The sequence below is a fragment of the Aquamicrobium terrae genome (assembly GCF_040545735.1).
Classification (GTDB): domain Bacteria; phylum Pseudomonadota; class Alphaproteobacteria; order Rhizobiales; family Rhizobiaceae; genus Mesorhizobium; species Mesorhizobium terrae_A.
Map to the genome: position 1 here is coordinate 57,128 of NZ_JBEPML010000003.1, position 55,236 is coordinate 112,363.

The following is a 55,236-nucleotide window of genomic DNA, read 5'->3' on the forward strand; positions in this document are numbered from 1 at the left end:
CCCTGCCGGTGATCCCGCACCTGAAGATCACCGATAAGGGGCTCGTCGACGTCGACCGTTTCGAACTGATCGGCACGTAGGCCATATGCGTCGGCCGGATTGGGCCTGAATCATTCCCACTCGATGGTGCCGGGGGGCTTCGAGGTCACGTCGTAGACGACGCGGTTGATGCCGCGGACCTCGTTGATGATGCGGGTGGCGGCGTTGCCGAGGAAGCTCATGTCGTAGTGGTAGAAGTCGGCGGTCATGCCGTCGACCGAGGTGACGGCGCGCAGCGCGCAGACATATTCGTAGGTGCGCCCGTCGCCCATCACGCCCACCGTCTGGACCGGAAGCAGCACGGCGAAGGCCTGCCAGATGGCGTCATAGAGGCCGGCCTTGCGGATCTCGTCCAGATAGACGGCGTCGGCCTCGCGCAAAATCTCCAGCTTCTCGCGGGTCACGCCGCCGGGGCAGCGGATGGCGAGGCCGGGGCCGGGGAAGGGGTGGCGGCCGATGAAGCTTTCCGGCAGGCCGAGCTCCTTGCCGAGCACGCGCACCTCGTCCTTGAACAGTTCGCGCAGCGGTTCGACGAGCTGCATGTTCATGCGCTCCGGCAGGCCACCGACATTGTGGTGCGACTTGATGGTGACCGAAGGCCCGCCGGTGAAGGACACGCTTTCGATGACGTCCGGATAGAGCGTGCCCTGGGCGAGGAAATCGGCGCCGCCGAGCTTCTTCGCCTCCTCCTCGAACACCTCGATGAACAGGCGGCCGATGGTCTTGCGCTTGGTCTCCGGGTCGGTCTCGCCCTCCAGCGCCGAGATGAAGCGGTCGGAGGCGTCGACCAGAATGAGCGGCAGGTTGTAATGCTGGCGGAACATGGCCACCACGTCGGCGGCCTCGTTCTTGCGCATCAGGCCATGGTCGACGAGGATGCAGGTGAGTTGCTCACCGACCGCCTCATGGACCAGCAGCGCCGCCACCGAAGAATCGACGCCGCCCGAAAGCGCGCAGATCACCTTCTTGTCGCCGACCTGCTTGCGGATCGCCTCCACCGCCTGCTGGCGATAGGCGGACATGGTCCATTCGCCCTTTACGCCCACGATATTTCGCACGAAATTGGCGAGCAGGCGGGCGCCGTCCGGCGTGTGCACCACTTCGGGATGGAACTGCACGGCATAGAAGCGGCGCTTCTCGTCGGCGATGGCGGCGAACGGCGCGCCGCGCGAGGTGCCGACGACCTTGAAGCCTTCGGGCAGGGCGGTGACGCGGTCGCCATGGCTCATCCACACCTGATGGCGGGTGCCCCTGGCCCAGACATCGTCGAAGAGGGCGCAATCGGCCTCGATCTCGAGGAAGGCGCGGCCGAACTCGCGCTCATGGCCGGCCTCGACCTGGCCGCCGAGCTGGGCGCACATGGTCTGCTCGCCATAGCAGATGCCGAGCACCGGAATGCCGGCCTCGAACACTTCCTGCGGCGCGCGCGGGCTGCCGATGTCGATGGCCGAATGCGGGCTGCCGGAGAGGATGACGCCCCTGGGCTTGATGCGCGCGAAGGCTTCCGCCGCGGACTGGAAGGGCACGATCTCGCAATAGGCGCCGGCCTCGCGCACACGCCTGGCGATGAGCTGCGTGACCTGGCTGCCGAAATCGATGATGAGGATGGTGTCGGAGTGGTGGTTCGTCGTCATGTCGGGCCTTTAAAGAAGAACGTACGTCGGCGCAATGGGTTTGTATTCCGCGGTCTGGCGGCCACCGGGGGCGGAGCCTAGCCGAAAGGCAGCGCCCCGTCGCGCAGCGCGCTTTCCAGCAGTTCGACCGCCTGGCCAAGCCTTTCGTCGACGATATGGAGATAGGCGGTCCAGTCATCAACATGCTTCAGCTCGGCCGCGCCGTCGGAAATGCCGCGCAGCGCTGCCAGCGGCACGCCGAACATCTGGCAGGCGCGCAGGCAGGCATAGGTTTCCATGTCGACCATGTCCTCGGCGATGCCGTCATAGGCCGCGCCCGAAACGATCGCCGCCCCGGTCGACAGGGTCGCCTCCTTCACGCCCGGTATGCGCAAGGGCAGGGGCAGCGTGGCGGGAAGACCGAGGAAGGGCGTGACGCCCCGGACGAAGCCGAGCGGCGAAGCGTCCATGTCGCGATAGGACACCGAGACCGCCTGATAGACTTCAGCCTGCTCCAGCTTGCGCGAACCAGCCGATCCCAGCGAGATGACGAGGTCGGGAAGGGCGCTCGAAGCGTCCAGCCTCGCCAGTTCCGCCCCCAACCGCACACCTGCCTCGACCGGGCCGACGCCGGTCATGAACGGCCTGAACAGCTTCTTGAGCGCCGGCCCGTATTCGGCCTCGGCCGCCATGACGAACAGCACCCGCCGGCCAGCGAATGCGGTCGTGTGATCTGTCGGTCGGGTGCTCATGGTCTCACCCTTTGCGAACCGGCTTCTCACCCCTCGATCCCGTCCCGGCCGGCCACCGTCATCATGGTGCCGGTCATGGTGGCGATCAGCCGCGCCTCCCCGTCGATGCCATAGGCATAGGCCTGGCCGTCGGCCACGGTGATGGTACGGCCGGGCTTGGTGACGGAACCCCGGAACAGGAAGCGCTCGCCCTTGCCGGGAGCCAGAAGGTTGACCTTGAACTCGATGGTCAGCACGCCGGTGCTTTCCGGCATCAGCGAATAGGCGGCATAGCCGCAGGCCGAATCCAGCGCCGTGGAAATCACCCCGGCATGAAGGAAGCCGTGCTGCTGGGCAAGCCGCGCATCATAGGGCATTTCGATCTCGACGATGCCGGGCGTCACCAGCGTCAGCTCGGCGCCGATGGTGGCCATGGCCCGCTGCCGCGCGAAGGAGGCCCTGACGCGCTCTTCATAGTCGGGGGGCGGCACAATCTTGGCTGCCATCGCCTTATTCTCCGTTCGGCTGGCCGCTTATCGCAAAGCCCCGCGCGGCAGGCAATCGGGCAGAATCGCCTGGCCGGTGCTTTTGCGCCAGCTAAAGCCCAAGCTCGTAGCGCAGCTCCTCGGCCGAGTTGACGATGACGGCGCCGGACGGGCCTTCCATCGGGCGCTCCGGCCAGAAGATGGTGCGCATGCCGGCGGCGAGCCCGGCGGTGACGCCGGTCCAGCTGTCGTCGACGGCCACCGCATCGGCCGGGTCGACGCCGGCCAGATAGGCGGCGCGCAGGAAGGGTTCGGCGGCGGGCTTGGGCTCGATGACATCGTTGCGGCTGATGCTGCGCATGCCGGGATGCGACAGGCCGACGGCACGCAGATTGGCGTCGACCACCAGCCGGTCGGAGTTCGACACCACCGCTTGACGGATGCCCATGGCGCGCAGTTCGCCATAGATTTCCAGCGCGCCGGGGCGCGGCACCAGATCGGCGACCAGCGGCATGTAGTGGCCGTATTTGTGCAGGATCCATTCCTCGAAGGGCAGGGAGAGGCCCTGCTCGGCGCGCAGCATCTCGTAGAGCGGCCCGGCGGCGATGCCGATGGCGCGCTCCTGCAGGTCGGCCGGCGGCTCGATGCCGAGCTCGCGCAACGCCGCCTCCAGCGCGGCATGATGCAGGGGCTCGCTGTCGACCAGCGTGCCGTCCATGTCCCAGAAAACCGCCTTGTGCCGCATGCGCGTGATCCTTTTCCGGTTGATCGCCGGGACAATTGGCCAGATGCGCCTCGATGGCAAGTCCGGCAGGGCAAGTCTGCCGGGACAAGCCCCGCACAATCTGGATCAATCGACACGCATGGGGAGCCTCTTGCCTTGCCTGGCGCGGGAAGGCAGAAAACAACATGATTCCGGAACATCCTTTCCGGCATCCTCGTGCGGCTTCCGGACATTTTCTCCGACGCGCCGCGATCGGAACGAACGACATGTCTGCCCTCGAAGCCGATGCACGCGCATCCGGATATCTCTGGCGCGAGGAAATCAGGGCCACGCTCTCGCTGGCCTGGCCGCTGGTGCTGACCAATCTGGCCCAGACGGCGATGACCGCCACCGACGTCATGATCCTCGGCCGGGTGGGGCCGGCGACGCTGGCCGCCGGCGCGCTCGGCACCAACCTCTATTTCGCGCCGCTGATCTTCGGGCTCGGCCTGATGTTGGCGACAGTGCCGATGATGGCGCGCGAGGTGGGCCGGCGGCGCAATTCGGTGCGCGACCTGCGCCGCACCGTGCGCCAAGGCCTGTGGGTGGCCGTGCTGGCGGCGCTGCCGATCTGGGCGCTGCTGTGGAACGGCGAACGGGTGCTCTTGGCCATGGGCCAGGAGCCGGCGCTGGCCGCCGATGCCGGACACTATCTGCGCGCCCTGCAATGGGGCCTGCTGCCGTTCTTCTTCTACGTGGTGCTGCGCTCCTTCATCGCCTCGCTGGAGCGGCCGGGCTGGGCCACGGTGGTCGCCTTCATCGGCGTCATCATCAACCTTGTCGGCAACCTGTTGCTGGTGTTCGGCCATCTCGGCTTCCCGCGCCTGGGCATCTTCGGCTCCGGCCTTGCCACCTCGATCGCCAATTTCTCCATGTTCCTCGGCATGGTGCTGGTGGTGACGCTCGACCGCCGTTTCCGCCGCTACCATCTGTTCGGCCGGTTCTGGCGGCCCGACTGGCAGCGGCTGCGCCAGCTTCTGTGGCTCGGCCTGCCGATCGCGGCGATGATGGCGTTCGAGACGACGCTGTTCAACGCCGCCGCCTTCATGATGGGCCTGATCGGCGCCTCCTCGCTCGCCGCCTATGCGGTGGTAATCCAGCTCTGCTCGGTCTCCTTCATGATCCCGCTCGGCATCAACCAGGCGGCCACCGTGCGGGTCGGCCTCGCCTATGGCGCGCATGACCCGGAAGCGATCGCCCGCGCCGGCTGGACGTCCTACGCCATGGGCGTCGGCTTCATGGCGCTCTCGGCGCTGGCCATGACCACCTTGCCGCGCCCGCTGCTCGGCGCCTTCATCGATGTCGACAGCCCGGCCAATGCCGAGGTGGTGGTGCTGGCCACCGGCTTCCTTGCCGTCGCCGCGCTGTTCCAGATCGTCGACGGCGCCCAGGCGGTGGCCGCCGGCATGCTGCGCGGCTTGCAGGACACCACCTTGCCGATGCTCTATGCCGCCATCGGCTACTGGGGCATCGGCATGCCGCTCAGCATAGCGCTCGGCTTCCATGTCGGCTTCGCCGGCGTCGGCATATGGATCGGCCTTTCGGCGGGGCTGGCGGTCGTCGCCGTGCTGCTTCTGGCGCGCTGGCTGCGACGGCGCCGGCTGCCCGCCTATGCGGCCATGCGATAGCATCGTTTTTCGCGCCGCCCGATCAAAGCGGGCAGCGCACGCGCCAAAACGATGCTAAGAGACCGGCGCGGAATTTTCCATCGGGCAGCGAAGGCAAACCTGATCCATGGCCACCAAGACTGACATTGCGCGGCGCGTCTACAACCACACCTGGAAGCTGGACCCGATCATCCGCAGCCTGCTCGACACCGATTTCTACAAGCTTCTGATGCTGCAGATGATCTGGGGCATGTATCCCAAGGTCGACGCCACCTTCACGCTGATCAACCGCACCACCTCGGTGCGGCTGGCCGACGAGATCGACGAGGGCGCGCTGCGCGAACAGCTCGACCATGCCCGCTCGCTCCGCTTTTCCAAGAAGGAGATGATCTGGCTGGGCGGCAACACCTTCTATGGCCGCAAGCAGATCTTCGAGCCGGAATTCCTGGCCTGGCTGGAGGATTTCCAGCTTCCCGACTACCATCTGGAAAAGCGCGACGGCCAGTACGAGCTGAGCTTCGCCGGCCCGTGGATGTACACGACGCTGTGGGAAATCCCGGTGCTTGCCATCATCAACGAGCTGCGTTCGCGGGCCGCGCTGCGGGACTACGGGCCATTCGCGCTCGATGTGCTCTACGCCCGCGCCAAGGCCAAGATGTGGGCCAAGACCGAGCTGCTGAAGCAGCTTCCCGATATCAACATCTCCGATTTCGGCACCCGCCGCCGCCATTCCTTCCTGTGGCAGCGCTGGTGCGTGGAGGCGCTGAAGGAAGGCATCGGCGATGCCTTCACCGGCACCTCCAACGTCAAGCTCGCCATGGACACCGATCTGGAGGCGGTGGGCACCAATGCGCACGAGCTGCCCATGGTGCTGGCGGCGCTGGCCGACAGCGAGGCCGAACTGAAGCAGGCCCCGTATCGGGTGCTGCAGGACTGGCAGCGCTACTATGGCGGCAACCTGCTGATCGTGCTGCCCGACGCCTTCGGCACCGCCGCCTTCCTGCGCGACGCGCCCGACTGGGTGGCCGACTGGACCGGCTTCCGCCCTGACAGCGCCCCGCCCATCGAGGGCGGCGAGCGCATCATTTCGTGGTGGCGCGAAAAGGGCAAGGACCCGCGCCAGAAGATGCTGATCTTCTCCGACGGGCTGGAGGCCGAGACCATCGTCGAGACCTATAAGCATTTTCACGGAAAGGTGCGCATGGCCTTCGGCTGGGGCACCAACCTGACCAACGACTTCGAGGGCTGCGCGCCGGTTCCCACCACCCGGCTGAACCCGATCTCGCTGGTCTGCAAGGTGACCGAGGCCAACGGAAGGCCCGCCGTGAAGCTCTCCGACAATCCCGCCAAGGCCACCGGCGACGCGAACGAAATCCGCCGCTATCTGCGCATCTTCGGCGACGAGGAGCGGGTCGAGCAGATCGTCAAGGTCTGACGCCGAGCGATGCGCACGAGGACGGGAATCGCATTCGCGCTGCCGGCCCTGCTGGCGGCGGCGATGCCCTCGCAGGCGCTCGCCCATGCCTCGGATCGCGGCCATGTGCTCCTGTTGCCGACCGGCTATTATTCCGCCGGCGGCGCCCTCGCGGTCGCGGTGTCCTTCCTCGTGCTGGCGCTGGTGCCGCCACGGTTTCTGGGACGCCTCTGGGCGCAGCGGCTGACGCTGTTTCCGCCCGGCGAGGGGGCGCGGACCGCAACGAGCCTGCTGTCCTTCGCCGGCTTTGCCATGTTGCTTGCCGCCGGCTTCCAGGGCAGCCGTGACCCGCTCTCCAACCCGCTGCCGCTGACCATATGGACGCTCTTGTGGGTCGGCATGACGCTGGTGCAGGGGCTGCTCGGCGATGTCTGGGCATGGCTCAACCCGTGGCATGGCCCTTGCAGGGCCATGGAGCGGCTGGGCGTTGCCCGCAAGAAGATCATCTTGCCGCAGCGCCTCGGCATGTGGCCGGCGGTCGTCCTGCTGTTTGCCTTCGCATGGTTCGAGCTGGTCTATCCGGCGCCGGACGATCCCGAAAAGCTGGCGCGCGCCGCCGGCCTCTACTGGCTGGCCAGCTTCATCGCCATGCTTCTGTTCGGCCACGCGGAATGGAGCCGGCGCGGCGAGTTCCTCACCGTCTTCTTCCGGCTCCTGTCGCGCTTCGCCGTTCTGGGCCGGGACGATGCGGGCCGCCTGACGCTCAACTGGCCCGGCGCGCGGCTTCTCGCCATTGCGCCGCTGCCGCGAAGCGGCGTCGCCTTCGTGCTTCTGGCGCTGTCGTCCGTCTCCTTCGACGGCCTGTCGAAGACCTTCTTCTGGCTCGGCCTGATCGGGGTCAACCCGCTCGATTTTCCCGGCCGCACGGCGGTGATGGCGTCGAGCACCGCCGGCCTGCTGCTGAGCTTTGCCATCCTCGGCGCGGTGTTCCTGCTGGCGGTGCGGCTGGGCGACCGGATTGCCGGTTCGCCACATCCCAAGAACAGCGCCGGCCTGCTGGTGTGGTCGATCGTGCCGATCGCGCTCGCCTACCATCTGGCGCATTATCTCGCCTCGCTGCTGGTCGACGGCCAGTATGCGCTGGTCGCCCTGTCCGACCCCTTCGCGCGCGGCTGGAACCTGTTCGGCACCGCCGGCATGCAGGTCGAGGCCGCCGTCACGGCGGGAGCGGGATCGGCATGGGTGCTGTGGAACATACAGGCGGGTGGCATCGTCGCCGGTCATGTGCTGGCGGTGCTGGTGGCGCACGGCCTCGCCTTCCGCCTCTACGGCGATGCCGGCCGGGCGACGCGGAGCCAGCTTCCGCTCACACTGCTGATGATCGGCTACACCGTCTTTGGCCTGTGGCTGCTTTCGACGCCATCGGCGGGCTGAAGCCGCCTTTTCCCTTGGGTAAACCTTGTCTTGCAACAAGCAGCCTTTGATGATTTAGCTTGCGCGCCTAAAATCCGTCCGACGCCGCGAGATGCCCCACATTCCTCGCTCCTTCGCCACCACGCCAGAACAGGAAGTTCGCCCATGACCGATCGGAAAACGGTTTCCGCAGCCGGAACGGCCCCGCTCAGCCGCCGCACGGCCCTCAAGGGCATGGCCGCCGCGGGCGGCCTGATGGCGGCGCCGGGCTTCGTGCGCTATGCGCAGGCGCAGAGCGCCGCCCCGATCCGCATCGGCTTCCAGTGCCACCGCACCGGCATCGGCGCCGCCTATGGCCGCTGGTACGAGCGCACCACCGCGGCCGCCGTCAAGCTCATCAACGAGGCCGGCGGCATCAACGGCCGGCCGGTCGAGATCGTCATCGAGGACGACGGCACCGATGCCGGGCGCGGCGCCGAGGTGGTGGCCAAGTTCGCCAACCAGCACAAGACCGACATCGTCTACGGCACGCTGTTCTCGCATGTGGTGATCGGCTCGGCACCCGCCGCCGGCGAACTGAAGATCCCCTATTATGTGGTCAGCGAGGGCTATCACGTGGCCTCCGGCCAGCTCAACCGCTGGTGCCTGCAGCCCGGCATCACCGACGTGCGCGCCCAGGTGACCGCCATGGCGCCGTGGATCGCCGCCAATGCCGGCAAGAAGGTCACCATGATCTATCCGGACTACGCCTTCGGCTACGACCATCGCGACTACCTGCCGCCGGCGCTGGAGAAGGCGGGCGCGGAAGTGGTGGCCAAGATCGCCATCCCGCCGACGGAAAGCTCTTTCACCAAATATTTCCCGCAGATCCCGTCCTCCACCGACGTGCTCTACCACGTCATGGTCGGTCCGGCCGTGCTCACCTTCGTCAAGGAACTCGGCGAATTCTACGGTTCCAGCGGGCCGAAGCTGTTTGGCTTCATCGATTCGCTCGAAGCCGTCGACATCAACAGCCCCGGCCTCGAATATCTGGACGGCAGCCATTTCTGGGAAGGTTCGCCCCGCTATGCGCAAGCCGACGACACCGACGCCATGAAGGCCTATCGCGCCGCCGTCGGCATCGACGACAACGGCGCCTCGGTCAACGATCCGCGCGATATTTCCACCGCCGGCCACATGTTCGGCTGCTGGGAGACGCTCTATGTCATCAAGCGGGCGATGGAGGCAGCCGGCTATCGCGGGCCGGAAGACCGCGCCAAGCTGGTCGAGGCGACCGAGGCGATGAGCGCCTTCGCCGAGGGCCCCGAGCACCCGCAGGGCGACAAGGTTTTCGACGGCAAGATCCATCAGGTCTTCGGCCACCAGTACATTTCCCGGCTGGAAGGCGGCCGCCTCAACGTGGTGCACAAGACCGCCATCGAGGACAGCCGCTACGAGCCGGAAGCCGACTACACCACGCAGCCGTTCTGATGCATCCGAAACGGCGCTGACGGATAGTCCGGCATGGGTTTCGGACCTCACCTGCTGCTGGCGGTTCTGGAAGGGCTGGTCACCTCGGCGGTGCTGGCGCTGACGGCGCTCGGCCTGTCGCTGGTGTTCGGGGTCATGCGCGTCGTCAACGTCGCCCATGGCGAGCTGTTCATGCTGGGGGCGGTGCTGGCCTGGGCCGTGGCGACAGCGGTCGGCGGCAGTCCGGTCCTCGGCTTTGCCGCCGCCCTCGTCATCGCGCCGCTGATCGTCGGCGCGGTGGCTGTGCTGGCCGAGCGGCTGGTGCTGCGCCGGGTGGAGTACGACCCGGAGGCGACCATCGTCGCCACCATCGGCCTGCTCTACATCATCCAGCAGCTCGCGCTCACCTTCTACGGCGCCGACGCGCGTCCGGTGCCGCCGCCCTTCAACATGCGCCTCGCGCTGCCATGGTTCGGCTATTCGGCCTACAAGCTGTCGATCGTCGGCGCCTCCGCCCTGCTTCTCCTGATCTCGTGGCTGGTGCTGACGCGCACCCGCGCCGGGCTGGTCATGCGCGCCACCCAGTACGACCGCGAGACGGCGCAGGCCTTCGGCATCCCGGTCGAGCGGGTCTATGCCGCGGTCTTCGCCATCGGCGCGATGCTGGCCGCGATCGCGGCGGTGCTGATCGTGCCGATCAGCCAGGCACATTACCTGATGGGGCAGGACCCGCTGCTCTTGTCCTTCGCCGTGGTCATCATCGGCGGGCTGGGCTCGTTGCGCGGCACGGTGGTCGCGGCCCTGCTGATCGGCGTCTCCGACGGGGTGATCTCCATGTTCTTCTCCCCGACGCTGGCCAAGCTGATCGCCACGCTGGCGGTGGCCATGGTGCTGGTGTTCCGCCCGCAGGGCCTGTTCGGCAAGGCCGCGCGATGAACGGGACGCTAAGGCTCTACGCATTGCACGGCGCGGTGGTCGCGCTGCTTGTGGCGCTGAACTTCCTGCTGCCGGCCTATCATCACGGGCTGATGGCGCGCATCCTGGTGCTGGCCACCTTCGCCATGGGCTACAACCTCACCTTCGGCTATGGTGGGCTCTTGTCGCTCGGCCATGCCATGTTCTTTGCCGCCGGCCTCTATGGCGCGGGGCTCGGTATCCATCATCTCGGCCTCGGCGTGCCGGCGGCCTTCCTTGCAGCGCTTGCCTGCGGGGCCGTGCTCGCGCTGCTCGTCGGCCTTTTGGCGCTGCGCACCACCGGCGTCGCCTTCATGATCGTGACGCTGATGTTCTCGCAGGCGTTCCACCTCGCCATCCTCTATTTCTCCGCCTTCACCGGCGGCGATCAGGGACTGGTGCTGAAGCCCCAGCAACGCCGCATCGAAACATGGCTCGGCACGCTCGACCTCACCGATCCGGCGACACGCTACCTGACGGCGCTCACCCTGTTCGCGGTGGTGCTGTTCGTCCTGCTCGCCATGGTCCGCTCCGGCTTCGGCCGGGTGCTCGTCGCCATCCGCGAGAACGAGGAGCGCACCCGCATGCTGGGCTACGACACCTTCGCCAACCGGCTGGCGGCGCTGGTGGTGTCGGGCACGGTCTGCGCCGCCGCCGGCGCCGCTTACGGGCTGCTGTTCGGCTATGTCGGCGCGAACTTCGCCTCGGTGCAATACTCCATCCTGCCGCTGCTGTGGGTGCTGCTGGGGGGTGCTGCGACGACGCTCGGGCCGCTGTTCGGCACCGTCTTCATGTACTACGTGGTCGACATCACCAGCGGCTACACCTCCGCCTATATGCTGGTGGTGGGCGTAATCCTCATCCTGCTGGTGCTGTTCTTCCGCAAGGGGCTGCTCGGCACGCTGCGCGAACGCTGGCTGGGGTGGCTGCCGTGACCGTATTGCTCGAAACACGCGGCCTGTCGCGCAACTTCGGCGGATTGCGCGCCGTCGACTGCGTCGACTTCTCCCTGATGCAGGGCGAAATCCGCGCGCTCATCGGCCCCAATGGCGCCGGCAAGACCACTTTCGTCGGCCTCGTCTGCGGCCGCCTCGCGCCCTCCGCCGGCACCATCGTCTTCGACGGCGCCGACATCACGTCCCTTCCCGCCCACCGGCGCGTGCGCCTCGGCATCGCTTATACGTTCCAGATCACCAGCGTCTTTTCCAACCTCAGCGTCTTCGACAATGTCGCGCTCGCCGTGCAGCGCACGCTGGCCGACGGCCGCGCACAAGGCCGGCTGCGCGCCGGCGTGACGGAGGCGCTGGAGCGGGTCGGGCTGGCGGACCGCGCTTCGCTGCCGGCCGGCCAGCTCGCCTATGGCCACCAGCGCCTGCTGGAAGTGGCGATGGGCCTTGCGCTGAAGCCGCGGCTGATGGTGCTGGACGAGCCGACGCAGGGGCTCGGCGACGGCGAGATCGAGGCTTTCATCGCGCTGGTGCGCGAGATCGCCGCCAGCGCCACCGTGCTTTTGATCGAGCACAATATGGACGTGGTCATGCAGCTCGCCGATCGCATCACCGTTCTGGAAGCGGGCAGGGTGCTCGCCGAAGGCACGCCCGACGCCATCCGCGCCGACGAGGCGGTGCAGCGCGCCTATCTGGGGGGCAGCGCATGAGCGAGCTGCTCTCCGTCTCCGGGCTCGACTGCTTCTATGGCGAGGTGCAGGTGCTGCACGGGCTGGAGCTTGCGCTGCGCAAGGGCGAGATCCTGTGCCTGATGGGGCGCAACGGCGCCGGCAAGACGACGACGCTGAAAGCCATCATGGGGCTTGTGCGGCCACGCGCCGGCTCCATCCGCATGGGCGGCGTGGAGCTGACGGGCCGGCCGGCGCATGAGGTGCCGAAGCAGGGGATCGGCTATGTGCCGCAGGGCCGCCGCCTGTTCGCCGAGATGACGGTGCGGGAGAATCTGGAGATCGGCCTCAATGCAAGGGCCAAGGGCGCCGGCACGCTGGAAAGCGTGCTCGACCTCTTCCCGCTGCTGCGCGAGCGGCTGAAGCAGCAATCCGGCACGCTGTCCGGCGGCGAGCAGCAGATGCTGGCCATGGCGCGCGCGCTGTGCCTCGAACCGGAAATCCTGCTGCTCGACGAGCCGACCGAAGGGCTGATGCCGTCGATGATCCGGAAAATCCGCGAAACGGTGCTGGCGCTGCGCCAGCGCGGCGTCTCCACCATCCTGGTCGAGCAGCGCACGGAAGCGGTCCTGGCCATGGCCGACCGCGTCACCTTCATCGAGAACGGCCGCAGCCGCGAGACCGTGGCCGTGACGGAATTGAAGGCGGACCCCTCTGCCTTCAGGCGCTATGTCGGGATCGGCTGAAGACCTCTTCCGAATTGGAGCCTACGGCCACAGGACGGGAATGACGAGCGACACGCCCGACAGGAACAGCAGCGCAAAGGCTAGGCGCCGTTGCGCGAAGGGCGACAGCGGCGGCGGCCAGCGCCGCGCAAGGTAGGTCGCGCCCGCCACCCCCGGCAGGCCGGCAAGCGCCCACACCATGACATGGTTGTCCCACTCGCCGCTCACCGCCACCAGCGACAGGCGAAACAGGGCGTTGAAGGCGAAGACGGCGACGAGCGTTTCGCGGATGGTCACCAGCGGCAGCGGCTGGCGGTAGAAATGATAGACCAGCGGCGGCCCCGCGGTCGAGAACAGGCCGCCCATCAGCCCGCCGATGCCGCCGAAGGCGGCGAAGCTCCAATGCGGGGAAAGCTCCCGGCGCGGCGCGGGCCGCCGCATCAGTTGCAGGCTGGACAGGATGATGACCAGACCCAGGGTCAGCCTGAGCGCCGACAGCGACAGCGAGGCCACCACCAGCAGCGCCGCGTAGCCGAGCGCGACCAGGGGAATGCCGCCGGCCAGCGACAGCAGGAAGGGCCGGCGGGCGATGTCGCGCCAGCCGCGCGCCAGCACCATGAGGGCATTGACCAGCGTCAGCAGCGAGATCACCACCGCCGCTTCCGGCAGCGGCACCAGGCCGGTGAGCGCGATGACCCCCATCAGCACCAGCCCGAAGGCGAAGCCGGTCACCGTCTGCACATAGGCGGCGACGAAGCAGAGCAGCGGGAAGAAGGTGATACCGAGGGTCAGGGGCATGATCAGGCTGTTGTTGCGAGACGGACAATCCGGGTCCCTCACCGCCAGGACCGGGACGCTTGAGATCGAGGCCGGCTCCTCAATGGAAGCCGGCCTCGACTGCAATGAAGCGGGCGGCTAGCCGAAGAAGATGAAGCTCGACAGCACGAAGATCGGCAGCAGCACCACGCCGGACCACAGCATGTAGCCGAAGAAGCTCGGCATGCGGATGCCCTGGCTGCGGGCGATGGCGTAGACCATGAAGTTCGGCGCGTTGCCGATATAGGTGTTGGCGCCCATGAACACCGCGCCGGCCGAGATCGCCGCCAGCGTCGTGGCGAAGGTGGTCATCAGCTCCTGCGGATTGCCGCCGGCCAGCTCGAAGAACACCAGATATGTCGGCGCGTTGTCGAGGAACGACGACAGGACGCCGGTCATCCAGAAATAGGCCATGTCGTTGGGCTCGCCGGACGCGGTGGTCACCAGCGACACCAACGGGGCCAGCGCGCCCTCCATGCCGGCGCGCAGGATCGCCACCACCGGCACGATGCAGACGAAGATCGCCGCGAACAGCTTGGCCACTTCAAGGATGGGGGCCCAGTTGAAGCCGTTGGCGGAACGGTATTTCTTCGGCGACACCACCAGCGAGACGAAAGCCAGGCCTAGGATGATGGCGTCGCGCACCAGGTTCTGCAATTCGACATGCACGCCCTGGATGGTGAACTCCACACCCGGCTTCCAGGCTGCCGACATCAGGATGGCGCCGATGACGCCGGCCAGCAGCGGGAGGTTGACGAGGCCGAGGATGCGCACCCTCGAATCCGGCGTCGGGTCCTTGATCCGGGGCTGGCCGCCTTCGCGCCGGTAGAGGATGGTGTCGAGCACGAAGAACGCCGCCAGCACCAGCCCGCCGACCAGAAGCGTATCGGGCAGCAGATGCACCGTGGTCCAGAAGAAGTCGACGCCGCGCAGGAAGCCGACGAACAGCGGCGGGTCGCCGAGCGGCGTCAGCGAGCCGCCGATATTGGAGACGAGGAAGATGAAGAACACCACGACATGGGCGTTGAAGGGGCGGTTGTCGTTGGCGCGGATCATCGGCCGGATCAGGATCATCGAGGCGCCGGTGGTGCCGATCACCGAGGCGAGGATGGCGCCGACCAGCAGCAGCCCCGAATTGAACAGGGGCGTGCCGTGGATGTTGCCGGACACCAGAATGCCGCCCGAAATGGTGAACAGCGCAAACAGCAGGATGATGAACGACATGTATTCCAGAAGCATGGCGTGCAGAACCGCCTCGCTGGCGGCCGGAATGCCGTAGAAGAAGGCCAGCGGCACCACGACCAGAACCGCCCAGAGGGCGGCGATCTTGCCGTAGTGATGCTCCCAGAAATGATGGAACAGCAGCGGCCCGGTGGCGATGCACAGCAAGAGGCCGGCGAAGGGCAGGCCCCACCACAGCGACATGTCCGCGCCCGGAAGCGCCTCGGCGGCAAAGGCCGGAGTGGCCATGAGGCCGGCAAGGACCAGGGCGGGGGCAAAGGCAGCCCATCGCAATGCAGCAGCGTTCACCGGTTTCTCCCTTGTAGCTCAATGAGTGTGATTGTGGATGGTACGGCGTCAGCCCAGCGCGACGCCCGCCTCGCGCATCCTGGCGGTCATCGCATCGAGCGACCCGCCAAGGTCGATGCCGCGGCAGGCGTCGAGCCGCACCGTGACCGAGAAGCCGAGCCGCACCGCATCGAGCGCCGAATAGGCGACGCAGAAATCGGTGGCGAGGCCGGCCAGGGTGATCGCTCCGATGCCGCGCTCGTGTAGATAGCCGGCAAGGCCGGTCGGCGTGGTGCGGTCGTTCTCGTAGAAGGCCGAATAGCTGTCGATGGCCGGGCGGAAACCCTTGCGGATGACCAGCTCGGCCTTGGTCCAGGCGAGGCCGTGATGGAAATCGGCGCCGCGGCTGCCCTGGATGCAATGATCGGGCCACAGCGTCTGCTCGCCATAGGGCATGGTCACGGTCTGGAAGGGCTGGTGCCCCGGATGGCTGGAGGCAAAGCTGGAATGGCCGGCCGGGTGCCAGTCCTGGGTGAGGATGACGTGCTCGCTTTGCCGGATCATCTCGTTGACCAGCGGCACGATCTCATCGCCACCGGCGACCGCCAGCGTCCCGCCCGGGCAGAAGTCGTTCTGCAGATCGATGACGACAAGCGCTTCGTCGGCCATGTTCTCTCCTTGCCAGCGCATTTCGCGAGAGCCGTAACATGACCAGATGGGCTCCCCCGTCAACCCAAATCGGTCCGGATGCGGTCACTTCCCGTAGAGCAGGCCGGTGGTGTCGATCTCGGGCGGGCGTCCGGCGACGAGGTCGGCAAGCAGTCGGCCGGACCCCGCGGCCATGGTCCAGCCGAGATGGCCATGGCCGGTGTCGAGGTAAAGGTTGCGATAGCGGGCGCGGCCGAGCACCGGCACCGAACTGGGCATCATCGGGCGCAGGCCCGCCCACAGTTCCGCCCTGGCTTCATCGAAGGCGCCGGGGAAAATCTCGCGTGCCGTGCGGAACATGGCGGCGAAATTCGCAGGCTGGAACGAGCGGTCGAAACCGGTGAACTCGGCCGTGCAGGAGAGCCGCAGCCGGTTGCCGAGGCGCGAATAGGCGACATAGCGGTCCTCGTCGGCGCCGCCCATGGTCGGGCCCCGGGCCTCGTCCTCCAGGGGTATCGTCGCCGCGTAGCCCTTCACCGGATAGACCGGCAGGTCGAGCCCGTGGCGGCGGCCGAGCAGGCCGCTTTCCGGCCCCATGGCGATGACGACGATGTCGGCCGCCAGCGGCCCGGCATCGGTGCGCACGGCCCGCACCCCGTCTCCCTCGATGTCGAGCCCCTCGACCGTGGTGCCGAAGCGGAACTCCACGCCGAACTTTTCGGCGGTATGGTCCGCCAGCCTGGTGACGAACAGGCGCGAATCCCCTGTCTGGTCGGTCGGCGAATAGACGGCGCCGGCGAACTGCCCGCGACCGGCGGAAAGGCCCGGATCGATCTCGGCCGCCCGCTCCGCGTCGACGATCTCGATCGGCAGGCCGTGATCGGCCAGATAGCGATAGTTCGGCAGGGCCGCATCGAGGCTTTCGCGGCTGCGGTAGAGATAGAGGATGCCCTTGCGCCGGTCGTCATAGGCGATGCCGGTCTCCTCGGTAAGCGCGTTGATGCTGTCGCGCGAATAGAGCGCCAGCCTCAGCTTCGACAAGGTGTTGGCGCGCTTGGCGGCCGGCGTGCACTGGCGCAGGAAGCGCAGGCTCCACGCCAGCAGATAGGCGTCGCGACCGAGCCGGACCTTGATGCCGAGGTCGTGATTGAACATGCCGCGCACGAACGTCCTCAGGGCCTCGGGCGAGGCCCATGCGGTGGCGTCGCCCGGCGAGACCAGGCCGGCATTGGCGTAGCTGGTGCCGGAGGCCGGCGCCGCATGGCGCTCGACGACGGTGACCTCATGCCCGTCGCGGGCCAGATAATAGGCGGCCGCCGTGCCGACCGCACCGGCGCCCAGAACCAGTATCTTCATCCAAGCCTCTCCAGGATTCCGCCCCCCCCGCAGGCGTGGCATTTTGACCGAACGGCCTGCGTGGACGCCGGCGGCGGCCGGCATTATGATCGTATCAACCTGAGCAGTCCCGCTTTCCTTGAAACTGCGTAGCTGCCCTGCATCTTTGTCATGCGCAATTCCGTACGGAAAGCCATTCCCCTTGTTTTCCCGGAATTGCTCGAACGGGACTCGAAAATGAACTATCAAAGGTTCTTCGAAGACGCCATCGACCAGCTTCATGCCGAGCGCCGCTATCGCGTGTTCGCCGATCTTGAGCGCATGGTCGGCAAGTTTCCGCGCGCGCTGTGGCGCACCGGCGCCGACACGCGCGAGATCACCGTCTGGTGCTCGAACGACTATCTGGGCATGGGCCAGCACCCGAAGGTGGTCGGCGCCTTCCAGGACGCGGCCGGGCGCATGGGCTCGGGCGCCGGCGGCACCCGCAACATCTCCGGCACCAGCAATCCGCTGGTCGAACTGGAAAGCGAACTGGCCGACCTGCACGGCAAGGAGGCCGGGCTGGTGTTCACTTCCGGCTTCGTCTCCAACGAGGCGGCGATCTCCACCATCGCCCGGCTGCTGCCCAACTGCCTCATCCTCTCCGACGAGCTGAACCACGCCTCGATGATCGAGGGCGTGCGCCGCTCCGGCGCGGAAAAGCGCATCTTCCGCCACAATGACGTCGCTCATCTGGAAAGCCTGCTGCAGCAGGCCGGGCGCGAGCGCGCCAAGCTGATCGTGTTCGAAAGCGTCTATTCGATGGATGGCGACATCGCGCCGATCAAGGAAATCGCCGACCTCGCCGACAAGTACAACGCCATGACCTATATCGACGAGGTCCATGCGGTGGGCATGTACGGACCGCGCGGCGGCGGCATCACCGAGCGCGAAGGGCTGGCCGACCGCATCGACGTGATCGAGGGAACGCTCGCCAAGGCGTTCGGCACGCTGGGCGGCTACATCACCGGCACCAGCGCCGTGGTCGATGCCGTGCGCTCCTACGCGCCGGGCTTCATCTTCACCACGGCCCTGCCGCCGGCACTGGCGGCGGCCGCCACGGCCTCGATCCGCCATCTCAAGTCCTCGCAGGGCGAGCGCGACGCCCAGCAGCGCCAGGCGGCACGCGCCAAGCAGATCCTCGGCGACGCCGGCCTGCCGGTGATGCCTTCGGTGACCCATATCGTGCCGGTGCTGGTCGGCGACCCGGAGCTGTGCAAGATGGCCAGCGACCGGCTGCTCGGCGTGCACGGCATCTATATCCAGCCGATCAACTACCCGACCGTGCCGCGCGGCACGGAGCGGCTGCGCATCACGCCGACGCCCTTCCATTCCGACGCGCTGATCCTCGAACTGCGCGATGCGCTGGTCGAAACCTGGAATGCGCTGGGCATACCCTACGGCACCGTGCAGCGCCCCGAGGTCAGCGCCAGCGAACGCATCGTGCCGCTCTTGGTGCCGAAGTCCGGGGGCTGACCTCCAGCACGCTTTCCAGCCGAAGCTGTCCGGGTTATGAAAACCCCCGACAGCTCGGAGGAATGGAATGACTGCAAGGCTTGTTCTCGTCGGCTGCGGCCATATGGGCTACGCAATGCTGGCCGGCTGGGTCGGCTCCGGCCGGATCGCGGCCGGCGACATCGTGGTGGTCGAGCCCAACGACGCCTTCCGCGACCGGGCGGCGGCCCTCGGCTGCATCACGGCATCCGGCGCCGACGGGCTTCCCGCTGACATTGCGCCCGAAATCGTGGTGACCGCAGTCAAGCCGCAGGCCATCCGCGACGTGCTGGCCGACTATGCGCGCTTCGGCAACGGCGCCACAACCTTCGTCAGCATTGCCGCCGGCACCAGCGTCGCCACCTTCGAAAGCCTGCTCGGCGAAAACACGCCGGTGATCCGCTGCATGCCCAACATTCCCGCCGCCATCGGCAAGGGCATGATGGTGGTCTACGCCAACGCCCATGTCGGCGCGGAAGCCCGCCGGTTCGTGGCCGACCTCCTGGCCGCCAGCGGCGAGGTGGCATCGATCGACGACGAGAAGCTGATGGATGCGGTGACGGCGGTGTCCGGCTCGGGCCCCGGCTATGTGTTCCATTTCATCGAGGCGCTGACCGCCGCGGCCAGAACCGCCGGCCTGCCGGCCGAGACGGCGGCGCGGCTGGCCGTGCAGACGGTCTACGGCGCGGCCGTCATGGCGGCGGAAAGCGGCGAGGAACCCGGCGTGCTGCGCCAGCAGGTGACGAGCTACAAGGGCACCACCGCCGCCGCGCTCGACGTGCTGATGGGCGAGGAGCGGCTGACTCGGCTGCTGATCGAGGCCGTCGAGGCGGCGCGCAAGCGCTCCATCGAGCTGGGAAGCTGATTACAACAACCCGGCCTGCTCGGCCTCGATGCGCAAATTCTGGCGCGGGCGCGGGCCGATCTGCTGGATGACCAGGCCGGCGGCGAGCGAGCCCAGCTTGCCGCAGTCCTCGAGCGAACGCCCCTGCGTATAGCCGAACAGGAAGCCGGCGGCGTAGAGGTCGCCGGCGCCGGTGGTGTCGACCAGCTCGTCGATGGCGATCGCTTCGATCGGGATCGTCCGCTCGCCCTCGACGATCGTCGAGCCCTTTTCCGAACAGGTGACGGCCGCCAGCCGGCAATCCCTGCGGATGGCCTCGATGGCCGTTTCCAGGGACGCTGTCAGGTAGAGCGCCCGCAATTCGTGGTCGTTGGCAAAGACGATGTCGACCGTGCCGCTGCGCATCAGGTCGAGGAACTCGTCGCGGTAGCGGTCGACGCAGAAGCTGTCCGAAAGCGTCATCGCCACTTCCCGGCCGGCGGCATGGGCCAGCCGCGCCGCCTCGCGGATCGCTTCCTTGGCGCGCGGCGGGTCCCACAGATAGCCCTCGAAATAGACCACCTTGGAACCGCTGGCCTTTTCGGTGTCCACGTCCTGCGGGCCGAACTCGATGCTGGCGCCGAGATAGGTGTTCATCGAGCGCTCGCCGTCCGGCGTGACGAAGATCATGCAGCGCGCGGTGGGCGGCGTGCCGGTGAGCGGTTTCGTGTCGAAGGCCACGCCCAGCGCGCGGATGTCGTGGGCATAGATGCCGCCCAGATGGTCGTCGGCGACCTTGCCGGCAAAGGCGGCGCGGCCGCCGAAGCTGGCGATGCCGGCGGCCGTGTTGCCGGCCGAGCCGCCGGAGGCCTCGACGGCCGGCCCCATGCGCGCATAGAGCAATTCGGCGCGCTCCGCATCGATGAGGTTCATCGCCCCCTTGATGATGCCGTTCTCGGCGAGGAAGCTCTCGTCGCTCTGGGCGATGATATCGACAATGGCATTGCCGATGCACAGCACGTCATATTCCGGCATTCATTCCTCTCCGGTTCGGGCCTTTCCGGCGCGGCCCCGCGCCCCTGAAATCCGCATGGGTGGTAGAGCATGGCGCAGGCTTTGCAAAGCCTCGGCACGACGATGTCCGCGGATCGGGCAAACCGATCAACGCAGCAGGAAACCGCGGCCGAGTTCGTCGTCCGCTTCCAGGGTGAATTCGGCCTTGCCCGAATAGAAGGCCCGGCCGCCGACGCGGGCGACGATCGCCGCATGCGGGCCGGCACGCGTGGTGCGGGCGACCTCACCCGTAAATCGCGAGCCGACGATGCTTTCGAAGACGCGCGCCCGGCCGGGTTCGATCTGGCCCTTGGCATGCATGACCGCCAGCCGCGCGGTGACGCCCGATCCGGTCGGCGAGCGGTCCACCTCGGCTTCGGCGAACACACAGACATTGCGCGTCGGCCGGTCCGCAAAGGCATCGCCGCCATCGGTCAGGATGGTGCCGTAGAGGAAGGCGAGGTCGTCATGATCGGGGTGGGCGAGCGGGAAACCGGCCTTCAGCCGGTCGGTCAGCGCCGTCGCCGCATCGACGAAATCGCGCACCCGGTTGGCGCCGAAGGCAAGCCCGAACTGGCGGCAGTCGGCCAGCGCATAGAAGGCCCCGCCATAGGCGACGTCGAAGCGTATCGTTCCGTAGGGACCGAGATCGATGCTGCGGTCGCCGGCGAACAGAAAGGCGGGCACGCTCTCGAACGAGACGGCGCCGGCCTTGCCGTCGCGGACCTCGACCGAGGCGACGACGAGGCCGCAGGGCGCCTCGATCCTGACCGTGGTCACCGGTTCGCTGGCCGCCACCATGCCGGTGTCCACCGCATAGCGGCCGAGCGCGATGACGGCGTGGCCGCACATGGTGGAATAGCCCTCATTGTGCATGAACAGCACGGCCAAGTCGGCGTCCGGCAGGTCCGGCTCGACCAGCAGCGCGCCATACATGTCGGCATGGCCGCGCGGCTCGAACATCAGGAGCCTGCGCAAATGGTCGAGATGCTCGCGCACATAGGCGCGCTTTTGCAGGATGGTGCCCTTCGGGATCGGCGGATAGCCGCCGGTGACGATGCGGACCGGCTCGCCGCCGGTGTGCATGTCGGTGACGGTCAGCACTTCCGCCGCCATCGTCAGGCGTCTTCCGCGAACATGGCCTGCAACCGGCCATAGGCCATGGCATCGCCGGCGAAGGCGAAGCTGCCCTTCTCCAGCATTTCCTTCGCCGCCCTCTCCACGGCACCGAAGGCGCAGGCGGTCAGCTTGGAGCCGAGCGAGATACGCCTTGCGCCCGCCTCGGCTAGCGCGGCCATGGTGAAGGCCGGCATTGCCAGCACGTTGACCGGCTTTTCCAGCGCGGCGCAGAGCGTGCGCACCTGATCGATTTCGGTGAGGCCCGGCGCATAGAGCACATCCGCCCCGGCCTTCTCGAAGGCCTGCAATCGCCGGATCGTGTCGTCGAGATCGGGACGGCCGTGCAGGAAGTTCTCGGCCCGCGCGGTGAGCACGAAATCGTGTTTCAGCGCCCGCGCCGCCTCGACGGCCGCCGCCACACGCTCCACCGCATGGGAGAAATCGTAGATCGGCGTGCTCTCGTCACCCGAAAAATCCTCCAGCGAGCAACCGGCAAGCCCCGCCGCCTCCGCCGCGAAAATGGTTTCGGCCGCGCTTTCGGGGCTGTCGCCCTTGCCCTTTTCCAGATCGGCCGAGACGGGCAGGTCGGTCGCTCCGACGATGTCCTTGCAATGGGCGATCATCGCCTCGAAGGCGACGCCGCCATCGGGCAGGCCGCGCGAGAAGGCGAAGCCGGCGCTGGTCGTGGCCAGCGCCTTGAAGCCCAGGGATTGCAACAGCCTGGCTGTTCCGATGTCCCATGGATTGGGGATGATGAAGGTGGAAGCGTGCAGTTCCCGAAAGACCGTGCCCTTGTCCATGGCCAAACCCCGGATGTGATCATCGCGGCGATCCTATCGCCGCCGACGGGACCGGGCAAACGAAACCGATGGGGCCAGCCGGGATGCCGCGGGTCAAGCGGTTCCGGTCGAGCCGAAGCCACCCGCGCCGCGCCCGGTGTCGCCGGCCAGCTCGCGCTCCTCGGTGCGCACATGGGTGACCGGGGCGAAGACGATCTGGGCGATGCGCATGCCACGGCTGACCGAAAAATCCTCATCGCCGAGATTGACCAGCAGCACCTGGACCTCGCCGCGATAGTCGCTGTCGATGGTGCCGGGCGTGTTGAGGCAGGTGATGCCGTGCTTCAGCGCCAGGCCTGAGCGGGGCCGGACCTGGCCTTCCATGCCTTCGGGAATTTCCATCACCAGGCCGGTCGGCACCAGCGCCCGCTTGCCGGGCAGGATCAGGATCGAGCGGTCCTCGGGAATGGCGGCACGCAGGTCCATGCCGGCGGCACTGGCGCTTTCATAGGCGGGCAGGGGCAAGCCTGCCGCATGCGGCAGGCGCACGAAGCCGACGGTGGGGCCGATGACGGAAGCGGTGGGGGAGGACATGGCAGCTTTCCTATCGAGAGTGGACCTGGCGGAAACGGGCATACGGCCGGGACGCGACCTCGGCGGCGCGCCCGGCGGTTCCGCTTACAGCAGCCCGCCGCAATAGACCAGCACGGACCACGTCGCCGGGCCTGCCGCCGGGCCATTTCCGTTCGACAGGCCGGCCGGTTGTTGCTAGAAGCCCGCCACCAGACGGGATTCCAGACATGGCCGAGACAATTCAAGAAGCGGTGAAGCGCCGTCGCACCTTCGCGATCATCGCGCACCCTGACGCCGGCAAGACGACGCTGACGGAAAAGCTGCTGCTGTTCGGTGGCGCCATCCAGCTCGCCGGCGAGGTGAAAGCCAAGAAGGACAAGATCCAGACCCGCTCGGACTGGATGAAGATCGAGCGCGAGCGCGGCATTTCGGTGGTCACCTCGGTGATGACCTTCGAATATGGCGACAACGTCTTCAACCTGCTCGACACGCCGGGCCACGAGGATTTCGCCGACGATACCTACCGCACGCTGTCGGCGGTCGATGCGGCGGTGATGGTCATCGACGCGGCGCGCGGCATCGAGCCGCGCACGCTCAAGCTGTTCGAGGTCTGCCGCCTGCGCGACATTCCCATCATCACCTTCGTCAACAAGATGGACCGCGAGGCCCGCGACACCTTCGAGATCCTCGACGAGATCGAGGAGAAGCTGGCGCTCGACACCGCGCCCGTGACCTGGCCGATCGGCCAGGGCAAGACCTTCGCCGGCACCTATCATCTGGCCGAGAACGCGGTGCGGCGCGGCGATGCCGAGACCGAGCGCACCCCCGTGCACGGGCCGGATTCCAACCGCGCCGCCGGCCTTTTGCCGGAGAACGACCGCCCGGCCTTCATCGAGGAGGTGGAGCTGGCACGCGAGGCCTGTCGTCCGTTCGATGCGGACGCCTTCCGGGAGGGCCATCTGACGCCGGTCTATTTCGGTTCGGCGCTGCGCAATTTCGGCGTGCGCGACCTGATCGAGGCGCTGGGCGCCTACGGGCCGCCGCCGCGCGCGCAGGAGGCCGACAGCCGCACGGTCGAGGCGACGGAGGACAGGATGACCTCCTTCGTCTTCAAGATCCAGGCCAATATGGACCCCAACCACCGCGACCGCATCGCCTTCGTGCGCGTGTGCTCCGGCATCCTGCAACGCGGCATGAAGGCCAAGCTGGTGCGCACCGGCAAGCCGATGTCGCTGTCGGCCCCGCAATTCTTCTTCGCCCGCTCGCGCATCACCGCCGACGAGGCCTATGCCGGCGACGTGGTGGGCATTCCCAACCACGGCACGCTGCGCATCGGCGACACGCTGACCGAGGGCGAGGACATATTGTTCCGGGGCGTGCCGAACTTCGCCCCGGAAATCCTGCGCCGCGTGCGCCTCGGCGACGCCATGAAGGCCAAGAAGCTGAAGGACGCGCTGCACCAGATGGCCGAGGAAGGCGTGGTGCAGCTCTTCACGCCGGAAGACGGCTCGCCGGCCATCGTCGGCGTGGTCGGCGCGCTGCAGCTCGACGTGCTGAAGGAACGGCTCAACATCGAATACGGCCTGCCGGTCGATTTCGAAGTGTCGCGCTTTTCCATCTGTCGCTGGATCGACGCCGACGAGCAGGCAGAGCTGACGCGGTTCATGGAAGCGCATCGCGGCGACATCGCCCGCGACCTCGACGACGATCCGGTGTTCCTCGCCCAGCATGAGTTCTCGCTGAACTACGAGGCCGAGCGCTGGAAGGCGATCCGCTTCACGACGGTGAAGGACTATCAGGTCCGTGATGCTTAGAGCGGCAGACGCCCGGACAAATCCGGGCTACCGCTCTATCTGGTTTTTGGCCGCATTTGTGAAACGCCAAGTGATGTCACATGGCTTCAAAATGCTCAAAGCATGACCCCGAAAAGTTGCAGACTTTTCGGACAAGGATCATGCTTCTGGAAGATCAAATCTACCTCCGGCGGGCCATCACCTCCCGGATGCGGGCGGTGATGGCGCGGATTTCGGCCTCATCCATGCGCGCGATGTTCTCGGCCAGCAGGTTGGCCAGTTCGGTCGCCGCCGGCGACAGGCCCGAGGTGTCGACCTTGACGCGCGGATGCGAGGCCTGGGCGATGCGCTGGAATTCCTCCGCCTCGTCCCAGATAATGTTGAAATAGCCGATGATCTTCTGGATCAGGGTCCAGCTCGGCGCGCCGCGCCGTCCGTGCTCCAGCGCCGACAGATAGGCGGGGCTGACGCCGATGGCCGCCGCCATCTCCTTCTGGCTGGCGCCGCGTTCCTGTCGCAACGCGCGGATCTTTTCACCGAGCGGCGTCATCGCGGCCTCCTCACCGGACCTTGCGCAGGCGCACGTAAAGCGCGCCCGCGCCGCCATGATGGCGCGCGGCATGCTCGTGGCTCGACACGAACATGCGGAAGGCCGAGGTGGCCAGCCAGCCCGGCACCGAGCGGCGCAGCACGCCGTCGCCACCCGACGACGAGCCCTTGCCGGTGATGACCAGCACATAGCGCAGCCCGGCCGCATGGGCGCGGTGCAGGAACGAAAACAGCAGGGAATAGGCCTCGTCCTGCGTCATGCCGTGGAGATCGACACGCGCCTCGATCGGCAGCCGGCCCTTGGCCAGCTTGTCGAGGGTCGGGCGGTCGAGATGACGGGGCGGAGGCGGCAGCGGCTTTGCCGGCGCGGAGGCAGCCGGGGCAGCGGAAACCGGGACGGGAGGCGGGGGCACACCTGCCGCCGGACCGGGCGTCTCGGCGGGCGGCAGCGCCCGGCCCCTGAGCGGCACGGCCGTGCGTGCCACCAGGCTCCACAGAACCCGGTCCTCGTCGCTCAGCGTCTTGTGCGGCCGTCGCGTCATGTCATCGCATCCGTAACAGACGACAGATGGTCCGCGATCTGCCGCGGCACAAGAGCGTAGAAATCGGCCCGGTGGCGCACCACGCCGGCGATCTCGCCGGCCGCGTCGCCCGATCCGGCGAACAGGTCGCCGCGCGCCGCGCCGACGATGGCCGAACCGGTGTCCTGCGCGATCATCAGCCGACGGAAGGGTTTTTGGCCGAAGGCGAGAAGGTCCGGCGCATCGATGTAGAAGGGCGTGCCGAAGGTATGAAGCAGGCGGTCGACGGCGACGGAGCGACCCGGCGTCAGCGGCACCTTGGCCGCCGCCACCGGCCCGAGCGCCGGATCGTCCACCGACGCCTCACGGAAAAAGATATAGGAGCGGTTCCGCCACAGGATTTCGTCCACACGCTGCGGATTGCAGCGGAACCAGGCCCGGATCGACTGCATGGTGACCTCGGCCAGCGGGATTTCGCCGAGACCGGCCAGCACCCCGCCCGGACCGGTGAAGCGCTGCCCGGATTTGGCGGCATAGGTGACGCGGATGCTGCGCCCGTCGGTCATGGCGAGCCGCGCCGCGCCCTGCACATGGATGAAGAAGGCATCGACCTTGTCGGCCAGCCAGGCGATCTCGAGGTCCTGTCCGGCCAGTACACCGCCCTCGATGGCCGCGCGGTCGTGATATTCGACCGGCCCCTGCGACGTGACGCGGGCAAAGGCCAGATAGGGGTCCAGGCCGGGCGGGCGATTGGCGTCGTCGATGTCGACGAGATCGGACGGGCGGGCCAGCAGCGGCACGGTGAAACGGGCTGTCCTGACCGGCGAAGCCTCGACCTGCGGTTCGTAGAAGCCGGTCACAAGCCCGTGATCGCCATGATCCGGCCTCACATGCAGGGGCGCGAAATGGCGCTCGAAGAAGGCGCGCGCCTCGATACGATTCGCCGGCGAAACGGTTCGCGCCGCGTCATAGGTGTCGGCGAAAGCCTCGAACCGGATGCCGAGCGCACCGGTGCGATAGGGCTTCTTGCCCGCATGTTCGGCGGAACGCCGGAACGCCGCGAAGGCGGTAAGCTGGTCGTCGTCCTGCCAGCCGGGAAGCGCGCCGAAGCCGACACGGCGGAAGGGACCTGGCGGGCTTTCGGGAACTCGGGCTTCCGGCACGGGACGCAGCGCCCAGCCGGTCAGTCTTCGGCTTCGGTGGCGACCAGCTTCCAGTTCGGATCGCGCGAGCGGGTGTCGCGCGCGAAGGTCCACACATCCTTGACCTCGGCCACCGTGTCCGGATCGCCATCGACGATATCGCCGGCCTTGTCGCGGGTGGCCGAAATCAGTTCCGAAACGATGCGCAAGGTCACGTGGGCCTCGCCCCCCTTCATCTCCGCCGAAACGATCTCGGCCTTGTCGATGCCGACGAAGGAGGACTGGATCTTCTCGCCACGGCCCTCGCGCTCGGCTATCGCCGCGACGAAACCGTCATAGACCTCGCGCGACAGCAGGTTCTTGAGCGTCTTGCGGTCGCCGTCCGCATAGGCCATCACGATCATTTCATAGGCCATCTTGGCACCGTCGACGAAGCCCTTCGGCTCGAAGCTGGCATCGGCATCCTTGATGGCGCGCAGGCCCTTGTTCAGCTCGGTCTCGGGCCTGGCCAGCGCATCGATGGCCGCATAGGTCTCGGCCGCGGCCTCGCCGCGCTTGTTGCGCGGCAGGGCGACGACATTGTCGGCATCGCCTGCGGCGGGCTTGTCCTGCTTGCGCGCGGAATAGGGATCGAAGGGGGGGCGCTCACTGCCGGTGCGGCGGCCAAGCACATTGCGCAGCTGAAAGAAGATCACCACCGCCGCGACCAGGAAGAAAATCGTGCCGAAGTCGAAAAATTCCATCGCGCGCCAATCGATCCCTTTACGCTGCACCGAACGCACAGCACCGCGTCTGGCGTCATCCTATCAAAGCATATAGAACGCGAGACACAATCATTCAAATCAAAGGCACGCATACCTATCTGTAGGGACCAGTGCCAGCGGCAAATGACGCCGAAGGCGTAAACGACCAGCAAACGGTTACGATTTTGCGTGTTTCCTTCTTCCCCGTGCTCTTTCTCCTGCTTCCGCTCCTGGAGATCGCCGCTTTCGTCCTTGTCGGCAAGCAGATCGGGGCGCTGGCCACGGTCGGCCTCGTCCTCGCCTCGAGCGTGGCCGGCAGCCTGCTCCTGCGCCATCAGGGGCTGGGGGCGATGAACAAGGTGCGCGCGGCGATGGAAAAGGGCGAGGACCCCAGCCTCCAGCTCGCCACCAGCGCCATGTCGGTGGTGGCCGCCATATTGCTCATCGTCCCGGGCTTCATCACCTCCGCCATCGGCCTGCTTGTCCTCCTGCCGCCGGTGCGGGCCCTGTTCTGGCGGCTATTCGGGCGCCGCGTCGTCTTCACCGGCCAGTTCAGCGCCTCCGGCTTCCGGCGCGGACGCGATGGGCGCACCATCGATCTCGACAGCGAGGATTTCCAGCGCAGCGGCCAGGGAGGCGGACGGCCCGACGCGGATTCGCCCTGGCGACGGCTTCCCGAGGAATAGAGGCCGGACGGTCCGGACGGCGGTCAAAACCTTGTGTTGACTGACCGGTCGTGATAGCCAACCCCGCGAATCCACATCGGGGCCGGACGGTCCGAAAACAGGAACAGGGCTCATGGCCGACGAGAACGACAAGAAAGCCGCCGCCGGAAACGGCAATGGAACCCAGCCGACCCTCAACGTGCTGGCGCAGTATGTGAAGGACCTTTCCTTCGAGAGCCCCGGCGCCCCGAATTCGCTGCGCGGCCGCGACAAGGCGCCCGGCATCGCCATCAACGTCAACGTCAACGCCAATCCGCTGTCGGAAAAGCAGTTCGACGTGAACCTGTCGCTGACGGCCAAGGCCACGGTCGACAAGGACGTGCTGTTCAATGTCGAGCTGGTCTATGGCGGCGTGTTCAACATCGACGGCTTCCCGCAGGAGCACATGCTGCCGATCCTGTTCATCGAATGCCCGCGCCTGCTGTTCCCCTTCGCACGCCAGATCATCGCCGACGCGACCCGCAACGGCGGCTTCCCGCCGCTGATGCTCGATCCGATCGACTTCGCGCAGATGTTCCAGCAGAAGCTGGCCGAGGACCAGGCCGCCGCCAAGGTCCAGGTGAGCTGAGCCGCCACCGGAATGACGATAAGAAAAACCCGGCCTCGCGCCGGGTTTTTTCATAGAAAATATATTGAAAACAACAGGTTATTTTGTCAGGCCGCCGGCCGGCCGAGGGCCTGCAGCCAGACCGCCTTTTCCCCCATCGAATCGACCAGCGCCGCATGGGCGGCGCGGTCCGCCTCGCTGAGGCGCGACGGCAGCGGCGAGGGACGGCTGCCGATCCGGACCTCGGCCATGTCGATGCTGACCTCTTCCACGCCGACCGCGACCACCGTGTCCAGCACGAGCGCCGCCTGCTTGCCGCCGATCAACTCGATATAGACTTCGGCCAGAAGCTCGGAATCGAGCAGGGCGCCGTGCTTGGTGCGATGGCTGTTGTCGATGCCGTAGCGGCGGCACAGCGCATCGAGCGAATTCGGCCCCATCGGATGCTTGCGCTTGGCCAGCGCGAGCGTGTCGACCACCAGGTCGGGCACCACCGGCGGATGGCCGAGGCGGGCGAACTCGGCATTGATGAAGTTGATGTCGAAATTGGCGTTGTGGGCGACCAGCCTGGCGCCGTCCACGAAGGCCATGAATTCTTCGGCGATCTCCGGAAAGGTCGGCTTGCCGGCCAGGTCGGCGGCGCTGATGCCGTGCACGGCCTGCGCGTCGGGGTGGATCTGGCGGCCCTGCGGGTTGATGTACTTGTGAAAGGTGCGCCCCGTCGGGAACCGGTTCACCAGTTCTATGCCACCGATCTCAATGATGCGGTCTTCGCGCGCATCGAGCCCCGTGGTTTCCGTATCGAAAATGATTTCACGCACCGAATCGCTCCTTGCCTGAACCATGCGCAAAAGCCCGGCACGCGGCAAGTTCAGCCATCGGACGCTGCCGTCTTTTCCCCTGTCAGATCCGCGATGATTTCCCCGATGCGGGCGCGGGTGACGTCGAAATCCCGGCGGGTGTCGATGACATAATCGGCCAGGCGGCGCTTTTCGGCGTCCGGCACCTGCTTGGCCAGGATCGCCTCGAAGCGCTCCGCCGTCATGCCCGGACGCGCCAGCACCCGCTCGCGCTGGACCTCGGCCGGCGCCGAGACGACCGCGACCTTGTCGACGCGGTCACGGCCGCCGGTCTCGAACAGCAGGGGAATGTCGAGCACCGCGAGCCTGGCGCCGGCGGCGCGTTGCCGGGCCAGGAATTCATCGGCGTCGGCCCGCACCAGCGGATGCACGATCGCCTCCAGCTTCTTCAGTGCGACCGGGTCGCCGAAGACCAGCTTGCCGAGGGCGGCGCGGTCGACCACGCCGTCGACGGTCGTGCCGGGGAACGCGGCCTCGACCAGCGGTGCGGCAGCTCCGGCATAGAGACGGTGCACGGCCTCGTCGGAATCGTGCACCGCCACGCCCGCCTCGCGGAACATCTTTCCGGCAGTGGACTTGCCCATGCCGATGGAGCCGGTGAGGCCGAGCACGATCATGCCGCCACTCCCAGATCGGCCAGGACGAGATCGCGCAGCTCCGCCGTCACCGCAGGGCGTTTCCCGAACCAGCGTTCGAAGCCGGGAACGGCCTGATGGAGCAGCATGCCGAGCCCGTCGACACAGGCGAGGCCGCGCGCCCGGGCAGCGGCCAGCAGCGGCGTCTCCAGGGGCACATAGACGATGTCGGTGACGATGGCCTTGTCCGGCAAGGCCGCGGGATCGGCAGGCAGGCCTTCATTGCCATGCATGCCGAGCGCCGTGGTGTTGACCAGAAGACCGGCATCGGCCAGCAATTCGCCGGCGGCTTCCAGCCGATGGGCGCTGATGCCCTCGCCAAAACGGTCGCGCAGATCCCCGGCGCGTTCGAGGGTGCGGTTGAGAATGCGGATGTCGCGCACCCCGCGCTCCTTCAGCGCATAAATGATGGCGCGCGCCGCGCCACCGGCGCCAAGCACGACGGCCGGCCCGTTGGCGGCCCAGCCGGGAGCATGTTCGTCGAGATTGGCGGCAAAGCCATGTGCGTCCGTATTGCCGCCCCACAGGCGGCCGTCCTCGAACCACAGCGTGTTGACGGCGCCGATCCGTTCGGCGGCCGGATCGATACGGTCGACGAGTTCGAACACCGCTTCCTTGTGCGGGATGGTGACGTTGCCGCCGCGAAAGCCGTTTTCCCGCAATGCGGCAATGAAACCTGCCAGATCGCCCGGCGCGACGTCGATCGCCTCATAGCTGCCGGCAAGACCGTAGCTCTTCAGCCAGTGGCCATGGATCTTCGGCGAGCGCGAATGGGCGATGGGATGGCCGATGACGAAGGCCCTTTTCGCGTTCTCAGCCATCGATGGCTCCCAGCCGGCGCAGTTCGGAAAGCAGCGGCAGCAGCGGCAGGCCGACAATGGTGAAATGGTCGCCCTCGACCTTTTCGAAGAGCTGGATGCCTGCGCCCTCGATCTGGTAGGCACCGACGCTGGACAGGGCCTTGTCGCCGACTTTCGCCAGATGGCGGCCGATGAAGGCCGGATCGAGCTGGCGCATGGTGAGGTTGGCGATGCCGACATGACGCCACAGCACCGCGCCGTCGCGCACCAGAACGGCGGCGCTGTTCAACTGATGGGTCTTGCCGGACAGGGCGAGCAGATGGCGGCGGGCGCCTTCCATATCGGCCGGCTTGTGAAACAGCCTGTCACCCAGCGAAAGCGTCTGGTCGCATCCCAGCACCAGGGCGCCCGGCCGTCTTTCGCTTACTTCCACCGCCTTGGCCTCGGCGAGGATCGCCGCCACGTCCTCGGGCGACACGCCGCTGTCCTGCAACGGCGCTTCCACGGCCCGCTCGTCGATCTTCGCCGGCACGGCCTCGACATCGAGCCCGGCATCGACCAGCATCGCCTTGCGGAACGGGCTGCCGGAGGCGAGGATCAGTTTCTCGGTCATGGGCGGACCTTTCGGCTTCTGTTGCAAGGCAGCCAGCGATTACCGGCTCTTGCTGCGCAGGGCAAGAATGGCGGCCGCCGTCTCCTCGATCGACCGGCGGCTGACATCGATCATCGGCCAATTGTAGCGCGTGCAGATCTTGCGCGCATAGGCGAGTTCTTCGGTAATCGACGCCCGGTCGACATAGGTGCCGCCCTCGAATCCGCTGGTGCTGCCGAGGGTGCGGTTCTGGCGGATATGCGAGATACGCTCGGCCGTCGCCACCAGCCCGACGACCAGCGGCTTCTTTGCCTTGACCAGGCCGTCCGGCACAGGAACGCCGAGCACGATGGGGATATTGGCGGTCTTGATGCCGCGATTGGCGAGGTAGATGCTGGTCGGCGTCTTGGATGTGCGCGAAATGCCGATCAGCACGACATCGGCATCGTCCATGTCGAGCGGCAATTGCCCGTCATCATGCTCCATGGTGAAGTTTAGCGCATCGATGCGCCGGAAGTAATCCGCATCCAGCACATGCTGGGCGCCAACCCTGCGCCCGGCCGGCGTGCCGAGATAGGACTGGAACACGGTCAGCACCGGCTCCAGCACCGACACGCAGGGCAGGCCCATGGTGACGCAATGCTCGTCGATGAGCCGCGCCAGCTTCTGGTCCACCACCGTATAGAGGATGATGCCGGGCTCCTCCTCGATCTCCTCGAACACCTTCATCAGCTGCTTCTCGTTGCGGATCAGCGGATAGATGTGCTCGATCGCCCGCGCATCCTTGTACTGGGCAGAAGCCGCGCGCCCCGCCGCAAGCAGCGTTTCGCCGGTGGCGTCCGAGATCATATGCAGATGGAAGAAACTTTGCGGCTTGTTCACACTATACATCCGGCTCTGTGGGCGACTGTGGACAAGGCGGGAGAAAATCCACGGCTCGCCGGGCGCGACTGTATCAGATGCCGCCTTGTCCACAATTCGCGGGTGCGTGCATTTTTCTCCCGGGCTGGGGACAAGACCGTGGAGAAAACCGGAAGCCCGTGCGCCATCCACAGGCCGGAATTTGCATCTCTTCCTGAATCCGCTTGATTCAGCTTGTGTTTTGGCGACGATCCCCAGCATTGTACGGGCTGGACAAGCCCGGTCGCGACAAAATGCTGAATGGCTTTCACGGCGGCGAACCGGGAAAGATCACAATCACCGATTCCAACAGACTCTTAGAATCAGAAGATTCTCTCATTTAGAGATTTGTTTTTAGATTTGGCTCCTGAAAGCGAGACGCAATGAGCGGCAACCGGAAGATGATGCGAGTCCTGAAGGGCGAGGCGGTTTTCCCGCCGCCGCTGTGGATGATGCGCCAGGCCGGGCGCTACCTGCCCGAATACCGCGAGACCCGGAAACAGGCTGGCTCCTTCCTCGACCTCTGCTACAATCCCGACCGCGCCGTCGAGGTGACGCTGCAGCCGATCGAGCGTTTCGGCTTCGACGCTTCGATCCTGTTTTCGGATATCCTTGTCGTTCCGCATGCGCTCGGCCGCGATCTGCGCTTCGAGGAAGGACGCGGGCCGCTGATGACGCCGATCACGGCCGGCGAGATCGGTGCGCTCGACGCCGAAACGTTTCACGTGAATCTGGAGCCGGTCTACGAGACGGTGCGGCGCCTGCGCCGGCAATTGCCGGACGAGACGACGCTGATCGGCTTCTGCGGCGCTCCCTGGACCGTCGCCACCTATATGATCGCCGGCCACGGCACGCCCGACCAGGCGCCGGCGCGGTTGTTCGCCTATCGCGAGCCAGAGGCCTTCCGGAAGCTCCTGAACGTGCTGGCGGACCAGTCCGCCGCCTATCTCATCCGGCAGATCGAGGCCGGCGCCGACACGGTGCAGATTTTCGATTCCTGGTCCGGCGTCCTTGATGAGGCCTCGTTCGAGGCCTTCTGCGTGAAACCGGTCGCCCGCATTGTGCGCAAGGTGCATGAAGTCCATCCCGAGGTTCCGGTGATCGGTTTTCCCAAGGGCGCAGGGGCCAACTACACTTCCTACCGTCGCAAGACGGGCGTGGCGGGGCTCGGCCTCGACTGGTCGGTGCCGCTGTCGCAGGCGGCCGCCCTGCAACGGGAAGGGGCGGTGCAGGGCAATCTCGACCCGCTCAGGCTGGTGGCCGGCGGCAAGGCGCTTTCGGACGGCGTGGCAGCGATCCTCGAAGCGCTGAAGGATGGACCGTTCATTTTCAACCTCGGCCATGGCATCGTTCCGGAGACGCCGGTCGCCCATGTCGAGGCGATGGTGAGACAGGTGAGGGAGGGAGCCAGCCGATGACGGATATCCGGGCAAGCAACCGCAATGCGGCGCTGCGGGCGGTGGTGGGGATCCTCGTCCTGGCCGCCCTGGCCGCGGCTCTGTTGCTTGTCGCCTCCGAGGATCTCTACAACTGGATCAAGGCCTTCCATGTCATCGCGGTCATCGCGTGGATGGCGGGAATGCTCTACCTGCCACGCCTGTTCGTCTATCATGCCGGCGCTGAAAAGGGCTCGGTGCAGTCCGAGACCTTCAAGGTGATGGAGCGGCGCCTGCTGCGCGCCATCATCAACCCGGCGATGACGGCGACATGGGTTCTCGGCCTGTGGCTGGCATGGAAGGGGTTCGGGTTCCAGGGCGGCTGGCTGCACGCCAAGATCGCGGCCGTCCTGGCGATGTCCGGCCTGCATGGCTATCTGTCGGCAGCGGTGCGCAAGTTCGACGAGGACCGCAATGAAAAGCCGGCCCGGCACTGGCGGATCGTCAACGAAGTTCCTACCTTGCTGATGATCACCATCGTCATTCTGGTGATCGTCAAGCCGTTCTGACGGTCTATCCTTTTGTAATTGCAGCGGATTTTCGTTCAATCCGGATCTGGTCTTCCCGCGTCGCGCTGTGAACGAGCCATATTGCTCTTTGGCCGGCGCGGCGGTAAAAGGACATTCCTCCCTTTTGCCTTGCGCCGTTGGTTTTCACCACATCGACCGCCTCGGCACATCATCGCATCCGCCGATAATCCGCTCAGCACACCCAGAGTCCCGCCATGCAGGAAATGAAACTCGCAGAGTTCAAGAACAAGAAGCCGCCAGAGCTGATCGCCTATGCCGAATCGCTCGAGGTGGAGAATGCCAGCGTCATGCGCAAGCAGGAGCTGATGTTCGCCATCCTCAAGAAGCTGGCGGCGCAGGATATCGAGATCATCGGTGACGGTGTCGTGGAAGTGCTGCAGGACGGTTTCGGCTTCCTGCGCTCGGCCAACGCCAACTATCTGCCGGGTCCGGACGATATCTACATCTCGCCCTCGCAGATCCGCCGCTTTTCGCTGAAAACCGGCGACACCGTCGAGGGGCCGATCCGCAGCCCGAAGGAGGGCGAGCGTTATTTCGCGCTGCTCAAGGTCAACACGATCAATTTCGACGATCCGGAAAAGATCCGCCACAAGATCCATTTCGACAATCTGACGCCGCTCTATCCGAACGAGCGGCTGAAGATGGAGGTCGACATTCCGACCACCAAGGACATCTCGCCGCGGGTCATCGATCTGGTCGCTCCGCTCGGCAAGGGCCAGCGCGGGCTGATCGTGGCGCCGCCGCGCACCGGTAAGACGGTGCTGTTGCAGAACATCGCCCATTCGATCACCACCAACCACCCCGAATGCTATCTGATCGTGCTGCTGATCGACGAGCGGCCCGAGGAAGTGACCGACATGCAGCGCTCGGTGAAGGGCGAGGTCGTGTCCTCGACCTTCGACGAGCCGGCCGCGCGCCACGTCCAGGTGGCCGAAATGGTCATCGAGAAGGCCAAGCGCCTGGTCGAGCATGGCCGCGACGTCGTCATCCTGCTCGATTCGATTACTCGCCTCGGCCGCGCCTACAACACGGTCGTGCCGTCCTCCGGCAAGGTGCTGACCGGCGGTGTCGACGCCAACGCCCTGCAGCGCCCCAAGCGCTTCTTCGGTGCGGCGCGCAATATCGAGGAGGGCGGTTCGCTCACCATCATCGCCACGGCGCTGATCGACACCGGCAGCCGCATGGACGAGGTGATCTTCGAAGAGTTCAAGGGCACCGGCAACTCGGAAATCGTGCTCGACCGCAAGGTGGCCGACAAGCGCATCTTCCCGGCCATGGACATTCTCAAGTCCGGAACCCGCAAGGAAGACCTGCTGGTTGCGCGTCAGGACCTGCAGAAGATCTTCGTGCTGCGGCGCATCCTGGCGCCGATGGGCACGACCGATGCGATCGAGTTCCTCATCGACAAACTCAAGCAGACCAAGACGAATTCGGATTTCTTCGATTCGATGAACACCTGACCGGGAACCGATCGGGCGCGTTTTGCAGAAGGCGGGGCTATGGCCTCGCCTTCAATGCTTTTTCCAGTGTGTCGGCGTCCGCGATGACCGGCAGACAGACAATCCCGGTGCACAGATAGGCGCAGGGCTTTTCCGTAGACGGCGCCACGCCACCCGGAAGGCTCACCTCCACATCCCGCCCGAGCGGCAGGACAAGGTCGACCCGGCGCGGATCTGGGCATTGATTCGCCGCCGGAACAAATTTAGGGTTTGCCGGATCGTCGACCATCACCAGCTTGCGGGGCTCGCGGGCCAGCTCGCAGGCATTGAAGATGCCGATCTGCCCGTAGCTTTGCCGGCTGGCGCGGCCGGCGGCATATTCGGCAATCGTCCACGCCTTCTCCTGGATGTCCGTGTCGCCGGTGGCGCTGGCCAGCCGTGCCAATGCCTCGATGATCTGGCTGGTTGCGGAGGGAATGGCTTCATCGACATCGCCGCGGATGCGGACCGGCACATCTTCGCTGTCGGATGCACTGAGATAATACCCGCTCCCCGCATCGTCCGCGTGCCAGCGGTCGAGCTCACCCATGAAGTGCCGGGCTTGGTCGATGAAGCTCGGTTCCTGCGTCGCCTCGAACAGGGAAATGGCTGCATTGGCCATGGAGGCATAGTCGCTCGATAGCGCCGGAAACTGCGCCTTCTTGCCCAGTGTCGAATGCGGCAGGCGCCCGCCCCGGGCGGTGCCGACAATCTGTTCAAAGGCCATACGCGCCGCTTCGATCCAATCCGGCCGGCCGAAGGTGCGCCCGCATTCGGCGAGAGCGCCGATGGCCAGACCGTTCCAGTCGGTCAGCACCTTGTCGTCAAGCCCGGGCCGGACCCGCTTTCCACGTGCCGAGAGGAGTCTTTGCTTGAGCGGCTTCAGCTCCACGGCATTCACGACGGCCTGCATAGCCTGGTCGGGCGTCTGGAAGAGGATCGGCTTGCCTTCCCACGAGGGCGGCTTGGCAAGGGAAAAATGTTTGAAAAACAAGGATGAATCCGAGCAAAGAACTTCTTCGACCTCGCTTTCTTCCCAGGTGTAGAACAGCCCCTCCTGTCCCTCGCTGTCGGCATCGAGGCTGGATGCGAAGGCGCCGCCCTCGACCCGCATTTCGTTGAGCAGGAAAACAATAGTTTCTTCGATTCGGACCCGGAACAATTCCGATCCCGATTCCGCATAGGCCCAGTTGGCAAGCCGCAGCAATTGCGCATTGTCGTAAAGCATCTTCTCGAAATGCGGCACCAGCCATTGTGCGTCGGTGGAATAGCGCGCCAGCCCGCCGCCGACATGATCGTAGATGCCGCCGGCCAGCATGTGTTCAAGGCTGGTGAGCACGGCCGATCGATGCGCTGCATTGCCGGTATTGAGATAGGACAGCCATAGGGCGTGCATGAAGGGGGCGTTGGGGAATTTCGGCGCGCCTTTCAGGCCACCTGCATCGCGATCGATCATGTTATGGATATTCTCGGCGATATCGGGAAGGGTTTCGGGCCGGATCGTGCCCTTGTCATGGGTGGCGCCGAGCTTGTCCTGGACATGGGCGGTCAGCGTTCCGGCGCCGCGCAATATGTCGGCGCGCTTCTTGTGCCATGCGTTGGACACCGCCTCCAGGATTTCGACGAAGCCATGCCGGCCGAAGCGGGCGCGCGGCGGAAAATAGGTGCCGCCCCAGAACGGCTGCGCATCGGGCGTGAGGAACATGGTGAGTGGCCAGCCGCCCTGGTCGCCCATGGCCGTCAGCGCCGCCATATAGAGCTGGTCGATATCCGGGCGCTCCTCGCGATCGACCTTGATATTGACGAACAGACGGTTCATGACGCCGGCAATGTCCGGGCTCTCGAAGCTTTCATGGGCCATGACATGGCACCAATGGCAGGCGGCATAACCGACCGACAGCAGGATCGGGCGGTCGAGTTCCCGGGCTTCCTGCAGCGCGGCAGTGGACCACGGCCGCCAATGCACGGGATTTGCGGCGTGTTGTTGCAGATAGGGGCTTGCCTCATCAGCAAGCAGGTTGCGAGGCGGTAGGGCCATGATGCCGCCTTTGGCCGAAAGGAAACCCAAGTGGTAGTGCGGTTCGTGACGAGGGGCAAATGATTTTCGGGGAAACCATTCTGGCGCTGTCGAGTGGTCGCCTGCCTGCCGGCGTGGCTGTCCTCCGCCTTTCCGGGCCGCAAACTCGATTCGTTGTCGAAACGATCTGCGGTTCTGTGCCGCCGCCCCGCAAGGCAACGCTCCAGATCCTCCGTTCTCCCGCCGGCGAGATACTGGATCGTGGATTGACGCTGTTCTTTCCGGCGCCTCACAGCTTTACCGGCGAGGACGTGGCCGAATTCCAGGTGCATGGGGGCCAGGCCGTCGTTTCCGCAATCCTGCGTGAGGTCACGGCCATACCGGGAGTCCGTCACGCCGAACCGGGGGAATTCACCCGCCGTGCCTTCCTGAATGGCAGGCTCGACCTTGTCCAGACCGAGGCCCTGGCCGATCTGATCAACGCCGACACCGAGGCACAGCGCCGTTTTGCCCAAAGCAATGCCGATGGCGCGCAAAGCATGCTCTATAATGGATGGCGGCAGCGGCTGATTCATGCGCGAGCCATGATCGAGGCCGAAATCGACTTTGCCGATGAGGGCGATGTGCCGGGTTCGGTCGCGTCTGCCATCTGGACGGACATGGCAACCCTTGCCGAGGATATTGGGGGGCACATCAAGGGGTTTTCGGCCGCCGAAATCATCCAGGACGGGTTCAAGGTGGCGATCCTGGGCGCGCCCAATGCTGGCAAGTCCAGCCTGTTCAATGCGCTGGCCCGCCGCGAGGCGGCCATCGTCACGGATGAGCCCGGTACGACGCGCGATGTTCTGGAAGTGGCGCTGGACCTCGACGGGCTCAAGGTGATGATTGCCGACACGGCCGGGCTGCGCGAGGGCGCCGGCAAGGTGGAAAGCATCGGAATAGAAAAGGCGAAGGCGCGGGGCAAAGCCGCCGATCTTGTTCTGGTGCTGGAAGATCTGGTCGACCCGCAGCCCATCGATACACATTGGCTTTCTGTCGATAGAATCACCGTTGGTACCAAGCTGGATCTGGTGGAGGCTCACGAGGGCCGGGCCTGCCATGATTTCCGGATTTCAACGCTGACGGGAGCGGGCATCGAGCCCTTGCTGAACGAGATCAGGAAGCGCACCGAAGCGAGGCTGAAAGTTGCCGGAGACATTTTGCCGTCACGGCTGCGCCATGTGGAACTGCTGGAAGACACTCTTGGACATTTGAGAAATGCGCTGAGTGGCTCCCATCATCCTCTGGAGATCAGGGCGGAAGAATTGCGCATGGCGGCGGATCGACTTGGGCGCATCACCGGCGCGATCGATGTGGAGGATTTGCTGGATGTCATCTTTGCACAGTTTTGTATCGGCAAGTGACTCACGTGAAACACCGCCAATGAAGCTGACTCACGTGAAACAGGGCGAGTTCCACCGCAGGGTTTCTCGCACCCGTTTCACGTGAAACACCTGCACAAGCCATTGACAGGCACCATGCGGTTGAACATGTGTCATCCATGAACAGAGATTTGGAAATGGAACAGACTTACGATGTCATCGTCGTTGGTGGCGGACATGCCGGCTGCGAAGCGGCCAGCGCGGCGGCGCGCAGTGGCGCCCGCACGGGCTTGGTAACACTGGATGCCGACAAGATCGGCGTGATGTCCTGCAATCCGGCCATCGGTGGGCTCGGGAAAGGGCAACTCGTCCGGGAAGTCGATGCCTTTGATGGGCTGATGGGACGCGTGGCTGATCAGGCCGGGATCCAGTTCCGCATGCTCAATCGCCGCAAGGGGCCGGCTGTACGCGGGCCTCGAACGCAGGCCGACCGCAAGCTCTACAGGCTGGGTGTCCAGGCCGCATTGCGCGCGCAGGCCGGGCTTGATGTGATCGAAGGCGAGGTCCACGACCTGGAGATCGAGAACGGCAAGGTCGCGGCGGTGCTGCTGGCCGACGGGCAACGGCTGTGCTGCGGCGCCGTGGTGCTCACCACCGGGACTTTTCTGCGCGGCCTGATCCATATCGGCGACAGGAAGATCGTTGCCGGCCGGATGAACGAGCAGGCTACATCTGGATTGTCCGCGACTATGGCGCGGGAAGGATTCCTGCTCGGCCGGCTCAAGACAGGCACACCGCCCCGGCTGGATGGGCGGACGATCGATTGGGCATCGCTCGAAATGCAGGCCGCGGATGAGGATCCGGTGCCGTTCTCGTCGATGACGGATAAGATTACCGTGCCGCAGATCGAATGCGGCATCACCCGCACGACCACGGCGACCCATGAGCTGATCCGGGCCAATCTCGGGCGCTCGGCCATGTATTCCGGTTCGATCGAAGGTATCGGACCGCGCTATTGTCCGTCCATCGAGGACAAGATCGTCAAGTTCGGCGATCGCGAGACGCACCAGATCTTTCTGGAGCCGGAGGGATTGGACGATCATACGGTCTATCCGAATGGCATTTCGACCTCCTTGCCGGAAGATGTGCAGGTTGAAATCCTCAAGACGATCCCCGGTCTCGAACTTGCTGTCATGCTGCAACCCGGCTATGCGATCGAGTATGATCATGTCGATCCCCGCGAACTTGAAGCGACACTTGAAACCAGGCGGGTAAGTGGCCTGTTTCTGGCTGGCCAGATCAATGGGACAACGGGGTATGAGGAGGCAGCCGGCCAGGGACTGGTTGCCGGCCTCAACGCGGCGCGCAAGGCATCGGGCGCGGGCCCGGTCACGGTCAGCCGCACCGAAGCCTATATCGGCGTGATGATCGACGATCTGATCCATCGCGGCGTCACCGAACCTTACCGTATGTTCACCTCGCGGGCCGAGTTCCGCCTGTCGCTGCGGGCGGACAATGCCGACGCGCGGCTGACACCCCTGGCGATCGAACTCGGGATTGTTTCGGCCGAGCGCCGCGCGCGATTTGAGAAGGCTCGCAAGGCTCTCGAAGCCGCCCGGACTCTGGCCAGAAGCATCGAACTGACGCCGCGCGAAGCTGCCCGCCATGGCTTGGCGATCAATCAGGATGGCGTGCGTCGCTCGGCCTATGATTTGTTGAGCTACGCGGAGGTCGATGTCGACTGGCTGTCGAAGCTCGATCCCGCCTTCGCGCAGATTGGCAGGAAGACGGCCGAGGCACTGGAAATTGAAGCCAAATACGCCGTCTATATGGAACGGCAGAAGGCGGATGTGGCCCGCATCCAAACCGAGGAAGCGAGGCTCATTCCATTCGATTTGAATTTCGGGACCCTGCCCGGATTGTCGAACGAACTGAAGCAGAAGATGGGACTGAGGAAGCCACGTTCCATAGCCGAGGCGCAACGCATCGAAGGGATGACGCCGGCTGCGCTTGCCATCATCATTGCCCATATCCGCAACCATGAACAGGCCAATCGCAAGGGCGCGGCATGACCGATCCGCGTTATGAGTCGCTGCGGGCAGCGGTCGAACCCGTTTCACGTGAAACGTTCGAGGAACTGGTGCGATTCGAATCGCTGTTCCTGAAATGGAATCAGCGGATCAATCTGGCCGCCAGCTCGACACTTTCCGACGTGTGGGGGCGGCATATCGTGGACAGCGCCCAGTTGGCGACGCTGGCGCCGGCGGCAACCAGATGGCTGGACCTTGGCTCCGGCGGCGGCTTTCCGGGTCTCGTACTTGCTTTCCTGATGCGGGAGCGGGGTGGCGCGATCGACCTCGTCGAGAGCAACCGCAAGAAGGCGGGTTTTTTGCAGGCCATGGTCGGGGAATTCAATCTGCCTGCCCGGATTGTGGCGCGGCGGATCGAAGACGCGCCCGGCATTGTCGGCCAGCCGCAGGTGGTGACGGCGCGGGCGCTGGCCTCGCTCCCCCTGCTTCTGGAGCTGGCTTCGCCCTGGCTGCTGGCCGGCGCCACGGCCCTGTTTCACAAAGGTCGGGATTACCGGTTGGAAGTCGAAGAAAGCGGTCAACGTTGGTCCTTCGATCTGATAGAACATGGCAGTTCGACCGATTCCGAAGGAGTCGTGCTTGAGATTCGCAATCTGAGCGTCAGGTAAGAGCGTCCTTCTATCGGAGTGAATTTCCGGCAGGAAAGCATGATCAGCAGCAAACCCCGCATCATCACCGTGGCGAACCAGAAGGGCGGCGTCGGCAAGACAACGACGACGATCAATCTCGCCACCGCCCTGGCCGCCATCGGCGAGAAGGTTCTCATCGTCGATCTCGATCCGCAGGGCAATGCCAGCACGGGACTCGGCATCGAGCGCAAGGATCGCTCGGTTTCGTCTTATGACGTGCTCACCGGCGCCGCCAGCATCGAGGCGGCGGCGATGCAAACGGTCGTGCCGGGCTTATCCATCGTGCCGTCGACCTTGGACCTGCTGGGCGTCGAGATGGAAATCGCGGCGGCGCCCGACCGGGTTTTGCGGCTACGCAATGCCTTGCGCGCCGCGGTCGAGCGCAGCAATCCGTTCAGCTATGTGCTGATCGACTGCCCGCCGTCGCTCAATCTGCTGACCCTCAATTCGATGGCCGCGGCGGATTCGGTGCTGGTTCCGTTGCAATGCGAGTTCTTTGCGCTGGAAGGTCTCAGCCAGTTGCTGGAAACCGTGCAGCAGGTGCGCGGTTCCATCAATCCGCAACTGGAAATCCAGGGCATCGTGCTGACCATGTATGACGGCCGCAACAACCTCGCCAACCAGGTGGTTCAGGATGTGCGGGCGCATATGGGCGAGAAGGTCTACGAGACGGTCATTCCGCGCAATGTGCGGGTGTCCGAGGCCCCGTCCTATGGCAAGCCGGCCATTCTCTATGACCTGAAGTGCTCGGGAAGCCAGGCCTATTTGCAGCTCGCCTCGGAAGTAATCCGCCGCGAGCGGCGCCTGCGGGCCGCATGATCCCAAGCCAGGCAAGACCAGTCAGGGCCTGGATTGATTCGATAGTGAAACGGTTTTGGTGAACGATGAACGATGATCCTTCAAGAAAGCGGCTGGGGCGCGGACTGGCGGCGCTGATCGGTGAGATCGATCGTCCCGCGGAACCCGAAAAGCCGGCTGCATTGGCCGACGGCAAGGTGCCGATCGAGTTCGTGGCACCCAACCCGCGCAATCCGCGCCGGCACTTCGGCGAGGCCGAACTGACCGATCTTGCCCAGTCCATTCGTGAGCACGGCATCGTCCAGCCGGTCGTGGTGCGCCCGTCGCCGCTCCAGCAGGGTCGCTACGAGATCATCGCCGGCGAGCGCCGCTGGCGCGCGGCGCAGCGTGCCGGCCTGGCCGAAATCCCGGTCATCGTGCGCGATGTCAGCGACCGTACGGCGCTTGAACTGGCGATCATCGAAAACGTGCAGCGCGCCGATCTCAATCCGATCGAAGAGGCGCTGGGCTACGAGCAACTGATCGAGGAACACAGCTACAGCCAGGCCGATCTGGGGCAGGTGATCGGCAAGAGCCGCAGCCATGTCGCCAACACGCTGCGATTGCTGAAACTGCCCGATGTGATCCGCGACCTCGTGGTCGACGGATCCCTGTCGGCCGGCCATGCCCGTACCCTGGTCACGGCCGAGGATCCGGTGGGGTTGGCCAGACGCATCATCGACGAAGGACTGTCGGTGCGCCAGGCGGAAGTGTTGGCGCAGGCGCCTGCCGCACCCGTGCGCGACGGCCGTTCCTCCGCGCCGGCGGAGAAGGATGCCGACACCATTGCGCTGGAGAAGCTGCTTGGCGATACGATCGGCATGAAGGTGTCGATCGCCCACAAGGAGCGGGGCGGCGGCGAGCTGCGCGTCGCCTACAAGACTCTCGACCAGCTCGACGAATTGTGCCGCAAGCTGAAGCTTTGAGCTGGTCCCGCTGCCCTATCGAACGGCCGCCATCGTGCGGGCTTTTCTTTACCTTATTGTTTTTAAAGTATATTATTGCCAGTTCAGGTCTGTCGGAAGCGGCCATCTACTCTCTCTGCGCACACGGAGAGAGGAAGGCAACAGCGTTGCGGACGGCATCCTTCTCCTGTCATGGGGGAAGGAGGGCAGTCCAGCCTGAACCTGAACGGCTCCAGCTTGGTTTCCTAACCGCATTTATGCAACGCCAGACGTTTCCGTCTGGCCGCAAAAAGCTCTATCGGCGCGAGAAGCGGGCGCTTTCCACGGCAATGCCCAGCAAAGCCTGCCGCACCAGCGCCGAGGCAAGGTCGGGACGTCGGCGCGATTGCAGCACCGCGGCCTGAAGCCGTCCCAGGGCGCGTTCGATGGCCTGCCGGTTCCAGCGCTCCAGCGTGCGTTCGATGAGCTTGCGGCGGGAAAAGAAGACCGGCGGCCGCGCGCCGGCCACGACCGAAGCGGCGTTGCGGCCGCTTTCCTCCATGGCGCCGCGCATGGCATGGATGGCATGGAACTGGCGCATGGTGCCGGACAGCGCCAGGAAGGGCTGGCCGCCGGCCTGGCAATGGCGGGCGAAGGCGCTGTCGAAATCGCCGATGCGCCCGTCCAGCACCGCGTCGACGGCGTCGTCCAGGGACTGGCCGGAAACGTCGCCGGTCATGGCCTTCACGTCCTCGAGCGAGATTTCCGGCTGGCCCAGTGCATATAGCGTCAGCTTCTGCAACTCGGCGCGGGTCGCAAGCCGGTCCCCGCCGAGATTGCGGCGCAGCGCCTGCCTTGCCTCCAGCGCCATGGTGATGCCGGCCTTGCGCAATTCGTCGTCGATCACCGCCTCGATGTCGCGACCGTCATCGGCATAGCACGGCAGGGCCATGCCGCCGTCCGCGCCTTCCACGACCGTGCGCAGCGCGGCGCCCTTCTTGAGGTCGCCGGCCTCGATCAGGATCGTGGCGTCGCGCGCCGGTTCGGCAAGCAGAGCCTTGACCTCGTCGGCCAGGCCCTTCTGGCCGGAGGCGTTGCGCACCCACAGCAGGCGGCGGTCCGAGAACATCGGTACGGTTTGGGCCTCTTCCAGCAGCCGGCCTTCGCCGCGTTCCACCTCAGCCCCGTCCAGCTTCACGACGCTGAAGGGATCGTCGAGCGGCAGGCCGGTGCGTTCGGCAAAAGCCTTGCCGCGTTCCGCCACCAGCCCGCGATCGGGGCCGTAGAGCAGCACGAGGAAGGTCTTCGGGTCCGGCCGCGCCAGCCAGGAATCGACTTCATGAGCTTTCTTCTGTGCCATGCGGGATTTCTAGAGCATTGGAGCGGAAAGGGGAATCCGGTTTCCCAGCCAGACCGATGCAGGGAGTGAAAGCCATTTCACGGAAGTCGGGTTGCCTTGCGTCGGAAGTGGGCAGGCGTTTTTCGTGCGCGACGATGCTTCGGCTGGCCGCCGGCGAGCAGCTATGCGCAGCATTCATCAACGGAACAAGCCCGCCGCATTCGCTTTATTGCCGCAGGATGATCGTCAAAAATGGGAAATTGCTCGGCTTTCCTGCCAATATCCGGGCATCGCCGCTGCTGTTCCGGGTCGCTGCTGTTCGGACAGCGATTATGTGCGATGATCGGACGTGGCGACAGGAGGAGAGGTCATGACCGACACCGGAATGTTGCGATTCCATGTGCCCGAACCGGAGGTAAGGCCGGGCGGCACGCCGGATTTCTCGAATGTGCCGATCCCCAAGGCCGGCTCGGTGCCGCGGCCGCCGGTCGATGTCGATCCGCGCGAGATCCGCGATCTTGCCTTTTCCATCATCCGCGTTCTGAACCGGGCCGGTGAAGCGGTCGGCCCCTGGTCGGGCTCCCTGACCGACGAGGCGTTGCTGGAAGGCCTGCGCCATATGATGACGCTGCGCGCCTTTGATGCCCGCATGCAGATGGCGCAGCGGCAGGGCAAGACTTCCTTCTACATGCAGCATCTGGGCGAGGAGGCCGTCAGCTGCGCCTTCCGCAAGGCGCTGGCGCCCGGCGACATGAACTTCCCGACCTATCGCCAGGCCGGCCTGCTGATCGCGGGCGGCTATCCGATGGTCACCATGATGAACCAGATCTACTCCAACGAGGCCGACCCGCTGAAGGGCCGGCAATTGCCGATCATGTATTCCTCGAAGGAGCACGGCTTCTTCTCGATCTCCGGCAATCTGGCCACCCAATATATCCAGGCGGTGGGCTGGGCGATGGCCTCGGCCATCAGCGGCGACAACCGCATCGCGGTGGGCTGGATCGGCGACGGATCGACCGCAGAGTCGGATTTCCACGCCGCGCTAGTGTTCGCCTCCACCTACAAGGCGCCCGTGGTGCTCAATGTGGTCAACAACCAGTGGGCGATCTCGACCTTCCAGGGCATCGCCCGCGGCGGTTCCGGCACGTTCGCGGCGCGGGGCCTCGGTTTCGGCATTCCGGCCCTGCGTGTCGACGGCAACGACTATCTCGCCGTGCATGCTGTGGCGCAATGGGCTATCGAACGCGCCCGCCGCAATCTGGGGCCGACGCTTATCGAGTACGTCACCTACCGGGCCGGCGCGCATTCGACCTCGGACGACCCGTCCGCCTACCGTCCCAAGGCGGAATCCGATGCCTGGCCGCTCGGCGATCCGGTCATCCGGCTGAAGAACCATCTCATCCGGCTCGGCGTCTGGTCGGACGAGCGGCACGCACAGGCCGAGGCCGAGATTCTCGACACGGTGATCGCGGCGCAGAAGCAGGCCGAGGAACACGGCACGCTGCATTCGGGCAACAAGCCTTCGACGCGCGACATGTTCGAGGGGGTTTACGAACAGATGCCGCCGCATTTGCGGCGCCAGCGCCAGCAGGCGGGGGTGTAGGCCATGGCGCGCAAGACCATGATCGAGGCCATCCGCGACGCCATGGACGTCTCGATGGGGCGTGACGAACGCGTCATCGTGTTCGGCGAGGATGTCGGCTTCTTCGGCGGCGTCTTCCGCTGCACGGCCGGCTTGCAGGCCAAATACGGCAAGAACCGCTGCTTCGACGCGCCGATCAACGAATCCGGCATCGTCGGCGCCGCCATCGGCATGGCCGCCTATGGCCTGCGCCCTTGCGTGGAAGTGCAGTTCGCCGACTATGTCTATCCGGGTTACGATCAGATCGTTTCGGAAGCGGCACGGCTGCGCTACCGCTCCAATGGCGATTTCACCTGCCCCATCGTGGTGCGCATGCCGACCGGCGGCGGCATCTTCGGCGGCCAGACCCACAGCCAAAGCCCCGAGGCGCTGTTCACCCACGTCTCCGGCCTCAAGGTCGTGGTGCCTTCCAATCCCCGCGACGCCAAGGGCCTGCTGATCGCGGCGATCGAGGATCCCGATCCAGTGATCTTCCTCGAGCCCAAGCGCCTCTATAACGGTCCCTTCGACGGCCACCACGAACGCCCGGTCACCTCATGGTCGAAGCACGAACTGGGCGAGGTGCCGGACGGGCATTATACGGTGCCGCTCGGCAAGGCCGCCGTCCGCCGCGAGGGCAGCGACGTCACCGTGCTCACCTACGGCACCATGGTCTATGTGGCTGAGGCGGCGGCCGCGGAAACCGGCGTCGACGCCGAGATCATCGACCTGCGCACGCTTTTGCCGCTCGATCTGGACGCCATCGTCGCCTCGGTCACCAAGACCGGGCGCTGCGTGGTGGTGCACGAGGCGACGCAGACTTCCGGCTTCGGCGCCGAACTGGCCGCCCTGGTGCAGGAGCACTGCTTCTATCATCTGGAAGCGCCGGTGGCGCGGGTGACGGGCTGGGACACGCCCTATCCGCATGCGCAGGAATGGGACTATTTCCCCGGGCCGGCGCGTGTCGGCCGGGCACTTGTCGAGACGATGGAGGCTTGAGATGGGCGAGCACGTCATCAGGCTTCCCGATGTCGGCGAGGGCGTGGCCGAGGCCGAGCTGGTCGAATGGCATGTCAAAGTCGGCGACATGGTGCGCGAGGACACGGTGCTGGCCGCCGTGATGACCGACAAGGCGACGGTCGAGATCCCGTCGCCGGTGGAGGGCGAAATCCTGTGGCTCGGTGCCGAGATCGGCGACACGGTCGCCATCGGCTCGCCCATCGTGCGTCTCAAGGTGGCCGGCGAGGGCAATGTCCAGGAAGGCGATGCGACGCCGGAAGCGCCGGAAGCGCCCCAGCTGCCCCCACAGGAAAAGAAGGTCGTTCCAGACAACCCAGCCAAGCCGGCGGCTGTGGAACCAGAGAAGAAGCAGCCGGTTGCGGCTCCGGCTCAGCCGGGCGGAACCCGCAGCGCCGGCATCGGCGCGCCGCGCCGCGAGGGCGAGAAGCCGCTGGCTTCGCCGGCGGTGCGGCTGCGGGCTAGGGAAGCCGGCATTGATCTCCGGCAAGTGCCCGGCAGCGGGCCGGCGGGCCGCATCGGCCATGAGGATCTAGACGCCTTCATCGCGCGCGGCCCGCAGCCCGGCAAGGTGTCCGGCCTCGTGCGCAACGATCGCGTCGAGGAGATCAAGGTTGTCGGGCTGAGGCGCAAGATCGCCGAGAAGATGCAGCTGGCCAAGGCGCGCATCCCGCACATCACCTATGTCGAGGAGGTGGATGTGACGGCCCTGGAGGACCTGCGTGCCGGCCTCAACAAGCAGAAGCCCGGCGCGGACCGGCCGAAGCTGACGCTGCTGCCCTTCCTCATGCGCGCCATGGTCAAGGCCATTGCCGAACAGCCGCATCTCAACGCGCTCTATGACGACGATGCCGGCATCATCCGCCAATATGGCGGGGTGCATATCGGCATCGCTGCGCAGACCGCCAGCGGCCTCGTGGTCCCGGTGGTCAAGCACGTCGAAGCCCGCGACCTGTGGGAGTGCGGCGCCGAGCTGAACCGGCTGGCGGAAGCCGCGAAATCCGGCACCGCGACGCGCGAGGAGCTTTCCGGCTCGACCATCACCATCACCTCGCTCGGCGCCATGGGCGGCGTGGTGACGACGCCGGTCATCAACTATCCGGAAGTCGCGATCATCGGCGTCAACAAGATGATGGTGCGCCCGATGTGGGACGGAACGCAGTTCGTGCCGCGCAAGATGATGAACCTGTCCTCCTCCTTCGACCACCGTGTCATCGATGGCTGGGATGCCGCCGTCTTCGTGCAGCGCATCAAGGCGCTGCTCGAGACCCCGGCCATGATCTTCGTGGAGGGCTAGCCATGCAGAAAGAAAGCCGGCTCATGATCGCTAATCTTACGGGCACGGGAGATCGTCGATGAAGGAGATTTCCTGCAAGCTTCTGGTCATCGGCGCCGGCCCGGGCGGCTATGTGTGCGCCATTCGCGCCGGCCAGCTCGGGCTCGACACGGTCATTGTCGAAGCCGGCAAGCCAGGCGGCACCTGCCTCAACATCGGCTGCATCCCCTCCAAGGCCCTGATCCATGCCGCCGAAGCCTTCGAGCAAGCCAGGGCGCGTGCCGGGGGCGACGATCCGCTGGGTATTTCGGCAGCCGCGCCGGGCCTCGATTTTGGCAAAACGGTTGGGTGGAAAGATGCAATCGTTAGCCGGCTTACCAGCGGCGTTGCCGGGCTTTTGAAGAAAGCCAAGGTCAAATATGTGCAGGGTCATGCCCGGTTCCGCGATGGCAAGACCATCGAGGTGGAGACGGAAACCGGCCAGCAGATCATCCGGGCCGAGAACGTCGTTATCGCCACCGGTTCGGCGCCGGTGGAACTGCTCTCGCTGTCGTTCGGCGGGCGGGTGATCTCGTCTACCGAGGCGTTGTCGCTCGCGGACGTGCCGCAGAAGCTGGCCGTGGTGGGGGGCGGTTATATCGGGCTCGAACTCGGCACTGCCTTCGCCAAGATGGGCGCCAAGGTCACCATCGTCGAGGCGCTGCCGCGCATTCTTGCCCAATATGACGCCGAGCTGGTGCGGCCGGTGTCGAAGCGGCTTGCGGCGCTCGGCATCGATGTGCTGGTCGGCGCCAAGGCCAAGGGCCTGCCCTCGAAGGGCGATGCGCTGCTGATCGAGACGGCCGACGGCAAGGACAGGAAGATCGCCGCCGACAAGGTGCTGGTCACCGTCGGCCGCAGGCCGGTGACGGACGGCTGGGGCCTGGAGGAAATCGACCTCGACATGAACGGCCGCTTCATCCGTATCGACGACCGCTGCCGCACCTCCATGCGCGGCATCTATGCCATCGGCGACGTCACCGGCGAGCCGATGCTGGCGCACCGGGCCATGGCGCAGGGCGAGATGGTGGCCGAGATCGTCGCCGGTCACCGACGCAGCTGGGACAAGCGCGCCATTCCCGCCATCTGCTTCACCGATCCCGAACTGGTGACGGCCGGCCTGTCGCCCGAGGAAGCCAGGGCGCTGGGCGAGATCAAGATCGGGATGTTCCCGTTCTCCGCCAATGGCCGGGCCATGACGAAGCAGGGCGAGGACGGCTTCGTGCGCGTGGTGGCGCGGGCCGACAACCATCTGGTGCTGGGCATCCAGGCGGTCGGGCAGGGCGTGTCGGAACTGGCGGCGGCCTTCGGCCTGGCGCTGGAGATGGGCGCGCGGCTGGAGGATATCGCCGGCACCATCCATGCGCATCCCACGCAAGGCGAGGCCTTCCAGGAAGCCGCGCTCAAGGCGCTCGGCATGGCGCTGCATATTTGAACGGAAGCGCAAACGCGGCAGGGGAAAGCCGCGTCGCTGATAATCGGCCGCGGGGTGAATGGTGCCGCTACCCCTCCATGGCCAGCACCGCAATGATGGCGATCACGGAAAGGATGATCACCATCAGGGGATATTTGCGCGGGGGAGGGGCGCTGTCGGTCGGTTTTTCCGAGCCGGTCATCGAAACACGCACTCCTGGACCAGAGTTTCGAGGTTTCCCGGCCGGGCGGTCCGGAAGGTGACGGCCGTCTGGTTCTGGCCCGCATCCGCAAACTCGACGACAGTGCTGTCGGGCTGGTCGCTCCCTACGAATATACGGACCATGCGGAAGCCGTAGAGGTCATCCCTGCGCCGGAAGTTTTCCGGACCGACGCTTTCATAAAAGCAATCGGCCAGCTGCCGGTAATGCCCCGAGACGATCGTGGTCTTGAAGGTCGAAGCCGTGAGCTGGCACCCGGCGAGAAGCGACAGGGCAAGCAGGGGGAGCCCAACGCACCGGCCGACAATCGTGGCGGATTGCCCTCGTACCATTATCCGCGCACTGCCCGCGCACCCCAGATCAGGATGCATGCACCGATGCAGCCGGCGACGAGGTAGCCAAGCCAGCCGCCGAACGACACGCCGAGAAGGCCGAAGATGAAACTGGCCACTGCGGCGCCGATGATCCCCAGGATGATGTTCATGAAGATGCCGGTGTTGCTGTCCATGAACCGGGATGCGATCCAGCCGGCCAGGCCGCCGATGATGATTGCCGCAATCCAGCCGATGCCTGCTTCTTCCATGCCAATTCTCCTCGTCACGCGTTATGAAAAAGAATGGGAAACGAGGATGAAAGGTCAAGGTCGGCCGCGCCCTGGAGCATTTTTTATCGGCCCCTGTGGCAGAATAGACAGTGGGCTTTGGCGGGAAAAAGCGCGCGTAACAATGGCTGGACCATAGCCGTCCCTAGAAAACGGCAAAAACGCCTGCATCAGAAAATAACCGGCAAATGCGGAAATCAAAATCAGGGGGGATGACCATGATCATCATTCTCCCGGAGTTCCGAATTAACAAAACTGGAAGTACGCCGCCAATGATGATCGGAAGAAGGACAAGGAACCAGCTCAGATAGATGAGGTGGTGATCATGCATTGCAGGAATTGCCGATGAAACCCTGCAAGGCACAAATCCGGGCAGCAGGCCGCCGCCTTAACCGACCGTTAACTTGCCGGGCGCAGGGATGATCGGCACCCCGCCTTGCGGGAAGGCACTCAGGCAACAGGCCCGCCATCCGCAAGGGTGGCGGGCTCTTTCGCATTGTCTCTTCGCAAACGGATTGTTGCAGATGGGACGGGAGGGATCTTTTGGACGCAGAACGGTTTGGCTGCGGCATGAAAATCCCGCAAAGGATGTGACAGGCCCGGAATTTTGCTGGTGATCCCGGCAGGAATCGAACCTGCGACCTACAGATTAGGAATCTGCCGCTCTATCCTACTGAGCTACGGGACCACTGGCGCAGACACATAACGGTTTCGCGCCCGCTCGCCAAGGCGGGGCGCTTCAAAAACACGCGGCGCCGCGCAAATCCGCGCATCCGGCCCCGGCTTAGGGCGCCAGCGCCGTCTCCGCCAGCCGCACCCAGTAGCTGACGCCGTGCGGGATCGCCTCGTCGTTGAAGTCGTAGGCGGGGTGGTGCAGCCCGGCGCTGTCGCCATTGCCGAGGAAGATGAAGGCGCCGGGGCGCGCTTCCAGCATGTAGGAAAAATCCTCGCCGGCCATCAGCGGCGGCATGTCCCGGTCCACCAGGGCGGCGCCGGCAATGGCGGCGGCGACATCGCCGGCGAAGGCGGTTTCGGGCGCATGGTTGAAGGTCACCGGATAGTTGGGCCGGAAATCGAGGTCCACCGAGACGCCGAACGTGGCGGCGATGCCGTCGCAGACCGCCCTCAGCCGTTCTTCCGCCAGCTTCGCGGTTTCGGCCTTCAATGTGCGCACGGTGCCGGCCAATTCCGCCTGCTCGGGAATGATGTTGTGGGCATCGCCGGCATGGAACTTCGTCACCGACACCACCGCCGCCTCCAGAGGATCGACATTGCGCCCGACGATGGATTGCAGCGCGGTCACCAGATGGCTGGCCGCCACGATCGGATCGAGGGTACGCTGGGGCATGGCGGCGTGGCCGCCCCGGCCGGCCACCTTGATGTCGAACTCGGCGGTCGCGGCTAGAATGGGGCCCTGCCTGGTGGCGAAGTTCCCGACCGGCAGGCCGGGAAGATTGTGCATCCCGAACACGTTCTCGATGCCGAAGCGGTCCATCAGCCCGTCCTTGACCATTTCGCGGCCGCCGCCGCCGCCTTCCTCGGCCGGCTGGAAGATCACGGCGACCGTGCCGGCAAAATTGCGGGTCTCGGCCAGATAGGAAGCCGCGCCGAGCAGCATGGCGGTGTGGCCGTCATGGCCGCAGGCGTGCATCTTGCCGGTGCGGGTCGAGGCATAGGGCTTGCCGGTGATCTCGCCGATCGGTAGCGCGTCCATGTCGGCGCGTAGGCCGATTGTGCGGCCCTGGCCCAGCTTTCCGCGGATGAGACCGACCACGCCGGTGCGGCCGATGCCCGTCACCACCTCGTCGCAGCCGAATGCGGCCAGCTTGTCGGCCACGAAGGCGGCGGTCTCGACCACGTCGAAGCCAAGTTCCGGTCTGCTGTGCAGATGGCGGCGCCAGCCGGCGACTTCTTCCTGCATTTCGGCGGCGCGGTTCAGGATGGGCATGGTTTCTCTCGGCTCCGGATGGACAAATCGCGGTCGCGGGATGACGACCGGCCTTTGCCATGTTGACGACATATAGGTTAAATAGCACCGGCTGAAGCGGCCGGGGAAGAGCGGGCAGCGCCATTGCCGCGCGCCCGAGGGCCAGACCGACCACGGCACAGGATGTTCAGGATTACCATGACGACCACGCGTTTCGTGAAACTGGCGCTTTTCGGCGCGCTCGGGCTCGGTGCCCTCCCGGCTCCGGCAGCCGCCAACCCGACGCTGCTGTTCGAGCTGAACACGGGCAGGGTGCTTGCGCATGAAGATGCGTTCAAGCGCTGGTACCCGGCTTCGCTTACCAAGCTGATGACGGCTTATGTCACCTTCCGCGCCATCGAGGCGGGCGAGGTGGCGCTCGATTCGCCGATCAAGATGACGCGCAACGCCGTCAACCAGCCGCCGAGCAAGATGGGCTTCAAGACCGGCCAGGTGATGCGGCTCGACAATGCGCTCAAGATGATGCTCGTCAAGTCCGCCAACGATATCGCCATGGCCATCGGCGAGAATATCGGCGGCACCCAGGCCGATTTTGCCCTTCGCATGAATGCGGAAGCCGCGCGCCTCGGCATGAGCGGCAGCCATTTCGTCAACCCCAACGGGCTGTTCTCGCCCGAGCAATACACGACGGCGCGCGACATGGCGGTGCTGGTCACGGCGCTGCGCCGCGATTTCCCGCAGTATAATTCCTGGTACGGCATCGAGGGGCTCGCCTTCGGCAAGAGCAAGATCCCCAATTACAATCTTCTGGTCGGCCGCTATCCGGGTGCCGACGGCATGAAGACCGGCTTCGTGTGCGAATCGGGCTTCAATCTGGTCGGCACGGCGACCCGCAACGGGCGCACGCTGGCGGCCGTGGTGTTCGGGGAGAAGAACGGGCTTGCCCGCGCCGAGGCGGTGGCGAAGCTGCTCGACGCCGGTTTCGCCACGCAGGGCCAGGGCAGCGCCAGCCTCGCGACGCTGGCGCCCTATGGCGATACGCAGACGCCGACGGACCTGCGCCCGGTGATCTGCAAGCCCGCCCAGGCCGCCGCCCAGTCGGAGGCCTCGACCGGGCCGAAGGAAGGGCCGAAATCGATCTACCAGCAGAAGCTGACCGATCCCAAGCTGGTCGTGGTCAGCCTCGGAGGCGCCACCGGCCCGGTGCCGAAGGCCATGGTCGGCCGCGTCGAATATGCCGACGTGCCGGTGCCGAGCTGGCGGCCCGACCTGCCGCCGCCGGCCTTCGCCGCCTCGGCCCAGGGCGGCTGACCCGCTCCATGCCCGGCTTTCCCATTCCCGTCACGGTGCTGACCGGCTTCCTCGGCTCCGGCAAGACGACGCTGCTCAACCGGCTCCTCAAGACCCCCGAGCTGAAGGACACCGCCGTCATCATCAACGAGTTTGGTGACGTCGCCATCGACCATCTGCTGGTCGAGCAGGCCTCTGATGGCATCATCGAACTGTCGGATGGCTGCCTGTGCTGCACGGTGCGCGGCGAGCTGGTCGATACGCTGGCCGAGTTGGTCGACCGGGTGCAGACCGGGCGCATCGCAGCCTTGTCGCGCGTCGTCATCGAGACGACCGGCCTTGCCGATCCCGCGCCGGTGCTGCAGTCGATCATGGCGCATCCGGTGCTATTGCAGGCCTTCCGCCTGGACGGGGTGCTGACGCTGGT

At 65.7% G+C, this 55,236-nt stretch carries 55 protein-coding genes and 1 tRNA gene (2 of these 56 only partly in view); 29 read left to right on the forward strand and 27 right to left on the reverse strand.

The genetic code is table 11. The features are described 5' to 3' along the window. Positions 1-80: the 3' portion of an adenine deaminase gene (gene ade, locus ABID37_RS05410; RefSeq protein WP_354193120.1), read on the forward strand. It extends 1,621 nt beyond the left edge of the window; the window shows 80 of its 1,701 coding nt (coding positions 1,622-1,701); its start codon lies off the left edge, out of view; the stop codon is at positions 78-80. 30 nt (positions 81-110) lie between these two features. Here ade and guaA read toward each other — a convergent pair whose 3' ends face one another. From guaA to ABID37_RS05430, 4 genes are all read right to left on the reverse strand, one after another. After that, positions 111-1,673, reverse strand: coding sequence for a glutamine-hydrolyzing GMP synthase (guaA, locus tag ABID37_RS05415; RefSeq protein ID WP_354193122.1), 1,563 nt, complete (start codon positions 1,671-1,673; stop codon positions 111-113). A gap of 77 nt (positions 1,674-1,750) precedes the next feature. Then, positions 1,751-2,404, reverse strand: coding sequence for a 5'-methylthioadenosine/S-adenosylhomocysteine nucleosidase (locus tag ABID37_RS05420; protein ID WP_354193123.1), 654 nt, complete (start codon positions 2,402-2,404; stop codon positions 1,751-1,753). Positions 2,405-2,430: 26 nt separating this feature from the next. Further along, positions 2,431-2,889: a PaaI family thioesterase gene (locus ABID37_RS05425; protein ID WP_354193125.1), complete on the reverse strand. Its 459-nt coding sequence runs from the start codon at positions 2,887-2,889 to the stop codon at positions 2,431-2,433. Between the two features lie 91 nt (positions 2,890-2,980). Further along, entirely contained in the window at positions 2,981-3,613 is a 633-nt protein-coding gene (locus ABID37_RS05430; RefSeq protein WP_354193126.1) for an HAD family hydrolase, read from the reverse strand. A 245-nt stretch (positions 3,614-3,858) separates the two neighbouring features. On the opposite strand from ABID37_RS05430, the gene ABID37_RS05435 reads away from it, so the two are divergent. From ABID37_RS05435 to ABID37_RS05470, 8 genes are all read left to right on the forward strand, one after another. Beyond that, positions 3,859-5,259, forward strand: coding sequence for an MATE family efflux transporter (locus ABID37_RS05435; RefSeq protein WP_354193127.1), 1,401 nt, complete (start codon positions 3,859-3,861; stop codon positions 5,257-5,259). 106 nt (positions 5,260-5,365) lie between these two features. Beyond that, on the forward strand, positions 5,366-6,673 hold the full coding sequence (gene pncB, locus ABID37_RS05440) for a nicotinate phosphoribosyltransferase (protein WP_354193128.1): 1,308 nt from the start codon (positions 5,366-5,368) through the stop codon (positions 6,671-6,673). Positions 6,674-6,682: 9 nt separating this feature from the next. Further along, positions 6,683-8,086 (forward strand): hypothetical protein, encoded by a 1,404-nt coding sequence (locus tag ABID37_RS05445; protein WP_354193130.1) that lies wholly within the window; start codon positions 6,683-6,685, stop codon positions 8,084-8,086. Positions 8,087-8,230: 144 nt separating this feature from the next. Further along, the gene (locus ABID37_RS05450; protein ID WP_354193131.1) at positions 8,231-9,535 is read left to right on the forward strand and encodes an ABC transporter substrate-binding protein; all 1,305 of its coding nucleotides are present in this window, start codon (positions 8,231-8,233) and stop codon (positions 9,533-9,535) included. 33 nt (positions 9,536-9,568) lie between these two features. Next, on the forward strand, positions 9,569-10,450 hold the full coding sequence (locus ABID37_RS05455) for a branched-chain amino acid ABC transporter permease (protein ID WP_354193133.1): 882 nt from the start codon (positions 9,569-9,571) through the stop codon (positions 10,448-10,450). Beyond that, positions 10,447-11,403, forward strand: a complete 957-nt coding sequence (locus ABID37_RS05460; RefSeq protein WP_354193135.1) for a branched-chain amino acid ABC transporter permease — start codon at positions 10,447-10,449, stop codon at positions 11,401-11,403. Before ABID37_RS05455 ends, ABID37_RS05460 begins: the two co-directional genes overlap by 4 nt. Further along, positions 11,400-12,125 carry an ABC transporter ATP-binding protein gene (locus tag ABID37_RS05465; RefSeq protein WP_354193137.1) on the forward strand — a complete coding sequence of 242 codons (726 nt, stop codon included), beginning with the start codon at positions 11,400-11,402 and terminating at the stop codon, positions 12,123-12,125. Before ABID37_RS05460 ends, ABID37_RS05465 begins: the two co-directional genes overlap by 4 nt. Further along, a complete protein-coding gene (locus ABID37_RS05470) occupies positions 12,122-12,829 on the forward strand; it encodes an ABC transporter ATP-binding protein (RefSeq protein ID WP_354193138.1) in 708 nt (235 codons plus the stop codon). Before ABID37_RS05465 ends, ABID37_RS05470 begins: the two co-directional genes overlap by 4 nt. Before the next feature lie 21 nt (positions 12,830-12,850). On the opposite strand, the gene ABID37_RS05475 is transcribed toward ABID37_RS05470, so the two are convergent. From ABID37_RS05475 to ABID37_RS05490, 4 genes are all read right to left on the reverse strand, one after another. Next, entirely contained in the window at positions 12,851-13,606 is a 756-nt protein-coding gene (locus ABID37_RS05475) for a TSUP family transporter (protein ID WP_354193139.1), read from the reverse strand. Between the two features lie 117 nt (positions 13,607-13,723). Then, on the reverse strand, positions 13,724-15,094 hold the full coding sequence (locus ABID37_RS05480; RefSeq protein WP_354193546.1) for a sodium:proton antiporter: 1,371 nt from the start codon (positions 15,092-15,094) through the stop codon (positions 13,724-13,726). A gap of 108 nt (positions 15,095-15,202) precedes the next feature. Beyond that, entirely contained in the window at positions 15,203-15,802 is a 600-nt protein-coding gene (pncA, locus tag ABID37_RS05485) for a bifunctional nicotinamidase/pyrazinamidase (RefSeq protein ID WP_354193140.1), read from the reverse strand. A gap of 84 nt (positions 15,803-15,886) precedes the next feature. After that, positions 15,887-17,137, reverse strand: coding sequence for a D-amino acid dehydrogenase (locus ABID37_RS05490; RefSeq protein WP_354193141.1), 1,251 nt, complete (start codon positions 17,135-17,137; stop codon positions 15,887-15,889). Between the two features lie 216 nt (positions 17,138-17,353). Here ABID37_RS05490 and hemA point away from each other — a divergent pair, with 216 nt between their 5' ends. Together hemA and proC are read left to right on the forward strand one after the other, a co-directional pair. After that, the gene (gene hemA / locus ABID37_RS05495; RefSeq protein WP_354193142.1) at positions 17,354-18,631 is read left to right on the forward strand and encodes a 5-aminolevulinate synthase; all 1,278 of its coding nucleotides are present in this window, start codon (positions 17,354-17,356) and stop codon (positions 18,629-18,631) included. A gap of 67 nt (positions 18,632-18,698) precedes the next feature. Further along, positions 18,699-19,514 (forward strand): pyrroline-5-carboxylate reductase, encoded by an 816-nt coding sequence (gene proC, locus ABID37_RS05500; protein WP_354193143.1) that lies wholly within the window; start codon positions 18,699-18,701, stop codon positions 19,512-19,514. Here the strand turns inward: proC and ABID37_RS05505 are convergent, their stop codons facing one another. From ABID37_RS05505 to dut, 4 genes are all read right to left on the reverse strand, one after another. Then, positions 19,515-20,507, reverse strand: coding sequence for an adenosine kinase (locus tag ABID37_RS05505; RefSeq protein ID WP_354193144.1), 993 nt, complete (start codon positions 20,505-20,507; stop codon positions 19,515-19,517). A gap of 126 nt (positions 20,508-20,633) precedes the next feature. Next, positions 20,634-21,641, reverse strand: a complete 1,008-nt coding sequence (locus ABID37_RS05510) for a proline racemase family protein (RefSeq protein ID WP_354193146.1) — start codon at positions 21,639-21,641, stop codon at positions 20,634-20,636. Between the two features lie 2 nt (positions 21,642-21,643). After that, the gene (locus tag ABID37_RS05515) at positions 21,644-22,444 is read right to left on the reverse strand and encodes an isocitrate lyase/PEP mutase family protein (protein WP_354193148.1); all 801 of its coding nucleotides are present in this window, start codon (positions 22,442-22,444) and stop codon (positions 21,644-21,646) included. 93 nt (positions 22,445-22,537) lie between these two features. Next, on the reverse strand, positions 22,538-23,017 hold the full coding sequence (gene dut / locus ABID37_RS05520) for a dUTP diphosphatase (protein ID WP_354193150.1): 480 nt from the start codon (positions 23,015-23,017) through the stop codon (positions 22,538-22,540). 206 nt (positions 23,018-23,223) lie between these two features. Here dut and ABID37_RS05525 point away from each other — a divergent pair, with 206 nt between their 5' ends. Further along, a complete protein-coding gene (locus ABID37_RS05525) occupies positions 23,224-24,810 on the forward strand; it encodes a peptide chain release factor 3 (RefSeq protein WP_354193151.1) in 1,587 nt (528 codons plus the stop codon). 160 nt (positions 24,811-24,970) lie between these two features. On the opposite strand, the gene ABID37_RS05530 is transcribed toward ABID37_RS05525, so the two are convergent. From ABID37_RS05530 to ABID37_RS05545, 4 genes are read right to left on the reverse strand one after another with little or no spacing between them, the layout of a single operon-like run. After that, positions 24,971-25,339, reverse strand: coding sequence for a helix-turn-helix domain-containing protein (locus tag ABID37_RS05530; RefSeq protein ID WP_354193152.1), 369 nt, complete (start codon positions 25,337-25,339; stop codon positions 24,971-24,973). 10 nt (positions 25,340-25,349) lie between these two features. Then, on the reverse strand, positions 25,350-25,880 hold the full coding sequence (locus ABID37_RS05535; RefSeq protein WP_354193154.1) for a Smr/MutS family protein: 531 nt from the start codon (positions 25,878-25,880) through the stop codon (positions 25,350-25,352). Next, entirely contained in the window at positions 25,877-27,022 is a 1,146-nt protein-coding gene (mltA, locus tag ABID37_RS05540; protein WP_354193156.1) for a murein transglycosylase A, read from the reverse strand. Before mltA ends, ABID37_RS05535 begins: the two co-directional genes overlap by 4 nt. 20 nt (positions 27,023-27,042) lie before the next feature. Next, positions 27,043-27,744, reverse strand: a complete 702-nt coding sequence (locus ABID37_RS05545) for a Tim44/TimA family putative adaptor protein (RefSeq protein WP_354193157.1) — start codon at positions 27,742-27,744, stop codon at positions 27,043-27,045. 185 nt (positions 27,745-27,929) lie between these two features. On the opposite strand from ABID37_RS05545, the gene ABID37_RS05550 reads away from it, so the two are divergent. Together ABID37_RS05550 and secB are read left to right on the forward strand one after the other, a co-directional pair. Then, a complete protein-coding gene (locus ABID37_RS05550; protein WP_354193159.1) occupies positions 27,930-28,430 on the forward strand; it encodes an FxsA family protein in 501 nt (166 codons plus the stop codon). Between the two features lie 112 nt (positions 28,431-28,542). Beyond that, the gene (gene secB / locus ABID37_RS05555; protein WP_354193160.1) at positions 28,543-29,037 is read left to right on the forward strand and encodes a protein-export chaperone SecB; all 495 of its coding nucleotides are present in this window, start codon (positions 28,543-28,545) and stop codon (positions 29,035-29,037) included. A gap of 86 nt (positions 29,038-29,123) precedes the next feature. On the opposite strand, the gene dnaQ is transcribed toward secB, so the two are convergent. Genes dnaQ through ABID37_RS05580 form a run of 5 tightly spaced genes read right to left on the reverse strand, consistent with a single transcriptional unit; the run spans position 29,124 to position 32,785 of the window. Continuing rightward, on the reverse strand, positions 29,124-29,837 hold the full coding sequence (dnaQ, locus tag ABID37_RS05560) for a DNA polymerase III subunit epsilon (protein WP_354193161.1): 714 nt from the start codon (positions 29,835-29,837) through the stop codon (positions 29,124-29,126). A 50-nt stretch (positions 29,838-29,887) separates the two neighbouring features. Beyond that, the gene (gene coaE / locus ABID37_RS05565; RefSeq protein ID WP_354193162.1) at positions 29,888-30,493 is read right to left on the reverse strand and encodes a dephospho-CoA kinase; all 606 of its coding nucleotides are present in this window, start codon (positions 30,491-30,493) and stop codon (positions 29,888-29,890) included. After that, complete coding sequence (locus tag ABID37_RS05570; RefSeq protein ID WP_354193163.1) at positions 30,490-31,332, reverse strand: shikimate dehydrogenase; 843 nt, start codon at positions 31,330-31,332, stop codon at positions 30,490-30,492. The genes coaE and ABID37_RS05570 overlap by 4 nt, the downstream gene beginning before the upstream one ends. Then, positions 31,325-31,924 (reverse strand): Maf-like protein, encoded by a 600-nt coding sequence (locus tag ABID37_RS05575; RefSeq protein WP_354193164.1) that lies wholly within the window; start codon positions 31,922-31,924, stop codon positions 31,325-31,327. Before ABID37_RS05575 ends, ABID37_RS05570 begins: the two co-directional genes overlap by 8 nt. Before the next feature lie 39 nt (positions 31,925-31,963). Next, positions 31,964-32,785 (reverse strand): pyruvate, water dikinase regulatory protein, encoded by an 822-nt coding sequence (locus ABID37_RS05580; protein ID WP_354193165.1) that lies wholly within the window; start codon positions 32,783-32,785, stop codon positions 31,964-31,966. A gap of 401 nt (positions 32,786-33,186) precedes the next feature. Here ABID37_RS05580 and hemE point away from each other — a divergent pair, with 401 nt between their 5' ends. The 3 genes from hemE to rho all read left to right on the forward strand — a co-directional run bounded on the left by hemE (position 33,187) and on the right by rho (position 36,229). Further along, complete coding sequence (gene hemE / locus ABID37_RS05585; RefSeq protein ID WP_354193167.1) at positions 33,187-34,221, forward strand: uroporphyrinogen decarboxylase; 1,035 nt, start codon at positions 33,187-33,189, stop codon at positions 34,219-34,221. Then, entirely contained in the window at positions 34,218-34,748 is a 531-nt protein-coding gene (hemJ, locus tag ABID37_RS05590) for a protoporphyrinogen oxidase HemJ (protein ID WP_354193168.1), read from the forward strand. Before hemE ends, hemJ begins: the two co-directional genes overlap by 4 nt. 215 nt (positions 34,749-34,963) lie before the next feature. Then, positions 34,964-36,229: a transcription termination factor Rho gene (gene rho / locus ABID37_RS05595; protein ID WP_354193169.1), complete on the forward strand. Its 1,266-nt coding sequence runs from the start codon at positions 34,964-34,966 to the stop codon at positions 36,227-36,229. A 37-nt stretch (positions 36,230-36,266) separates the two neighbouring features. On the opposite strand, the gene ABID37_RS05600 is transcribed toward rho, so the two are convergent. Beyond that, positions 36,267-38,285, reverse strand: coding sequence for a thioredoxin domain-containing protein (locus tag ABID37_RS05600; RefSeq protein ID WP_354193170.1), 2,019 nt, complete (start codon positions 38,283-38,285; stop codon positions 36,267-36,269). 59 nt (positions 38,286-38,344) lie between these two features. Here ABID37_RS05600 and mnmE point away from each other — a divergent pair, with 59 nt between their 5' ends. The 5 genes from mnmE to ABID37_RS05625 all read left to right on the forward strand — a co-directional run bounded on the left by mnmE (position 38,345) and on the right by ABID37_RS05625 (position 44,107). Further along, positions 38,345-39,667, forward strand: coding sequence for a tRNA uridine-5-carboxymethylaminomethyl(34) synthesis GTPase MnmE (mnmE, locus tag ABID37_RS05605; RefSeq protein ID WP_354193171.1), 1,323 nt, complete (start codon positions 38,345-38,347; stop codon positions 39,665-39,667). 155 nt (positions 39,668-39,822) lie between these two features. Further along, complete coding sequence (gene mnmG / locus ABID37_RS05610; RefSeq protein WP_354193172.1) at positions 39,823-41,697, forward strand: tRNA uridine-5-carboxymethylaminomethyl(34) synthesis enzyme MnmG; 1,875 nt, start codon at positions 39,823-39,825, stop codon at positions 41,695-41,697. Continuing rightward, positions 41,694-42,323, forward strand: a complete 630-nt coding sequence (rsmG, locus tag ABID37_RS05615) for a 16S rRNA (guanine(527)-N(7))-methyltransferase RsmG (protein ID WP_354193174.1) — start codon at positions 41,694-41,696, stop codon at positions 42,321-42,323. The genes mnmG and rsmG overlap by 4 nt, the downstream gene beginning before the upstream one ends. A gap of 39 nt (positions 42,324-42,362) precedes the next feature. Then, a complete protein-coding gene (locus ABID37_RS05620) occupies positions 42,363-43,163 on the forward strand; it encodes a ParA family protein (RefSeq protein ID WP_354193175.1) in 801 nt (266 codons plus the stop codon). A 65-nt stretch (positions 43,164-43,228) separates the two neighbouring features. Continuing rightward, a complete protein-coding gene (locus tag ABID37_RS05625) occupies positions 43,229-44,107 on the forward strand; it encodes a ParB/RepB/Spo0J family partition protein (RefSeq protein ID WP_354193176.1) in 879 nt (292 codons plus the stop codon). Positions 44,108-44,381: 274 nt separating this feature from the next. Here ABID37_RS05625 and holA read toward each other — a convergent pair whose 3' ends face one another. Then, positions 44,382-45,425, reverse strand: a complete 1,044-nt coding sequence (holA, locus tag ABID37_RS05630) for a DNA polymerase III subunit delta (RefSeq protein ID WP_354193177.1) — start codon at positions 45,423-45,425, stop codon at positions 44,382-44,384. Positions 45,426-45,549: 124 nt separating this feature from the next. Between holA and ABID37_RS05635 the strand changes: the two genes are divergently transcribed. From ABID37_RS05635 to lpdA, 5 genes are read left to right on the forward strand one after another with little or no spacing between them, the layout of a single operon-like run. Then, complete coding sequence (locus ABID37_RS05635) at positions 45,550-45,747, forward strand: hypothetical protein (RefSeq protein WP_354193178.1); 198 nt, start codon at positions 45,550-45,552, stop codon at positions 45,745-45,747. Positions 45,748-45,774: 27 nt separating this feature from the next. Then, positions 45,775-47,007: a 3-methyl-2-oxobutanoate dehydrogenase (2-methylpropanoyl-transferring) subunit alpha gene (locus ABID37_RS05640; RefSeq protein ID WP_354193180.1), complete on the forward strand. Its 1,233-nt coding sequence runs from the start codon at positions 45,775-45,777 to the stop codon at positions 47,005-47,007. 3 nt (positions 47,008-47,010) lie between these two features. Then, the gene (locus ABID37_RS05645; RefSeq protein WP_354193182.1) at positions 47,011-48,024 is read left to right on the forward strand and encodes an alpha-ketoacid dehydrogenase subunit beta; all 1,014 of its coding nucleotides are present in this window, start codon (positions 47,011-47,013) and stop codon (positions 48,022-48,024) included. A 1-nt stretch (position 48,025) separates the two neighbouring features. Further along, positions 48,026-49,339 (forward strand): dihydrolipoamide acetyltransferase family protein, encoded by a 1,314-nt coding sequence (locus tag ABID37_RS05650; protein WP_354193183.1) that lies wholly within the window; start codon positions 48,026-48,028, stop codon positions 49,337-49,339. 58 nt (positions 49,340-49,397) lie between these two features. Beyond that, complete coding sequence (gene lpdA / locus ABID37_RS05655; protein ID WP_354193184.1) at positions 49,398-50,792, forward strand: dihydrolipoyl dehydrogenase; 1,395 nt, start codon at positions 49,398-49,400, stop codon at positions 50,790-50,792. A 177-nt stretch (positions 50,793-50,969) separates the two neighbouring features. Here the strand turns inward: lpdA and ABID37_RS05660 are convergent, their stop codons facing one another. The 4 genes from ABID37_RS05660 to ABID37_RS05675 all read right to left on the reverse strand — a co-directional run bounded on the left by ABID37_RS05660 (position 50,970) and on the right by ABID37_RS05675 (position 53,540). Further along, the gene (locus ABID37_RS05660; RefSeq protein WP_354193185.1) at positions 50,970-51,362 is read right to left on the reverse strand and encodes a hypothetical protein; all 393 of its coding nucleotides are present in this window, start codon (positions 51,360-51,362) and stop codon (positions 50,970-50,972) included. Then, positions 51,323-51,574, reverse strand: coding sequence for a GlsB/YeaQ/YmgE family stress response membrane protein (locus ABID37_RS05665; RefSeq protein ID WP_354193187.1), 252 nt, complete (start codon positions 51,572-51,574; stop codon positions 51,323-51,325). The genes ABID37_RS05660 and ABID37_RS05665 overlap by 40 nt, the downstream gene beginning before the upstream one ends. Before the next feature lie 629 nt (positions 51,575-52,203). After that, positions 52,204-52,280 (reverse strand) — tRNA-Arg (locus tag ABID37_RS05670). A gap of 96 nt (positions 52,281-52,376) precedes the next feature. After that, positions 52,377-53,540, reverse strand: coding sequence for a M20 aminoacylase family protein (locus ABID37_RS05675; protein ID WP_354193189.1), 1,164 nt, complete (start codon positions 53,538-53,540; stop codon positions 52,377-52,379). A gap of 177 nt (positions 53,541-53,717) precedes the next feature. Here ABID37_RS05675 and ABID37_RS05680 point away from each other — a divergent pair, with 177 nt between their 5' ends. Next, on the forward strand, positions 53,718-54,830 hold the full coding sequence (locus ABID37_RS05680; protein WP_354193191.1) for a D-alanyl-D-alanine carboxypeptidase family protein: 1,113 nt from the start codon (positions 53,718-53,720) through the stop codon (positions 54,828-54,830). An 8-nt stretch (positions 54,831-54,838) separates the two neighbouring features. Then, positions 54,839-55,236: the start of a CobW family GTP-binding protein gene (locus ABID37_RS05685; RefSeq protein ID WP_354193192.1), read on the forward strand. Its footprint extends 706 nt past the window's final position; the window shows 398 of its 1,104 coding nt (coding positions 1-398); it begins with the start codon at positions 54,839-54,841; its stop codon lies beyond the right edge, outside the window.

Bases quoted from the DNA above. Each gene is read 5' to 3' on its own strand.
- ABID37_RS05490 (WP_354193141.1), bottom strand. From the start codon at position 17,137: ATGAAGATACTGGTTCTGGGCGCCGGTGCGGTCGGCACGGCGGCCGCC.
- rsmG (WP_354193174.1), top strand. From the start codon at position 41,694: ATGACCGATCCGCGTTATGAGTCGCTGCGGGCAGCGGTCGAACCCGTT.
- ABID37_RS05675 (WP_354193189.1), bottom strand. From the start codon at position 53,540: ATGCCCATCCTGAACCGCGCCGCCGAAATGCAGGAAGAAGTCGCCGGC.
- ABID37_RS05640 (WP_354193180.1), top strand. From the start codon at position 45,775: ATGACCGACACCGGAATGTTGCGATTCCATGTGCCCGAACCGGAGGTA.
- ABID37_RS05535 (WP_354193154.1), bottom strand. From the start codon at position 25,880: ATGACGCGACGGCCGCACAAGACGCTGAGCGACGAGGACCGGGTTCTG.
- secB (WP_354193160.1), top strand. From the start codon at position 28,543: ATGGCCGACGAGAACGACAAGAAAGCCGCCGCCGGAAACGGCAATGGA.
- ABID37_RS05530 (WP_354193152.1), bottom strand. From the start codon at position 25,339: ATGACGCCGCTCGGTGAAAAGATCCGCGCGTTGCGACAGGAACGCGGC.
- ABID37_RS05480 (WP_354193546.1), bottom strand. From the start codon at position 15,094: ATGGCCACTCCGGCCTTTGCCGCCGAGGCGCTTCCGGGCGCGGACATG.
- ABID37_RS05575 (WP_354193164.1), bottom strand. From the start codon at position 31,924: ATGACCGAGAAACTGATCCTCGCCTCCGGCAGCCCGTTCCGCAAGGCG.
- mnmE (WP_354193171.1), top strand. From the start codon at position 38,345: ATGATTTTCGGGGAAACCATTCTGGCGCTGTCGAGTGGTCGCCTGCCT.
- ABID37_RS05645 (WP_354193182.1), top strand. From the start codon at position 47,011: ATGGCGCGCAAGACCATGATCGAGGCCATCCGCGACGCCATGGACGTC.
- ABID37_RS05470 (WP_354193138.1), top strand. From the start codon at position 12,122: ATGAGCGAGCTGCTCTCCGTCTCCGGGCTCGACTGCTTCTATGGCGAG.
- ABID37_RS05570 (WP_354193163.1), bottom strand. From the start codon at position 31,332: ATGGCTGAGAACGCGAAAAGGGCCTTCGTCATCGGCCATCCCATCGCC.
- hemE (WP_354193167.1), top strand. From the start codon at position 33,187: ATGAGCGGCAACCGGAAGATGATGCGAGTCCTGAAGGGCGAGGCGGTT.
- ABID37_RS05600 (WP_354193170.1), bottom strand. From the start codon at position 38,285: ATGGCCCTACCGCCTCGCAACCTGCTTGCTGATGAGGCAAGCCCCTAT.
- ABID37_RS05475 (WP_354193139.1), bottom strand. From the start codon at position 13,606: ATGCCCCTGACCCTCGGTATCACCTTCTTCCCGCTGCTCTGCTTCGTC.
- ABID37_RS05680 (WP_354193191.1), top strand. From the start codon at position 53,718: ATGACGACCACGCGTTTCGTGAAACTGGCGCTTTTCGGCGCGCTCGGG.
- proC (WP_354193143.1), top strand. From the start codon at position 18,699: ATGACTGCAAGGCTTGTTCTCGTCGGCTGCGGCCATATGGGCTACGCA.
- ABID37_RS05445 (WP_354193130.1), top strand. From the start codon at position 6,683: ATGCGCACGAGGACGGGAATCGCATTCGCGCTGCCGGCCCTGCTGGCG.
- ABID37_RS05545 (WP_354193157.1), bottom strand. From the start codon at position 27,744: ATGGAATTTTTCGACTTCGGCACGATTTTCTTCCTGGTCGCGGCGGTG.
- ABID37_RS05425 (WP_354193125.1), bottom strand. From the start codon at position 2,889: ATGGCAGCCAAGATTGTGCCGCCCCCCGACTATGAAGAGCGCGTCAGG.
- mnmG (WP_354193172.1), top strand. From the start codon at position 39,823: ATGGAACAGACTTACGATGTCATCGTCGTTGGTGGCGGACATGCCGGC.
- rho (WP_354193169.1), top strand. From the start codon at position 34,964: ATGCAGGAAATGAAACTCGCAGAGTTCAAGAACAAGAAGCCGCCAGAG.
- guaA (WP_354193122.1), bottom strand. From the start codon at position 1,673: ATGACGACGAACCACCACTCCGACACCATCCTCATCATCGATTTCGGC.
- hemA (WP_354193142.1), top strand. From the start codon at position 17,354: ATGAACTATCAAAGGTTCTTCGAAGACGCCATCGACCAGCTTCATGCC.
- dut (WP_354193150.1), bottom strand. From the start codon at position 23,017: ATGTCCTCCCCCACCGCTTCCGTCATCGGCCCCACCGTCGGCTTCGTG.
- pncA (WP_354193140.1), bottom strand. From the start codon at position 15,802: ATGGCCGACGAAGCGCTTGTCGTCATCGATCTGCAGAACGACTTCTGC.
- lpdA (WP_354193184.1), top strand. From the start codon at position 49,398: ATGAAGGAGATTTCCTGCAAGCTTCTGGTCATCGGCGCCGGCCCGGGC.
- ABID37_RS05510 (WP_354193146.1), bottom strand. From the start codon at position 21,641: ATGGCGGCGGAAGTGCTGACCGTCACCGACATGCACACCGGCGGCGAG.
- ABID37_RS05450 (WP_354193131.1), top strand. From the start codon at position 8,231: ATGACCGATCGGAAAACGGTTTCCGCAGCCGGAACGGCCCCGCTCAGC.
- ABID37_RS05505 (WP_354193144.1), bottom strand. From the start codon at position 20,507: ATGCCGGAATATGACGTGCTGTGCATCGGCAATGCCATTGTCGATATC.
- ABID37_RS05665 (WP_354193187.1), bottom strand. From the start codon at position 51,574: ATGGAAGAAGCAGGCATCGGCTGGATTGCGGCAATCATCATCGGCGGC.
- pncB (WP_354193128.1), top strand. From the start codon at position 5,366: ATGGCCACCAAGACTGACATTGCGCGGCGCGTCTACAACCACACCTGG.
- ABID37_RS05650 (WP_354193183.1), top strand. From the start codon at position 48,026: ATGGGCGAGCACGTCATCAGGCTTCCCGATGTCGGCGAGGGCGTGGCC.
- ABID37_RS05620 (WP_354193175.1), top strand. From the start codon at position 42,363: ATGATCAGCAGCAAACCCCGCATCATCACCGTGGCGAACCAGAAGGGC.
- ABID37_RS05625 (WP_354193176.1), top strand. From the start codon at position 43,229: ATGAACGATGATCCTTCAAGAAAGCGGCTGGGGCGCGGACTGGCGGCG.
- hemJ (WP_354193168.1), top strand. From the start codon at position 34,218: ATGACGGATATCCGGGCAAGCAACCGCAATGCGGCGCTGCGGGCGGTG.
- ABID37_RS05455 (WP_354193133.1), top strand. From the start codon at position 9,569: ATGGGTTTCGGACCTCACCTGCTGCTGGCGGTTCTGGAAGGGCTGGTC.
- ABID37_RS05660 (WP_354193185.1), bottom strand. From the start codon at position 51,362: ATGCATCCTGATCTGGGGTGCGCGGGCAGTGCGCGGATAATGGTACGA.
- ABID37_RS05420 (WP_354193123.1), bottom strand. From the start codon at position 2,404: ATGAGCACCCGACCGACAGATCACACGACCGCATTCGCTGGCCGGCGG.
- ABID37_RS05515 (WP_354193148.1), bottom strand. From the start codon at position 22,444: ATGGACAAGGGCACGGTCTTTCGGGAACTGCACGCTTCCACCTTCATC.
- ABID37_RS05435 (WP_354193127.1), top strand. From the start codon at position 3,859: ATGTCTGCCCTCGAAGCCGATGCACGCGCATCCGGATATCTCTGGCGC.
- holA (WP_354193177.1), bottom strand. From the start codon at position 45,425: ATGGCACAGAAGAAAGCTCATGAAGTCGATTCCTGGCTGGCGCGGCCG.
- ABID37_RS05460 (WP_354193135.1), top strand. From the start codon at position 10,447: ATGAACGGGACGCTAAGGCTCTACGCATTGCACGGCGCGGTGGTCGCG.
- ABID37_RS05430 (WP_354193126.1), bottom strand. From the start codon at position 3,613: ATGCGGCACAAGGCGGTTTTCTGGGACATGGACGGCACGCTGGTCGAC.
- ABID37_RS05525 (WP_354193151.1), top strand. From the start codon at position 23,224: ATGGCCGAGACAATTCAAGAAGCGGTGAAGCGCCGTCGCACCTTCGCG.
- coaE (WP_354193162.1), bottom strand. From the start codon at position 30,493: ATGATCGTGCTCGGCCTCACCGGCTCCATCGGCATGGGCAAGTCCACT.